Source organism: Geodermatophilus sp. SYSU D01106, assembly GCF_054049995.1.
The window spans coordinates 1-55,911 of sequence record NZ_JBJGYM010000020.1; the positions used below are offsets into that span (position 1 = coordinate 1).

Here is a 55,911-nt window from a genome sequence, read left to right on the forward strand (position 1 = left end):
CCCCCCCCCCCCCCCCCCCCCCCCCCCCCCCCCCCCCCCCCCCCCCCCCCCCCCCCCCCCCCCCCCCCCCCCCCCCCCCCCCCCCCCCCCCCCCCCCCCCCCCCCCCCCCCCCCCCCCCCCCCCCGGGCCGTCGAGCGTGGGGGCCGCGTCCGGGAGCCGGTCGAGCGCGGCGGTGATCCGCCGCTCCTCGAAGGAGAAGTGCGACTCGGCGATCGCGGCCAGGCCGTCGAGCTCGCCGGCCAGCCGCGGGGAGCTGCCCGAGGCGGCGAGCTCGCCGGCCAGCTGCTCCACGCGGGCGAGGATGCCGGAGATCATCTCGTGGTCCTCGGCCATCTTCGCCAGCACCGGCGCGAGCTCCGGGAAGCGCTCGGCGAGCAGCGGGAAGACGGCGGCGTCCTCGCCGGTGTGGTGGGCGGTGAGCGCGGCGCAGAACGCCAGGCAGTGGGCGGGCAGCGTGCGGCGGGCGTCGGCGGGCGCGCCGCCGGCCGCGGCCGCCTGCAGGGCGCGGAGGTCGGCGCGGAGGGTGTCGTGCACACGGCGCAGCTGGGCGCCGAGGGGGTGGGTCATGCGGGGTCCTGTCCAGGAGGGCGAGCGGGGGAGGGGGAGGACAGGACGACGGGGCGGGCCGCGGGCCCGCCGCGGGCTCACCCGGCGGCCGGGGACCCGTTCCGTGCGCGGCGCGAGGCCGACCCGGCAGTCACGCGGGGCAGGCTAGCGGGGCTCACAGCGGAACGGCCAGCCCCTCCGGCGGCGTCGCAGCGAGGGCGCCGCGGACGTCGTCGCGCCACGGCGCCAGGCCCGACCCGGCGAGGACGACGTCGCGCACCAGCCCGTGCCACCGGCCGACGGCGCGGACCATGCCGTGCCCGCCGGGGAGGGTGAACCGCGCGACCCGGACGCCGGCCCGCGAAGCGCGCACCGCGAACTCCGCGGACAGCCGGGCGGGCACCCACCGGTCGCCGCGGCCGTGCGCGAGCACGACGGTGCGCCCGCGCAGGTGGGCCACCGGCTCGCCCGGCGGCGTCCAGGGCGCCAGCCCGCAGACGGCGGTCACCGACGGGTCGTCGCCGGCGCGCAGCACCGCCCGGCCGCCCATCGAGTGCCCGACGAGTACCACCGGCACGTCGCCGTGCCGCTCGCGCACCTGGTCGAGTGCCCAGCGGACGTCGGCGTGCGCGTCGGCGGCGGCCCCGTTCCAGCCGGCCACCCGGTAGCGGACGAGGTAGGTCTCCACCCCCCGCGCGGCCGCCGCCCGCGAGACGGCCTCCTGGATCGCCCGCATCCGCACGAGCGACAGCGCCCGCTCCCGCGGCGGCTCCACGCTGGCCACCGTGCCGCCGTGGGCGAAGACGGCGACCGCGCGGGTGGGCGCGGTCGCCGCCAGGTGGTCGAGGGCGGGGACGCGGGCGGCGGTCGTCACCGGCGCCGTCGGCCGCCGCCGCGCAGCCGGGCCCGAGCCCGGTCGCCGAGGTCACCGGCCTGCAGCAGCGCCCGGCTCAGCGGGGTCGAGCCGCCGCGCCGCTCGAGGGTCTGCCCGAGGCGACGGAGCAACCCGGTGGCCAGGGGGACGACGACGGTCACGATCAGCCAGACGCGCAGGCGCCGGGTCAGGAACAGCCACATGCCCGGCCCCTTCCCGGTGCCGGCCCGCCTCAATCCGGGTCGGGTGCCAACCGGACGACCATCTTCCCGGTGTTGGCCCCCTTGAGGAGGTCGAGGAAGGCGGGGACGGCGTTCTCCAGGCCCTCGTACACGGTCTCCCGCACGGTCAGCTCGCCGGAGCGGATCCACCCCGACACCGTCTCGGCGAACTCGCGGTAGAGGTCGGGGTGGTCGCTGACGAGCAGCCCGGAGACGGCGAGCCGCTTGCTGATCATCAGCGAGCTGAAGTTCGCCGGCCCCGGCACGGTCTCCGTGGCGTTGTAGGTGGAGATCGAGCCGCAGATGACCGCGCGGCCGTGCACGTGCAGGGCGCCGAGCGCGGCGTCGAGGTGCTCGCCGCCGACGTTGTCGAAGAAGACGTCGATGCCGTCGGGCGCGGCCTGCGCGAGCAGGTCCTTGACGCGCCCGTCGTGGTAGTCGAAGGCGGCGGTGAAGCCGATCTCGCGCAGCCAGGCGACCTTCTCCGGCGTGCCGGCGCTGCCGACCACCGCCGACGCGCCGCGCAGCCGCGCGAACTGGCCGACGGCGCTGCCCACCGCCCCGGCCGCGCCGGAGACGAACACGACGTCGCCCTCGCGGAAGGCGCCCACCCGGAACAGGCCGGCGTAGGCCGTGTGCCCGGGCATGCCGAGGATCCCCAGCGAGTAGGTCAGCGGCAGGTCGCCCGTCGGCGGCAGCTGCCGCACCGAGCGGGCGTCGAGGACGGCGACGTCGCGCCAGGCGGCGTCGGCGAGCACCAGCGCGCCCTCGGGGACGTCGGGGGAGCGGGACTCCACGACCCGCCCGACGGCGCCGCCCTTCATCACCTCGCCGACCTCCCACGGCGCGGCGTAGGACGGGCCCAGGCGCATCCGCCCGCGCATGTAGGGGTCGACCGACATGGCGACCATCCGCACGACCACCTGGCCCTCGGCCGGGTCGGGGTGCTCGACCTCGACAAGCGCGAAGTCGTCGGGCGTCGGCTCGCCGTGGGGCCGGGCGGCGAGGTGCCACTCGCGGGCGGTGATCGGCACGGGCGCTCCCTGCGTCGTCGGATGGGGTGCGGGACCGATCCTGCCCTCATGGCATAGGAAGCTCTACGCACGTCCTGGGCGCCAGGACGGAGGAAGAGCTTCCACTGCCTCGGGAGGTCGGGAATGGACGTCGTCCGCACGCCGGAGGAGCGGTTCGCCGCGCTGCCGGACTTCCCGTACCCGCCGACCTACGTCACCTTCGACGCCGGCGACGGCACGATGCTGCGGGTCGCCGTGGTCGACGTGGGGCCGACCGACGGCGAGGTGGTCGTCCTGCTGCACGGCGAGCCGTCCTGGTCGTTCCTCTGGCGGCACGTGATCCCCGAGCTCACCGCCGCCGGCCTGCGCGTCGTCGCGCCCGACCTGGTCGGCTTCGGCCGCTCCGACAAGCCGACCGACCCGGCCGCCTACAGCTACGCGTCGCACGTCGAGTGGATGCGCCAGACGCTGTTCGAGGGTCTCGGCCTGGTCGGCGTCACGCTGGTCGGCCAGGACTGGGGCGGGCTCGTCGGGCTGCGGCTGGTCGCCGAGCACCCCGACCGGTTCGCCCGCGTCGTCGTCGCCAACACCGGCCTGCCCACCGGCGACACCCCGATGAGCGAGGCGTTCCTCGCCTGGCAGCGCTTCGCGGCCACCGCGGACGCCTTCGACGTCGGCCGGGTCGTCGCCAACGGCACCGTCGCCCCGCTGCCGCCCGAGGTGGTCGCCGCCTACGACGCGCCGTTCCCCGACGAGGCGTCGAAGGCCGGCGCACGGGTGTTCCCGAGCCTGGTGCCCACCGCGCCCGACGACCCCGCCGCGGCCGCCAACCGGGCCGCGTGGGAGGTCCTGTCGCGCTGGGAGAGGCCGTTCCTCACCGCGTTCTCCGACGCCGACCCGATCACCGGGGGCGGCGACCGGGTCTTCCAGCGGCTGGTGCCCGGCGCGCAGGGCATGCCGCACACGACCCTGCGCGGCGGCGGGCACTTCCTGCAGGAGGACGTCGGCCCGGAGCTCGGCCGCGTCGTCGCCTCCTTCGTCGCCGCCACGTGACCCCTGACGAGGTGCTCGCGCTGCTGCGGCGCGAGCCCGACGTCGAGGCGCCCGACCTGGTCGCCGTCGACGCCACCGACCGGCTGCTGCTCGACACCGCCCGCGAGACCGCGCCGGACCTGTCGCGGCAGCGGGTGGTCGTCGTCGACGACGCGTACGGCGCGCTCACCCTCGGCGCGGTCGCGGCCGGTGCCCGCGACGTCCGCGTGCACCAGGACCTGCTGGTCGGTGAGCAGGCGCTGGCCCGCAACGCCGCGCGCACCGGGCTGGCCGGCGCGTACGGGTCCGGGCCGCTGACCGCCGAGCTGTTCGACGGCGCCACGCTGGTGCTGGCCAAGGCGCCCAAGGCCCTCGACGCGCTGCGCGAGCTCACCGAGCTGGCCGCCGCCGCGGCCGACCCCGCCGTCACCGTGCTCGTCGGCGGGCGGGTCAAGCACATGACGCACGGCATGAACGACGTGCTCGGCGCCGGGTTCACCGAGGTGTCGGCGTCGCTGGCGCGGCAGAAGTCGCGGCTGCTGGTGGCCCGCGGGCCGCGGGCCGGCGTCCGCTCCTCCTTCCCGCGCTGCCGGCACGACGACGCCCTCGGCCTCGACGTCTGCGCGCACGGCGCGGCCTTCGCCGGCACCCGGGTCGACGACGGCACGCGCCTGCTGGCCGCCGCGCTGGAGGGCGCCGCGCCGGAGGCCCGCACCGCGCTCGACCTCGGCTGCGGCACCGGCGTGCTCGCCGCCGTCCTCGCCCGCTCCCGGCCGGACCTGACGGTCACCGCCACCGACCAGTCCGCGGCCGCCGTCGCCTCGGCGCGGGCCACCCTGGCGCGCGCCGGGCTCGACCGGGTGCGGGTGCTCCGCGACGACGCGGCCGCCACGCTGCCGGACGCGGGCACCGACCTGGTCGTCTGCAACCCGCCGTTCCACCTGGGCGCCGCGGTGGTCACCGCCGCCGCCGACCGGTTGTTCACCGCCGCCGCGCGGGTGCTGCGCCCCGGCGGGGAGCTGTGGGCGGTCTGGAACAACCGGCTGCCGCACCGGGCGGCGCTGCGGCGCGTGGTCGGCCCCACACGGACGGCCGCGCACGACCGCCGGTTCACCGTCACGGTGTCCACCCGCCGCTGACCGGGGACGCGCACGCTGGACCCGCGGCTGCGGGCGGGCCACGGTGCGGGGGCATGACGACGTCCCTCCCCGGTCCCGAGGCGCTGTCCGAGCGGCTCGTCGCCTCCGTCACCGCGGCCCTCGAGGTCGCCGCGGTCGAGCTCGGCCGCCGGCTCGGCTGGTACCGCGCGCTCGACGGGGCCCCGGCGACCGCCGCGCAGCTGGCCGAGCGCACCGGCACCGACCCGCGCTACGCCCGCGAGTGGCTCGAGCAGCAGGCCGTCGCGGGCGTCCTCGCCGTCGACGACCCGGCCGCCGCTCCCGAGCAGCGCTGCTACGCCCTGCCGCCCGGCTACGGCGCCGTGCTGGTCGACGAGCTCGACCCGCTCTACACGGTCCCGCTGGCCTGGGCGGCCATGGCCTTCGTCCGGAACGTCCCGCGGCTGGAGCGGGTCTACCGCGAGGGCACCGGCCTGGGCTGGGCGGAGATGGGCCGCGACGCCCGGGAGGCGCAGGCCGCTGCCAACCGCCCCTTCTTCGCCGGGCCGCTCGGCTCGGAGGTGCTGCCCGCGCTGCCCGACGTCGACGCCGCCCTGCGGGCCGGTGGCCGCGTGGCCGACGTCGGCTGCGGGCTCGGCTGGTCCTCGATCGGCATCGCGACCGCCTACCCGGCCGCCCGGGTGGACGGGTTCGACGTCGACACCCCCTCGATCGAGCAGGCGCGCGCGGCGGCCGAGCCCGCCGGGGTGGCCGACCGGGTCACCTTCACGGTGGCCGACGTCGCCGCCCTCGGCGAGCGGGACGGCGGCTACGACCTGGTCACGGCGTTCGAGTGCGTCCACGACCTCGCCGACCCGGTCGGCGTGCTGTCGGCGGTCCGCGGGCTGGTGGCACCGGGCGGGACGGTCCTGGTGGCCGACGAGAAGGTCGCCGAGACGTTCACCGCGCCGGGCGGGGACGTGGACCGGCTGATGTACGGCTACAGCCTCACCTGCTGCCTGCCCGACGGGCTGTCCACCCGGCCCTCGGCGGGCACCGGCACCGTCATGCGGCCCGCGATGCTCGCCGCGTACGCCCGGGGGGCGGGGTTCGCGGGCGTCGACGTGCTGCCCGTCGAGCACGACTTCTTCCGCTTCTACGTGCTGCAACCGGGCTGACCTGCGGCGTTTCCGCTGTAGTCGCTCCAGCGGATGCCGATGGACCTCGCGGCGGCACCGGCCGTCCCCTCGCGAGGAGGCCCCCGTGGTCCGCTCCTGGTCCGACCGCCCGCTGGGCGTCAAGCTCGCCGCGCTCGTCGCCGTCGGGGCGCTGGCCCTGGCCGCCTTCGCGGTCCTCACCGTCTCCGCGCTGCGCGGCACCGGGGAGCGCACCGACGTCCTGCTGGTCACCACGCGCGCCACCGGGCAGGCGCTGGAGGCGGACATGATGCACGACGCCGTCCGCGGCGACGTGCTGCAGGCGCTGCTCACCGGCACCGGCGAGCAGTACGCCGGCGCGGTCGCCGACCTCGCCGCGCACGACGCCACGTTCCGCGAGGTGCTCGCCGCCGTCGGCTCCTCCGGCCTGGGCGACGACGTCGCGGCCGCCGTCGAGCAGGTCACGCCGGAGGTCGAGGCCTACCTCGCGAGCGCCGGCCGCATCGTCACCCTGGCCGGCCGCGACCCGGCCGCCGCCCGCGCCGCCTACCCGGAGTTCGCCGCCGCCTTCGCCGTGCTCGAGGACGACCTGCCCGCCGTCGGGGAGGCCGTGCACGCGCGGGCCGACGCCGCCGCGCGGGCCAGCGCCGACCAGCGGGACACCGCCGTCACCCTCGCCGTCGTCGTCGCCCTCGCCGGGGTGCTGGTGCTGGCGGCGCTGGGCTGGGCGGTGACCCGCTCGGTGGTGCGGCCGCTGCGCCGGGTCGCCGCCGTCGTGGCCGGGATGGCCGACGGCGACCTGCGCGGCGGCAGCGGCGTGACCAGCGGCGACGAGGTCGGCCGGATGGCGGTCGCGCTGGAGACCGCGCTGGCCGACGTGCGCGGCGTCGTCGCCGCGATCGGCGACGGGTCGGCCACCCTCGCCGCGGCCACCGAGCAGCTCTCGGCCAGCGCCGCGGACATGGCCCGCCTGGCCGACAGCTCCTCCACCCGCAGCGGCGTCGTCGCCACCGCCGCCGGGGAGGTGTCCACGACCGTCTCCACCGTCGCCGCGGGCTCGCAGCAGATGGGCGCGAGCATCCGGGAGATCGCGGAGAACGCCGCCGAGGTGGCCCGGGTGGCCGGGCAGGCCGTCGCGGTCGCCGGCGAGACGACGGCCTCGGTGGAGCGGCTCGGCACGTCCTCGGCCGAGATCGCCGACGTCGTCCGGGTCATCACCGGCATCGCCGAGCAGACCAACCTGCTCGCGCTCAACGCCACGATCGAGGCGGCGCGGGCCGGCGAGGCGGGCAAGGGGTTCGCCGTCGTGGCCACCGAGGTGAAGGAGCTGGCGCAGGAGACCGCGCGGGCCACCGAGGACATCGCGCGGCGCGTGCAGGCCATCCAGGCCGACACCGACGGTGCGGTCCGGGCGATCGGGGAGATCACCTCGGTCATCTCCGTCATCGACCGCTCGCAGGGGACCATCGCCGCGGCGGTCGAGGAGCAGACCGCGACGACGGCGGAGATGGACCGCAACGTGGCCGCCGCGGCCGGATCCGCCGAGCTGATCGCCGCGAACATCGCCGAGGTCGCGGGCGCGGCCGGCGCGACGACGCAGGCGATGGGCGACGCCCGCGCCGCCATCGAGGAGGTGGCCCGCATGGCCGCCGGGCTGGCGTCGTCGGTCGCGCGCTTCCGCTACTAGGAGGACCCTCCTGCCCCCGCCACTCGCACGCTCGCGGCGGGACCCTGCAGGAGGGCCGACCCGGCACGTCGCAGCCGCGGCTCAGAGTCCGAGGGCCAGCACCGGCTCGTCGTCGGCCATCTCGCCGGTACGCGCGAAGCCGAGCGAGCGGTAGAACGGCTCCGGGCCGCCCTCGCCGTCGACGACGCTGACCCGCAGCTCCCGCACGCCCTGCGCGCGCACGTACGCGACCACCTGCTCGACCACCTGCCGGCCGATGCCCCGGCCCTGCGCCGAGGCGTCGACCATCAGCCGCCACAGCATGTGCCCGAGCTCCTCGGGGGAGTCCCAGAGCATCACGAAGCCGACCAGCCGCCCGTCGGAGCGCACCGCGCGGCACCAGGCCTGCGGGTACACGTACGCCTCGGCGATCGAGACGGCGTTGGGCGCCACCAGGTGCTCCTGGCCGGGGGCCACGCGCAGGTCGCACACCGCCCGCACGTTCTCCGGGGTGAGCGGCTCCAGCTCGACCGCCATCAGTGCGGCGGGCGGGCGCTGCGGGTGCGCACCGGGGGCTGCGAGGACCACGGGAAGTCGATCCACGCGTCGGTGCGGCGCCACACGTAGTCGCACTTCACCAGCGACCGGGACTTCTCGTAGACGACCGCGGTCCGCACGTCGGAGACGTAGCCGGCGCAGAAGTCGCGCACCAGCTCCAGCGTCTTGCCGGTGTCGGCGACGTCGTCGGCCACGAGCACCCGTGCGCCGGTCAGGTCGACGGCGTCCAGCGTCGGCGGCAGCACCACCGGCAGCTCCAGCCGCTCGTCGACGCCGGTGTAGAACTCGACGTTCATCACGAACAGGTTCTTGACGTCGAGCGCGTAGCCGAGCGCCCCGCCGAGGAACAGCCCGCCGCGGGCGATCGACAGGATCAGGTCGGGCTCGAACCCGTCGTCGGCCACCTGCTGCGCCAGCTCGCGGGCCGCGCCGCCGAACAGCTCGTAGGTCAGGACCTCGCGCTCGTCGCTCACGGGTGCCACCTCAGCAGAAGCCGGGCGGCGCCGGCCACACGGACCTGCCCGGGTCGACATGGCGAGCGGCCGGGGACGGGTCACCGCACTTTCCCGGATCTCCGCTCAACGCGACGTCGCCTCCGCGACCCGGGAGACGGACGCCGGCCTCGGCGGCGTGCGCGCGGCCGCCGCAGAGCTGGTGGGCACGTCCCGCGAGCTGCAGGAGGCCGTCGCCGCCTTCACCGCGGGCTGAGCGCCGCACCTCCCGCCGGGGCGGTCGGGACGACGACCGCCCCGGCGGGACCGGGGGTCAGCAGAAGCCCGGCGTGCCGAGCCAGGCGACCTCCGCCGGCGGCACGTCGTCGCGCAGCACCGTGCCCTCGATGAGGCCGTAGGGGCGGTCGTCGGCGTGGTAGACGAGCACGTCGTCCTCACCGGGGGTGTTGGTCAGGCCGTAGGCGGAGAGGTCCTGCAGGAAGTGGTGCCGGTTGGGCATCGACATCCGCACCTCGGCGACGTCGGGGAAGCGCTCGAGCACCGCCTCGCCCATCGCGTACAGCGTCTGCTGCAGGGCGAGGGAGTGGGTGGCGGCGAAGGTCTCGAGCAGCGTCGTCCGGACGCCGTCGAAGTGCGCGTCCCAGTCCAGCTCGGCGGAGGTGTGGCGCCACCGGGCGGTGACCGCGGTGGCGAGGACGCGGTCGCGGGTCTCGGGCAGCGTCGTGTACCGGTCCCGCGGGTAGCCCCAGAACTCCGAGCCGGTGGTCTTGAGGACGACGAGGTCGGTCAGGCCGGCGAGCACGTGCGCCTCGTCCCCGTCCACGGTGACCACCGCCGTGCGCACCTCCCCGCCGGGGCGGCGGAGGGCGTGGTCGTGCGGCCGGCCGCCGACGGCGATCCGCTCCCAGCCGTAGGACTCGACGGCGACCCGCGCGCCGGTGATCCAGTCGTAGGAGCCGGCGAGGTGCCGGGCCAGGCGCAGACCGAACGCCTCCGGCGAGCCGACGCCGTCGCGGGCGAAGGCGAACACGGTGTTCTTCTGCGCGTCCGTGGTCAGGACGTGCGCGTTGTCGCCCTCGGTGTGCGCGGCGGTGAAGTCGCCGCGCAGGCTCGTGCTGACGTTCAGGTCCGCCACCTCGTGGCGGGGGCCGCTGCGGTCGACCGCGACGACGCGGACCTCCGCCTTCCCGTACTGGTTGGGTCCGAGCACGATCGCCATGCCGCGCAGCCTGCCGCACTCCGGTTGCGCGAGTGTTGCACGTGGAACCGCACGCGTCAGCTCCCGCGGTAGGTCGAGTAGGCGAACGGGGACAGCAGCAGCGGCACGTGGTGGTGGGCGGCGGGCTCGGCGACGGCGAAGGTCAGCGTCACCTCCGGCCAGAACGCCGCCGTCCCGCGCGCCTCGAACCAGGCGCCGGTGCCGAACACCAGCCGGTGCGGGCCGGCCGCGGTGGCCTCCTCGGTGAGCCGGCACCGGCCGTCGTCGTCGGTGACGCCCTCGGCGAGCAGGTCGTCGCCCGCGAACAGCCGGACGGCGACCCCGGCCGCCGGCCGCCCCGCCACCGCGTCGAGCACGTGCGTGCTGACACTCACGACACCAGCCCCCGCACCCGCAGCTCGGTGATCTGCGCGAGCTGCTCGACCACCTCGGCGCGCTCGGCGTCCTCGTCGTTGCCCAGCCGGCGGCGCAGCTCGGCGAGCATCTCGTCGGGGGAACGGCCGGCCGCGCGGATCAGGTAGACGTGGCCGAACCGCTCCTCGTACTCGCGGTTGCCCGCGGCGATGGCGGCGCGGGTGTCGTCGTCGGCGCCGCCCATCGAGCCCTGCTCCCGGCGGGAGGCCTGCGCCTCGGCCGAGGAGCCCTCCACCCGGTCGCCGATCCGCGGGTGCGCGGCGAGCGCCATCTGCACCTCGTCCCACGGCAGCGCGCGGGCCACCTCGCCGGCGCGGCGGACCAGCGTGTCGGCGTCGGGGAACGGGCGGCCGGCGACCAGCCCGGCGGCGAAGCGGGGGGCGGCGTTGCAGCCACGGAGCGCCTCGACGGCGGCGTCGGCGGGCTCGCTGTTGAACTCGTCGAGGCGGGACACGGTGACAGGATGGCAGCCCGGCCGGCCGAGGAGAGGACGCAGCGGTGACGGACGTGCGCGTGGAGGGCCCCGACGTCGATCGGGCTGACGAGGTGCTCACCCCGGAGGCGCTGGAGTTCGTCGCCGACCTGCAGCGCCGCTTCGGCCCCCAGCGCGACGCCCTGCTGGCGGCCCGCGCCACCCGCCGCGCCGAGATCGCCGCCGCCCGGTGGCTCGACTTCCGCCCCGAGACCGCGGGGATCCGCGACGGCGACTGGCGGGTGCCGCCGCCGCCCCCCGGCCTGGTCGACCGCCGCGTGGAGATCACCGGCCCGACCGAGCCGAAGATGGCCGTCAACGCGCTCAACTGCGGCGCCCAGGTGTGGCTGGCCGACCTCGAGGACGCCAACACCCCGCACTGGCGCAACGTCGTCACCGGGCAGCTCGTGCTGCGCGACGCCGTCCGCCGGACGCTCGCGTTCACCACCCCGGAGGGCCGGGAGTACCGGCTGCGCGAGGACGGCGACCTGCCGACGATCGTGCCCCGCCCCCGCGGCTGGCACCTGCCCGAGCGGCACCTGCTGGTCGACGGGCAGCCCGCCGTGGGCGCGCTGGTCGACGCCGGGCTGTACCTGTTCCACAACGCCGCCGAGCAGCTCGCCCGCGGCAGCGGGCCGTACTTCTACCTGCCCAAGATGGAGGGGCACCTCGAGGCCGGGCTGTGGAAGCTGGTCTTCGACCACGCCGAGCAGGCCCTCGGGATCCCCGAGGGGTCGATCCGGGCCACGATGCTCGTCGAGACCATCCCGGCGGCGTTCGAGATGGAGGAGATGCTGCACGCGCTGGGCAGCCACGCCACCGGCCTCAACGCCGGGCGCTGGGACTACCTGTTCAGCGTCATCAAGGTGTTCCGCGAGGCCGGGCCGGACTTCGTGCTGCCCGACCGGGCCGCGGTCACGATGACCGCGCCGATGATGCGCGCCTACACCGACCAGCTCGTCGCCGTCTGCCACCGCCGCGGCGCCATGGCGATCGGCGGCATGGCGGCGGCCATCCCCTCGCGCCGCGACCCCGAGGCCAACGAGCGAGCGCTGGCCAAGGTCCGCGAGGACAAGACCCGCGAGGCCGGCGACGGCTTCGACGGCTCCTGGGTCGCCCACCCCGACCTGGTGCCCGTCTGCCGGGAGGCCTTCGACGCCGTCCTCGGCGACCGGCCCAACCAGCTCGACCGGCAGCGCCCCGAGGTGTCGGTCACCGCGGCCCAGCTGCTCGACGTCGCCGGCGTCCCGGGCGGGCGCACGATGGCCGGCCTGCGCGCCAACGTCGAGGTGGCGATCCGCTACCTGGCCGCGTGGCTCGGCGGCAACGGCGCGGTCGGCATCCACGGCCTCATGGAGGACGCCGCCACCGCCGAGATCAGCCGCTCGCAGGTGTGGCAGTGGGTGCACGCGGGAGTGGAGCTCGACACCGGCGAGACCGTGACCGGCGAGCTGGTGCGCCGCGTCGTCGCCGAGGAGGTCGCGGGGATCGGCGAGCTGCCGCGACTGGACGACGCCCGCCGGCTGTTCGAGCAGGTCGCGCTCGCCGACGACTTCCCGGACTTCCTGACGCTGCCCGCCTACGAGCTCGTCTCCTAGTGCTCGACGACCAGGTCCACGCCGAGCTGGACCGCCGCCTCGCCCCGGTCGACGCCGCCCGGGCGGCTGCGTACCGGGGGGAGCGGCCCGGCCGGCAGCCGGTGCACACCTGCTATGTGCCCGCCGACGCCGTCGTCCCCGGGCTGGCCGCCGCGTGGGGCGCCGCGGCGCTGGCGGCACTGGACGAGCACGGCCTGCCCGACCTCGGGTACGACGGCGCGCTGCTGGACGAGGTGCTGCCCCGGGTGCGCGCCAAGCTCGCCGCCGAGCCGGTGGAGGACCTGCGGGTCGACGCCGAGGACGGCTACCGCGGGCACCCCGACGCCGAGGACGGCGACGTCGTCCGTGCCGCGGAGGCGGTGGCCGCCGACCTCGCCGCCGGCGCCGCGCCGCCGTCGGTCGGGATCCGGGCGAAGTCGCTGGAGGGGCCGACCCGCCGCCGCGGTGTCCGCTCCCTCGACCTGTTCCTGGGATCCCTGGGGGCCGGGAGCGCCACGAGGGCCACCGTCACCCTGCCCAAGGTGACCGACGTCGAGCAGGTGCGCGCCTTCCTGCCCGTGCTCGACGCGCTGGAGGCCGCGTACGGCGTCGCCCTCGACCTCGAGCTGCAGGTGGAGACGCCCCAGGCGGTGCTCGGCGGCGACGGCGCGGTGACGCTGGCGCGGATGGTGCACGCCGCCGGCCCGCGGCTGACCGGCCTGCACCACGGCACCTACGACTACAGCGCGGCGCTGGGCATCGCGGCCGCGCACCAGTCCTCCGACCACCCGGCGCTCGACCTCGCCAAGCAGCTCATGCAGGTCGCCGTCGCGGGCACCGGCGCCCGGGCGGTCGACGGGTCCACCAACGTCCTGCCCGTCGGCCCGCGGGAGCGGGTGCACGCCGGCTGGCGGGTGCACGCCGGTCTCGTCCGCCGGGCGCTGGAGCGCGGCCTGTACCAGGGCTGGGACCTGCACCCCGCCCAGTTGGTCACCCGGTACCTCGCCACCTACGCGTTCTTCCGCGGCGCGCTGCCGGCGGCGGCCGCGCGGCTGTCGGCCTACGTGGAACGGGCCGACGCCGGGGTGCTCGACGAGCCGGCCACCGCCCGCGCGCTCGCCGGCGTGGTCCTGCGCGGGCTCGACTGCGGCGCCGTCGACGACGCCGAGGTGGCCGCCGCGACCGGACTGGACCGTCCGGTTCTCGACGGCCTGGCGGGACGCACCGGAGCACCCGCCCCCGGCAGCGCCTAGGCTGCCGAGCGTGGTGGCGCGGTGACCGGGGACGCGCGCACCTCGCTCTTCGACGGCGGTGGCGAGGTGGGCCGGGAGATGGCCGCCCGCGACTGGTCGGCGACCCCCTTCGGCCCGCCCGAGCAGTGGCCGTCGGCGCTGCGCAACCTCGTGCGGATCGTCCTCACGTCGCGGTTCTCGATGTGGGCGGCGTGGGGTCCCGAGCTCTCGTTCCTCTACAACGACGCCTACCAGCGGGACACCCTGCAGGGGAAGCACCCGTGGGCGCTGGGCCGCCCGGCGTCCGAGGTCTGGGCGGAGATCTGGGACGACATCGCCCCCCGGATCGAGTCGGTCCTCGAGACCGGGACCGCCACGTGGGACGAGGACCTGCTGCTGTTCCTCCAGCGCAGCGGCTACCCGGAGGAGACCTACCACACGTTCTCCTACAGCCCGGTCTCCGACGACGACGGCGGCACCGCCGGCATGCTCTGCGTCGTCACGGAGAACACCGACCGGGTGCTCGCCGAGCGGCGGATGGCGAGCCTGCGTGACCTCGCGACGGCGGTGGCCGCCACGCGCACCGAGGCCGACGTGCTGGCCGCCGTGGGGGAGCAGCTCGCCCGCAACGACGCCGACCTGCCCTTCTCCGCCACCTACCTCGTCGACGAGGACGGCACCGCCCGGCTGGGTGTCACCACCGGGCTGGTCCCGGGGTCGGCCGCGGCACCGGAGGCCCTGACCGACGACGCGGTGTGGCCGCTGTCCCGGCTGCGCGCGGGCGAACAGGTCGTCGTCGACGGGCTCGACCACCTCCCCGAGCTGCCCACCGGCGCCTGGGACCGCCCGCCGGCGCGGGCGCTGGCCGTGCCCGTCACCTCCCCGCTGCCCGACGCCGCCGGTGTCGCCGGGTTCATCGTCGTCGGGCTCAACCCGCACCGTGTCCTCGACGAGGCCTACACCGGCTTCCTCGAGCTGGTCGCCGGCCAGATCGCCTCCGGCCTGGCCAACGCGGGCAGCCACGCGGCCGAGCGGCGCCGCGCGGAGGCCCTCGCCGAGCTCGACCGGGCCAAGACCGACTTCTTCAGCAACGTCAGCCACGAGTTCCGGACGCCGCTGACGCTGATCATGGGCCCCGTCGCCGAGCTGCGGTCCTCGCCCGCGCTGGCCGCCGATGCCCGCGCCGCGCAGGAGCTCGAGGTCGTCGAGCGCAACGCGCTGCGGCTGCAGAAGCTGGTCAACACCCTGCTCGACTTCTCCCGGCTGCAGGCCGGGCGCATCGACGCCCGCTTCGAGCCCGTCGACCTCGCCGCGGTCACCGCCGAGCTGGCCAGCGTGTTCCGCTCCGCCGTCGAGCGGGCCGGGCTCGCGCTCACGGTCGACTGCCCGCCGCTGTCCGGGCCGGTGCACGTCGACCGGGACATGTGGGAGAAGGTCGTCCTCAACCTGCTGTCCAACGCGCTGAAGTTCACCTTCACCGGCGGCATCACCGTCCGGCTGCGCGAGCGCGACGGCGCCGCGGTGCTCACCGTCGCCGACACCGGCACCGGCATCCCCGCCGCCGAGCTGCCCCGCCTGTTCGAGCGGTTCGCCCGCGTCTCCGGCGCCCGCGCCCGCTCCGGCGAGGGCAGCGGCATCGGCCTGGCGATGGTGCGCGAGCTGGCCGGGCTGCACGGCGGGACGGTCGAGGTCGAGAGCGCGCCCGACGTCGGCACCACGTTCACCGTCACGGTGCCCACCGGCACCGCGCACCTGCCGGCCGACCGCGTCGTCCCCGGGCGGGCGGAGGCACCGGCGGTGTCCCCGGCGGCCACCCCGTTCGTCACCGAGGCGCTGCGCTGGCTGCCCGGCGACGACCCCGACGGCGGGCCGGTCCCCGCCGCGGTGCCCGGCGTGCGCGCCGGCCGCGTGCTGGTCGCCGACGACAACGCCGACATGCGCGACTACGTCGTCCGGCTGCTCGCGCCCGTGCACGAGGTGCGGGCGGTCTCCGACGGCCGGGCGGCGCTCGAGGCTGCCCTCGCCGACCCGCCGGACCTCGTCGTCAGCGACGTGATGATGCCGCGGATGGACGGCATGGAGCTGCTCACCGCGCTGCGCGCCGACGCGCGCACCGCGCGCGTGCCGGTGGTGCTGCTCTCGGCGCGGGCCGGCCAGGAGGCCGCCGTCGAGGGGCTGGCCGCCGGCGCCGACGACTACCTGGTCAAGCCGTTCTCCGCCCAGGAGCTGCTGGCCCGGGTCGACGCCCACCTGCAGCTGGGCCGCGCGCGGCGGGAGGCCGAGGAGCGGTTCACCGCCATGGCCGACCTCGCCCCGGCGCTGATCTGGGTGGCCGGCCCCGACGGCCGGCGGGTGTTCCTCAACGCCGGCTGGACCGCCTACACCGGCCGCCCCGACGCGGCCGAGCTCGGCGACGGCTGGCGCGAGGGCCTGCACCCGCAGGACCGGGAGCGCTACGACGCCGCCGTCGCGGCGGCCACCGCCCGCGGCGAGGGCTGGGAGGTCGAGTTCCGGCTGCGCCGGGCCGACGGCGCCTGGCACTGGCTGCTGGAGCGGGCGGTCCCGATCGGCGGCACCGGCGGCCCCGGCGGCTGGGTGGGCAGCTGCACCGACATCAACGCCCGGTACCAGGAGACCGAGCGGCAGACGCTGCTGGCCGAGGTCGGCACGGCGCTCGACCGCGAGACCGAGGTGGCGGGCCAGCTCGCCGAGCTCGCCCGCCTGCTGGTCGAGCGGCGGCTGGCCGACGTGTGCTCGGTCCGGGTGGTGGGGGAGGACGGCCGCCTGCACTACGCCGGCAGGGCCGGCGTGGACGCCGGCGCACGCGTCGCGCTCGACCACCTGGAGCCGCACGCCGGGATCGGCCTGGAGGTGCTCGGCACCGGGACCCCGGTGCTGCGCACCCGGCAGTCGGGGGGTGACGACGGCATCCGGCTAGACATGCACTCGGCGCTCGTCGTGCCGCTCAGCGTCCGCGGGCGGGTGCGTGCGGTCATGTCCCTGGGCCGACGGGGGGACGCCGCCGCCTTCCACGAGGACGACCGGGCGCTGGTCGAGGAGATCGCCGCCCGCGCCGCGCTGGCCCTCGACAACGCCCTGCTGCTGGCCGACGAGCGGGCGACCGCCCGGCGGCTGCGGCTGCTGCAGCGGGTCACCGCCGAGCTGTCGGCGGCCACCACGCCCGAGGAGGTCGCCCGCGCCGCGGCCGGCCACCTGGTCACGCTGGCCGGGCACGACGCCCGGGCCGGGGTCTTCGAGCTCGACGACACCGGCCGCGGCCTGCTCCTGCTCTCCCTGACCGGCGACGACCCGGTCGACCGGGCGCGGTGGTCGGCGCTGCCGCTGTCGGCGCCGCTCGCCGTCACCACGGCGGTCACCGAGCGCCGGCCGCTGTGGATCGACGACATGGCCGACTGGCCGGGTGCCCGCGGCGACCTCGCGCCCGACCAGGCGGAGACGCTGCGCTCGTTCGGCCTGGCCGCCACCGTGGCGCTGCCGCTGCTGGTGGCCGGCCGGGTGGTCGGCGTCGTCGGCGTCGGCTTCCCGCAGGCGCGCTCCTTCTCGCCGGCCGAGCGCGGCATGCTGCTCGCGGTCGCGGAGCAGTGCGCGCAGGCCCTCGACCGTGCCCGCCTGTACCGCGCCGAGCAGGGCATCGCGCAGACCCTGCAGCTGAGCCTGCTGCCCTCGCAGCTGCCCCGGCTGGAGCGCCTGGCGCTGGCCGCGCAGTACCTGCCCGGCGCGGCCGGCACGTCCGCCGGCGGTGACTGGTACGACGTCGTCGAACTGGGGGACGACCGGGTGGGGATCGCCGTCGGGGACGTCGTCGGCCAGGGCCCGTCGGCCGCGGCGGTCATGGGCCAGCTGCGCAGCGCGCTGTCGGCGGCCCTGCTGCAGGGCTGCGCGCCGGCCGAGGCGCTGGAGCTGCTCGACCGCTTCGCGGCACGACTGCCCGGGGCGCTCGCCTCGACGGCGGCCTGCCTGCTGCTGGACTGGCGGGCCGGCACGGTGCGCTACGCCCGGGCCGGGCACCCGCCACCGCTGCTGGTCGCCGACGGCCGCGCCTTCTTCCTCGAGGACGGCGCCGGCGCGGTGCTGGGCGCCCCGGGCCGCCGGCCCTACGCCGAGGGGTCGGTCGACGTCGCGCCCGGCACCACGCTGCTGCTCTACACCGACGGCCTCGTCGAGCGCCGCGGCGAGCCGCTGGACACCGGCCTGCAGCGGGTCGCCGACGCCGCCGCCGCGCTCTCCGACGTCGCCCCCGCCGGGCTGACCCGCGCGCTGCTCGCCGGCGTGCTGGACGAGACGGCGCTGCCCGACGACGTCGCGGTCATCGCCGTGCGCGTGACGCCGCCGCCGCTGCACGAGACCCTGCCCGCCGACCCCGCCCGGCTGCGCGGCGTCCGGCGCACGGTGACCGCCTGGGCCCGGGCGGCCGGCCTGTCCGAGGACGGCGTCGACGACCTGCAGCTGGCCCTGGGCGAGGCGCTGGCCAACGCCGTCGAGCACGCCTACGCCGGCAACGGCGGCGGGGGGCGCTGCGAGTACCGCCTGGAGCGGACCGCCGACGGCAGCGTCGACGTCTGCGTGCGCGACGAGGGCGTGTGGCGCCCTGCGCCGGCCGACCGCGGCCACCGCGGCCGCGGGCTGGAGCTGATCTCGGCGCTGGCCACCGACGTCGAGGTGGCCCGCACCCCGGACGAGAAGGGCGCGGACGGCACCGGCACCACCGTGCGCTTCCGCTTCGTCCCGGCCGGCCCCGGCCCGGACGCGCCGCCGGTCCGGCTGCGGCCGGTCGCGGAGGAGGGGGTGCCCGCCCGGCTGACCGTCCACCGCGAGCCGGACGGCCTGCGGCTGGCGGCGGCCGGCGAGGTCGACCTGGTCGCCGCCGCGGCGCTGCGGGCCGAGGCCCTGCGGGCGCTGGAGGAGCTGCCGGCCGGCGGGCGGGCGGTGCTCGACCTGCGGGAGGTCACCTACCTGGCCAGCGCCGGCGTCGGGCTGGCCCTGGAGCTGCGCGCCGCGACCGCCGCCCGGCGGAGCCGGCTCGACCTGCACACCGCCGAGGGCAGCGCTCCCCGGCGGGTGCTGGCCCTCGGCGGGGTGCTCGAGGAGCCCGGGGCCGGCGGGGCCTGACCGCAGGGGCCCGCCCCGTCCGGAGGACCGGCGGCCCACCCCGGGAGCGATCACCCGGGGACATGGCCCACAATCGGTGAGATGGGCCGGAGCAGTCCCGGCCCCGGGGTGGTCGAGGGGCCAGTGGACCGAGGCACGGGGACGTCGCCGGCGAGGGCCGGAGCGGGATCGGGCGCGCCCGCGTCGGACCCCGCCGCGTCCGCCGGTCCGGGCCTCCGGCACAGCGCCGCGCTCGTACGCGGCCCGGCCGAGGTGGTCGACGTCGCCGCCGCGTTCCTGGACGAGGGCCTGCGCGCCGGTGACCTGCCGGTGCTCGCCGCCCCGCCCGAGGCGGCCGACGCCGTCCGCCGGGCACTCGGGGTCCGGGCCGACGCCGTGGAGGTGGACGGGCGGGTCTGCCTGCTGGGAGCCCGCGCCCCGGATGCCGTGGGCGTGCTGCGGACCACGCTCGACCGTGCGGTGTCGAGCGGCTCGGGCCGGCTGCGCGTCCTGGCCGTGACGACGTTCGGCCCCGACCCGCGGCACTGGCGTGAGATCCGGCGCTACGAGGCGGCCTCCAACGCACTGGTCGCGGCGCTGCCGGTCACGGCCCTGTGCGTCTACGACCGGTCCGACGTCCCGGACGACGCGCTGGACACCGCCCGGGCCACCCACCCCGAGCTGCTGATGGGCGGCCTGCGGGTCAGCAACTCGGAGTACGTGCAGCCCGACCCGTGCCTGCGCGAGCTGGCCGCCGCCCGGGAGCCGCTCGAGACCGGGACGCCCGTCGTCGCCGTCGACGACGTCCCCACGCTGCCCCGCCTGCGCGGGGCTCTCCGCGACGTGCTGGCGGCGGTCGTGCCCGACCCCGACCAGCGCGCCGACCTGCACCTCGCCGCGAGCGAGGTGGCCGCCAACGCCTTCCGGCACGGCCGGCAGCCCGTCTCGGCGCGGGTGTGGGCCGACGAGCACAGCGTCGTCTGCACCGTCACCGACTCCGGGCGCGGCCACGACGACCCCTTCGCCGGCTTCGTGCCCGCGCACGGCGACGACCTCGCGGCCGGCGGGATGGGCCTGTGGCTCGCCCGCAAGCTGTGGGACTCCGTGGACCTGCTCCCGGGCCCGGCGGGCGGGCTGACGGTGCGGCTCGCCACCACGCTGCACGCCCCGTCGTCCGGCCGCGGGGCGGCTTGACGCTGCCGTTGTCTCACTGCTGAGGTACCGGGGTGGAGGATGCCGTCGACCTCATCCTCGAGCAGTGGGCCCGGGAGCGGCCCGACCTCGACTGCTCGCCGATGGGCGTCATCGGCCGGATCACCCAGCTGCAGCGCGAAGTGCACCTCGCCCAGCGCGCGACCTTCGCCCGGCACGGCCTCGACGCGCCGTCCTTCGACGTCCTCGCCGCCCTGCGCCGGGCGGGGGAGCCCTACCAGCTCACCCCGACCGCGCTGATGCGCACGGCTCTGGTGACCTCCGGGGCGATCACCCAGCGGCTGGACCGGCTGGAGGAGAAGGGGCTGATCACCCGCACCCGCAGCGAGGCCGACGGGCGGGCCGTCGTCGTCACCCTGACCCGGGCCGGCCGGGAGGCGCTGGACGCCGCGCTGCCCGACCACCTGGAGACCGAGCGCGGCATGCTGGCCGGGCTGTCGGACGCCGAGCTCGCGCAGCTGTCCGGGCTGCTGCGCCGGTTCCTGGTGTCGCTCGGGCGGCTGCCCCAGCGCCCGTGACCGGCGTCAGTCCGCGGGGGGCACGTCCTCGGGGCGCAGGTCGCGGCGGACCCGGACGAAGCGCAACGGGTGGCGGAACACCCCGGCGGTCAGGGCGGCGTCGGCGCTGACCTCCACGACGGCGGTCGGCTCGACCCGCGTCAGCGCCACCGACAGCCGCCCGCCGCCGAAGCGGCCGGTGCCGATCCGCTCCGGCCAGGGGTGGTCCTCCCCGGCGGGGGTGAGCACGGCGGCCAGCTCGGCCGACTGGGCGGGCGTGAGCGGGCCCGTGCGGCCGACGACGACGAGCTCGCCGTCGCGGTACCGGCCCGCGACCAGCTGGCCCGGCTCGTCGAGGGTGCCGATGACGCCGCCGGCGACCACCTCGGTGGTGTCCCACGTCTTGACCTTGAGCCACTCCCGCCGGCCGCCGGCGTAGCGGGTGGCCGCGCCCTTGGCGACCACGCCCTCGACGCCGAGCGGGCGCAGGTCGGCGGCCCACTGCCGCGCCTCGGCCGGGTCGGCGGTGACGGGGGAGAGCTGCAGCGGCGGCGCCCACCGGCCGGCGAGCTCCTCCAGCGCGGCGCGGCGGCTGCGCAGCGGGCGGCGGCGCTCGTCGGCCCCGCCCGCGGCGAGCAGGTCGAAGGCGACGTAGGAGGCCGGGTGTGCGGCGGCCAGGGCGGCCATCCGCGACGGCGGGGTGACCAGGCGCCGCTGGAGCAGGCCGAAGTCCAGCCGCTCGCCGTTCCAGACGACCACCTCGCCGTCGAGGACCGTGCCGGCCGGCACCTGCGCGAGGGCGGCCGCGGCGACGTCGGGGAAGCGGTCGGTCAGGTCGCGGCCCTGCTTGGACCACAGCCGGGTGCCGGTGGCGCCGCGGACGACGACCAGCCGGTAGCCGTCCCACTTGGGCTCGTACCGGCAGCCGCCGGGCAGCGCGTCGCCGGTCGGCAGGTCGCGCACCGGCTTGGCCAGCTGCACCGCGACCGGCCCGGCGAGGTCGGGCGGCAGGCCGGGGAGGCCCGGGGCGGAGAGCGGCACCCGGCCAGCGTCGGGGGTGCCGGGGCGGTGCGCAGGCCCCTGAGCTGCCGGGTCACCCCATCAGGGCATGTCCGCGACGCTGCGCGACGGCGGCGGAGGCTGGCACGAGCGGCCCGCCGGTGTCCAGGCACGATCGGGTCACGGGCTGCGGGCGGGATCACGCTGCGTACGGGATGCGGTCCCCGCCGCCGACGGTTGAGCACTCAACGAAGCGTCCCGTCGTCGTCCGGAGGTCCCGGTGTCCCGTCCCGTCCTGCAGGTGGTCGCCGCCAGCACCCGTCCCGGCCGCCGCGGCATCGCCGTCGCCCGCTGGGTGCAGCGCCTCGCGGAGGCCCACGGCGCCTTCGACGTCGAGCTCGTCGACCTCGCCGAGGTGGGCCTGCCCGTGTTCGACGAGCCGAACCACCCGCGGCTGCGCCAGTACGTGCACGACCACACCAAGCGGTGGAGCGCGACGGTCGACCGCGCCGACGCGTTCGTCCTCGTCACCCCGGAGTACAACCACTCCTTCCCGGCGTCGCTCAAGAACGCGCTGGACTACCTGTCGGCCGAGTGGGCGGACAAGGCCGCGGGCCTGGTCACCTACGGCGGCGTCTCGGCCGGGCTGCGCGCCTCCTCGGCGCTCAAGCCGGTGCTCGGCGCGCTGCGGGTGCACACCGTCCCCGAGGCGGTGTCGGTGCCGTTCTTCGCGCAGTTCCTCGACGAGGACGACGAGTTCGTGCCCAACGCCGAGCTCGAGGCCGGCGGCAAGGCGATGCTCGACGAGCTCGCCCGCGTGACCACGCCCCTGCGCACCCTCCGCGCCGCCTGATCCGGCCTCCCAGGGGCCCTTTGTCGGGCTAATGGCCCCTCAGGAGGAGCAGGGCCCAGGCGGCCAGGGACGGGCCGTCGGTGAACCGGCCGTCGGCGACCATGGCGCGCAGTTCGGTCTCCGTGACGAACGCGCTCACCATGTCGGCCTCGGTCGCCTCGCGCGCCGTCGGGCCGCGGGTGAGGTCGCCGGCCAGCCAGACGTCGAACTCCTGCGTCGACAGGCCCGGCGCGAGGTCGAGCCGGCCGAGGTGCTCGAGCCGGCCGGCGCGCAGCCCGGTCTCCTCCGCCAGCTCGGCGCGGGCCAGCTCCTCCGGCGTCCCGCCCTGCCCGGCCGTCAGCGCCTCGACGGACCAGGTGCCCTGCGGGAACTCCCAGGCGCGGCGCGCGATCGGGTGCCGGAACTGCTCGACCAGCCAGAACCCGCCGCGCTCGGCCGCCATGACGATCGCGAAGTGCGGCTTCTCGACGACGGAGTAGACGCCGGTCGAGCCGTCGGCCCGCTCGACGGTGTCCTCCCGCAGCCGGATCCAGGGGTTGCGGTAGACCTCCCGGCTGCCCGTGGTGCGCATGCAGGGGAGCCTGGCAGAGGCGGACGATGGGGGCGTGACCGACCGCAAGCCGCCCGGGGTGTCCTTCGAGACCTGGGTCGAGCGGCAGATCGGCCAGGCGCAGGAGCGCGGTGACTTCACCGGTCTGCGCGGGACCGGCCGGCCGCTGCCGGCCTTCGACCCCGACGAGACGGTGTTCGACTGGGCGGTCGCCAAGGCCCGCCGGGAGGGCATCGCGCCGGCGGAGATGCTGCCGCCCGGGCTCGCGCTGCGACGCGAGCGCGACGACCTGCCCGCCCGGGTGGCCGGGCTGCCGTCGGAGGACGCCGTCCGGGCCGTCGCCGAGGACTACAACGCCCGCGTCGAGGCCTTCTGGCGCCGGCCGCAGGAGAGCCGCTGGTCGCCGGTGCCGGGCCTGGCCGACGTCGAGGCGCTGGTCGAGGGCTGGCGCCGGGACCGCCCGCCGCCCCCGCCGCCGGCCGCCGCGCTCCCGGACACACCACCGCGCCGCCGCTGGTGGCAGCGGCGGCGCGGCTGAGGTCGCGGGACGGGTCCCGCGGGGCGGGGTCAGGACGGCACGCGGTCGAGGAAGCCGAGCACGGTGGCGATGCGGCCGTCCCCGTCGGTGACGGCGACGTCGAACCCGGTGACCGGGGCCTCCGCGCCGTCGGGACCGAGGTGCCACGTGAAACGCACCTGGTCGTGGTGGGCGTCGGCGTCCCCGGCGGGCCGGAAGACGAAGCCGGGGAACTGCGCCTGGACGGCGCCGATGAGGCCGGAGAGCTGCTCGCGGCCGGAGACGTCGGCGAGCGGGTCGGTGTAGCGGACGTCCTCGGTGAACAGGGCGTCCACGAGCGCCCGGCGGGCGGCGGGGTCGGTCTCGTTCCAGGCGGCGAGGTAGCGGTCGGCGAGGGCGGGGGTGGCGGTCACGGGGGTTCTCCTTCGGTTCAGCGGGTGCGGAGGGTGGCGAGCTGCAGGGCGGCGAACCCCGCGACGACGGCGGCCTGGAGCAGCGCCCAGACGGTGCCGGCGGCCGTGAGGTCGAAGCGGCCGGCGACGACGGCGGCGACGCTGCCCGCCGTCCACAGCAGGTTGCCGCCGACGACGACCTCGACGGCGCCGGCGCGGACCGGCCGTCCGGCGGCGACCAGCGCGACGCCCGCGGCGAAGACCAGCAGGAAGCCGCCCAGGCCGCGCAGCGCCCCGGCGGGGACGCCGAGCAGGTCGGCCAGGAGCGGGGCGGCGGCGAGGTAGGCCAGGCCGTTGGCGCCGGAGACGGCGGCGTCGAGGCGCAGCGCGGTGCGCAGCGGGTCGGCGCCCAGGAGGGACGGGGTGCGGGGGCGGGAGGTGGTCGTTGTCATGGCCGGGACGGTGGCCCCGGCGGGGAAGCGCGTCGATTACCTGCGAGGTAGGCGACGCCGGCCGCCGTCGTCACTAGCGTCCGCGCCGTGACCACCGCCGTCCGCCCACCCGTCGGGGAGCTGCTGCGCGGCTGGCGGCAGCGCCGCCGGCTGTCCCAGCTCGACCTGGCCTCCGACGCCGAGGTCTCCGCGCGGCACCTGAGCTTCCTGGAGACCGGCCGCGCGCGGCCGAGCCGGGAGATGCTGCTGCGGCTGGCCGAGCGGCTGGAGGTGCCGCTGCGCGAGCGCAACGAGCTGCTGCTGTCGGCCGGCTTCGCGCCCGCCTACGGCCGCCGGGGGCTCGGCGACCCCGACATGGCGGCGGTCACCCGTGCGCTGGACCTGGTGCTCACCGCGCACGAGCCGTTCCCCGCGCTGGTGGTGGACCGCTCGTGGGAGCTGGTGATGGCCAACCGCGGCGTCGACCTGTTCCTCGAGGGTCTGCCCGCGCACCTGCTGGAGCCGCCGGTCAACGTGCTGCGGCTCAGCCTGTCGCCGGAGGGGCTCGCGCCGCGGGTGCTCAACCTGCCGCAGTGGCGGGCGCACGTGCTGTACCGGCTGGCCCGCGAGGCCGACCTCACCGGCGACCCCGCGCTGGCCGCCCTGCACCGCGAGCTCACCGCGCTGCCCGGCGGCACCGACCGCTCGACGCCGGACGGGATCGCGGTGCCGCTGCGCCTGCGCGCCGGCGACGACGTCCTGTGCTTCCTCAGCACGGTGACCACCTTCGGCACCGCCGTCGACCTCACCGCCGCGGAGCTGTCGGTGGAGGCGTTCCTGCCCGCCGACGCCGCCACCGCCCGCTGGCTGGCGGCCCGTTCCGCCGGGGGCGAACCGGGGCCTGCCGCCCGGGCCGCGGGGTAGGGGAGGGGTGGCCGACCCCACCCGACCGCCGCGCGACCCCACGACAGGGAGGACCCGATGACCGAGGTACCCGGCACCGACCGCGACCAGGCCAGGGAGAACGTGCTCGAGGAGACGCCGCTGCGTCCCGACGGCGTCGAGGAGGACACCTCCGCGCAGGGCGACGAGGGCGTCACCGGCGACGACGCCAAGCCCGACCCCGGCACCACCGACCCCGTGACCTGAGTCCCGCCGGTTGTCCCCGCCGGCTCGTGCTCTGCCCCGCGCCACGGGGCAGAGCACGAGCCGTCAGAGGACGTCGAACTCGTTGGAGGTCGCGCCGCCGGACAGCAGGGCGTAGCCGGGGCCGCGGTCGAAGAACGGCTCCTCGCCGGTGCGGCTCGCCCGCATCGAGGCGCGCAGCTCCTCGGTGGCCGCCTCGTCGGCGGTCCCGTCCTCGCGGACGACGACGCCGTAGTCGTCACGGGCGCCCGCGACCGACACCTTGCGCCAGGCGATGTCGCGCAGGACCTCGTCGACCGGCCGGTCCAGCGGGTCGCCCCAGCCGCCACCGCCCGTCGTCCGGATGCGGACCACCGTGCCCGCCTTCAGCGGCTCGGCGTCGGCGAGGGCGTCGACGTCGTGCTCGTCCGGGCCGCCCGGGTCGACGGTGATCTGGAACGGCCGGCCGGCCTTGCCGCCCTTCACGCCCCAGCAGGCGAGGATCGAGCGGTCGGCGATCGACATGAAGTGCGCGTCGCGCAGCACACGGATGTGCTTCTCGTAGCCGCAGCCGCCGCGGTGGCGCCCGGCGCCGCCGGAGTCCACCGCCAGGCCCAGCCGCTCGATGCGCAGCGGGAAGCGACCCTCGGTGAACTCGGTGGGCAGGTTCCGGGAGTCGGGGACGACGTGGATGGTGTCCTCGCCGTCGGCGTAGTACCGCCCGCCCGAGCCGCCGCCCAGGACCTCGCGCATGAGGTAGGGCTCGCCGTCGACGTCGGTGCCGTAGACGCCGGTGTAGCGGATCGTCTCCTGGTCGGCGGGCATCCGGCCACCGGTCGCCTTCGCGAGCACACCGGCCAGGACGCCGAGCAGCCGCAGGATCACGAAGGTCCGGGCGTTGGTGGGTGCCGGGAAGACCGGGGTGAGCAGCGTGCCCTTCTCCGGGAACCGCATCTCGATCAGCGGGACGACGCCCTCGTTCACGTCCAGCTGGGCCATCCGCTCCGGCGTCTCGGCCAGGTTGCGCAGGATCGGCGCCAGCCACTTCTTGAGGAAGTTGCCGTCGGCGTAGTCACCGCAGTGGTTGATCGGGCCCTTGGCCTGGGGGCCGGTGCCGGTGAAGTCGATGACCAGCGGGGTCTCCTGGGTGGAGTCCATGGTCAGCGTGATCCGCTGGCGGTGCAGCTGCGGCTCCTCGACGCCGTCGTGCTCGGCGTAGTCCTCCCAGACGTAGGTGCCGTCGGGGATCTGGCTGAGGATCTCGCGGCGGTAGACCTCGGTCGAGCTGGCCAGGATCGCGTCGAAGCAGGCCTCGACCGCGGCCACGCCGTACCTGTCGAACAGCTCGCCGAGCCGGCGGGCGCCGGCCAGGCAGGCGGAGCACTCCGCGTCGAGGTCGGCGGCCAGCGAGTCGGGCATCCGCGAGTTGCGGGTCATGATCTTCAGCGCGCTCTCGTTGGGCACGCCGCGGTCCCACAGCTTGATCGGGGGGACCATCAGGCCCTCCTCGTACACGCTGGTCGCCGCCGACGGCATCGAGCCGGGCACCGCGCCGCCGATGTCGTCGTGGTGGCCGAACGCCTGGATGAACGCGACGACGCGCTGCTCACCGGACTCGGCGTCGTGCGCGAACACCGGCACCGTGACGCACAGGTCGGGCAGGTGCCCGATCCCGCCCTCGGACTGGTAGACGTCGTTGTGGAAGAAGACGTCACCGACGTTCATCGTCTCGATCGGGTAGTCGCGCACCACGGGGTGCACGAGCGCCGAGTACGAGCGTCCGGTGAGCTTGCGCAGGTTGCGGTCGTGGATGCCGGCGCGGAAGTCGTGCGCGTCGCGGATCATCGGCGACCGCGACGTGCGCCCGATGGAGGTCTCGACCTCCTTCTCGATCGCGGCGAGCGTGCCCGCCACGATCTCGACGAGGACCGGGTCGGCGTCGACCTTCGTCGCGTTCAGCGGCCCGGTGGGGAACGTGGCGGTCACTCTGCCTCCTCGCTGGCGCTCGTCGGCTTCGTGACGAGTGGTGCTCTGCTCGATGGGTTCGCTCGCGAGCTCGCTCACCTGCCCGACTCCTTCGTCAGCAGCAGGTTGCCGTAGGTGTCCACGGTGACGGCGAAGCCGGGGTGCACCGGGACGGTGGAGCCGAACTCCTCGACGATCGCCGGGCCGGAGACGACGTCGCCGGGGGCGAGGTCGGGCCGGTTGTAGGTCGGTGTGTCCACCCAGTCGTCGAAGAAGACGCGGCGGGAACCGGTGCGGGCCCGCTCGATGCCGCCGTCCTCCACAGGGAGCGCCACGATGTCGGGACGGCGGATCGGCCCGATGCCGCTGACCCGCAGGTTCACCCACTCCACGGCCTGCCGGGGGTCGTCGGCGAAGTCGTAGCCGTAGAGCTGCCGGTGCGCGGCGTGGAACGCCTGCGCGACGTCCTCGGCCGCGGCGCGGTCGAGCTCCCCGTCGGCGACCGGCACCCGCACCTCGAAGGCCTGGCCCACGTAGCGCAGGTCGGCGGTGCGCTGCATCCGCTGCTCGTCGGGGCCGAAGCCCTCGCCGTCCAGGGCGGTCCGCGCCTGCGCCTCCAGGTCGGCGAACACCGACTGCACCCGGCCGAGGTCGAGGTCGAGGTGCTTGGAGACGACGGTCTGGACGTAGTCGTTGCGGACGTCCACGGTGAGCAGCCCGAACGCGCTGACGTTGCCGGGGTTCGGCGGCACCAGCGTGCGCGGCAGCCCGAGGACGTCCATGAGCCGGCAGGCCAGCAGCGAGCCCGAGCCGCCGAACGTGGTGAGCGTGAAGTCGCGGACGTCGAGGCCGCGGGCCACCGTGACCTGGCGCAGCGCGTTGGCCTGGTTCCAGGCCGAGATCTCCAGGATGCCGAGCGCCGTGCGCTCCAGCGACAGCCCCAGCTTCCCGCCGAGCGCCTCCAGGCCGGCCTGCGCGGCGTCGGCCGACAGCGGGATCTCGCCGCCGAGCAGGTGCGGGGGGATCCGGCCGAGGACGACGTGCGCGTCGGTGACGGTCGGCTGGTCGCCGCCGGACGGGTAGCACATGGGGCCGGGGTCGGCGCCGGCCGACTTCGGGCCCACCTTGAGCGTGCCCTCGGGGGAGAGCCAGGCGATCGAGCCGCCGCCGGCCCCCACGGTGACGACGTCGATCATCGGGATCTTGCTCGGGTAGTCGCCCACCGAGCCCTCGGTGGTGAGCGCCGGCTCGCCGTCGACCACCACGGTGACGTCGGTGGAGGTGCCGCCGCCGTCGCAGGTGAGCACCCGGTCGAAGCCCGCCGTCCCGGCGATGAGCGCGGCGCCCAGCGCCCCGGCCGCGGGGCCGGACAGCATCGTGGTGATCGGCTGGTGCACCACCTCGGCCGCCGACAGCACGCCGCCGTTGCTCTTCATCACGTAGAACGGCACGCCGGGCGCGATCTCGTCCAGGCGGGTGCGGATGTTGGTGACGTAGGTGCCCACCCGCGGCTTGACCGCGGCGTCGACCAGCGTGGTCACCGACCGCTCGTACTCGCGGTACTCGCGCAGCACCTGCGAGCTGATGCTGACGACGGCGCCCGGGTGCTCCTCGCGCAGCACCTCGAGCATGGCCCGCTCGTGCGCGTCGTCGGCGTAGGCGTGCAGGAAGCAGACGCCGATCGTGGTGATGCCGGCGTCGCGGAAGAACCGGGCGGCGGCGACGGCGTCGTCGCGGTCGAAGGGGCGCACCTCGGCGCCGGTGTGGTCCAGCCGCCCGCGCACGGTGCGCACCAGGTCGGCCGGGACGATCCGCGGCGGCTTGACCCAGAAGTAGCTGTTGCCGTAGCCGTCGGGCACCGACTGGCGGGCGATCTCCAGCACCGACTCGTAGCCCTCGGTGGTGACGAACCCGATCCGGTCGAGCCTGCCCTCGAGCAGCTGGTTGGTGGCCACCGTGGTGCCGTGGCTGACCGCGGTCACCGCGGAGCCGTCGAGCCCCATCAGGCCGAGAACCTTCCGCACGCCCTCGAGGAAGCCCTCGGCGGGGTCGGCCGGGGTGGACGGGGTCTTCGTGGTCGTGGTCTGACCGGTCTGCTCGTCGACGGCGACCACGTCGGTGAACGTGCCCCCGGTGTCGATGCCGATCCGGACCCGGCGCGCCGCTGCCATGCCCGGATACCTTAGTGCTGAGACATCTCGACCGGAAGGGACTCCGCGCGCGTCGCCCATGATCCGGTACGGCGGTGCGCCGTATCGACGTGCGACGGTGGGCGTGTTCTCATCGCGCGGGGGCGGACGACGGGGAGGTGCCGGGATGACCATCGGGCACGACGACGACCGCGGCGTCCTCGCCGAGCGCGGCTGAGTGGACGCCCGGCTCGCGCACGGGTTCGTCGAGGGCACCGACGCGCTCGTCTGCGTGGTGGACGGTGCGGGGCGGATCCTGCTGGCCAACCCGGCGCTGCAGCGGTTCACCGGACGCCCGCCCGAGCGGCTGCTCGGTGAGCTGTTCGTCGACGTCTTCGTGGCGCCGGAGCACCGGGAGCTCGCGCTCGACGCCGTGGCGCGCGCCGTCGACACCGGCCGGGCATACCCCCAGGAGGGCGACTGGCTGACCGCCGACGGGACGCGGCGGCTCATCGCGATGCGCAACAACGTGCTGAGCGGTCCCGACGGGCGCCCGTTCGGGGTGGCCACCGTGGGCCTCGACGTCACCGAGCAGCGGCGCCGCGAGGAGGCGCTGGCCCAGCGGGCGCGCACCGACCGGCTCACCGGCATCCCGAACCGGCACACGTTCTTCGAGGAGCTCGGCCGGCGGCTCGCGCAGCAGGACGGGGTGCCCTGCGGCGTCCTGTTCTGCGACCTCGACGGGTTCAAGGTGGTCAACGACGTGCACGGGCACGCGGTGGGCGACGCCGTGCTCGCCGAGGTGGCCGCCCGGCTGCAGGCCGCGGCCGGGGGCGACGACGTCGGCGCCCGGTTCGGCGGGGACGAGTTCGTGGTGCTGTGCCCCGGCTGCGAGGAGGACGACGTCGCCGAGCTGGCCGCGCGGGTGCGCGAGCGGGTGACCGCGCCGGTGCCCACGGTGGCGGGCGCGCTGCGGGTGGGGGTGAGCGTCGGCGGTGCGGTCGGCCGGGCGGGCGACGCGCCCGACGAGGTGGTCGCGCGCGCCGACCGGGCGATGTACGGCGCCAAGACCCGCCAGCGCCGCCGCTCCGAGCGCTGACTCAGCGGCGGGGGCGCCCGATCCCCGTGGCGTAGAGGACCGCGAGCACCGCGCCCGACGGGGCGAGCCAGATGAACCACGGGTAGACCGGGCCGCCGTTGCCCAGCGAGACCAGCAGCCAGACGACGACGTTCACCGCCACCACGCTCGCCCACACCGTGGTGAGCACCCGCATCGTGGTGCCGCCCGGGGTGGTGGAGAAGACGCGGTGCCGCGGGGCCGGGGGCGGCGGGGGCGGCGGCTCGGGCAGGTCGAGGGTCACCCGCTGCAGCTCGCCGCGGGTGCGGGCGGCCCACACCGCCTGCAGGCGCTCGTCGAACTCGTGCAGGTCGAGCTGGCCCGCCCCGACCGCGCGGCGCAGCCGCTCTTGCACGGCGGCCCGCTCGACATCGGACACCCGCAGCTGCTCGGCGCGCACCGGCTCACCCATGTGCCGATCGTGGCACCGCGGTCCACCCCCGCGGGTCCACCGATCGGTGGTCCCGCCTCCCGCCCGGAGTCAGGGGCCAATAGCGCTACGAGGGCCCCCGCCCGGGCCGGCGGCGGGGTCAGTCGGTGAGGGCGCGGAGCAGGCGGGCGAGCTGGGCGCGGTCGTCCGGCGACAGGCGGGCCAGCAGCTCGCGGCTGTCCGCCGCCCGGGCGGCGTCGACCTCCGCCCGCACCCTCAGCCCCTCCTCGGTGGCCCGCAGGACGACGGCGCGCCGGTCGGCCGGGTCGGGGGTGCGCTCCACCAGGCCGCGGGCCTGCAGCGCGTCGGCGACCTCGGTGGCCGAGCGGGGGGCGATGCGCAGCGCCTCGGCGAGGTCGGACAGCCGGGTGCCGTCGCGGCCGGCCACCACCCGCAGCGCCCGTGCGTGGTGCGGCGTGAGGTCCCACGGGGCGAGCGCGTCGAGCCAGCGCCGCCGCTGGGTGCGGGCGGCGCGCATGAGCAGGTCGACCACGGCCGCGTCGTCGTCCCGGGAATGCGCCGCCATACCCTGAGGTTACCGGACCGTGAGGTAGCCTCAACAACCGGAGGTGGTCGCCATCGACGAGGGACCCATGGGCCGCGGCAGCGGCTCCGGCGGGCGGTCGGGCCGCGCCGTCGACCCCGCGGACCGCGCGCAGCTGGAGCGCGCGCCGGTCCCGCTGCGCCGCGTGACGGCGCTGTTCCGCCCGTACCGCTGGCAGGTCGCGACCGTCGTCGTGCTGATCGTCAGCTCCTCGGCCGTCGCGCTCGCGACGCCGTTCCTGGTGCGCCTGGTCATCGACGAGGCCATCCCGCGGCAGGACGTCAACCTGCTCGTCCTGGCCGTCGCCGGGATGGTCGCCGTCACCGCGCTCACCGCCGTCCTGGGCGTCCTGCAGACGTGGCTGTCCACGACCGTGGGGCAGCGGGTCATGCACGGCCTGCGCACCGCCGTCTTCACCCACCTGCAGCGCCAGTCGCTGGGCTTCTTCACCCGCACCCGCGGGGGAGAGGTGCAGTCGCGGCTGACCAACGACATCGGCGGCATGCAGTCGGTGGTCACCTCGACGGCGACGTCGCTGGCGGCCAACGCCACCACCGTCGTCGGCACCGTGGTCGCCATGGTCGCGCTGTCGTGGCGGCTGTCCCTGCTCTCGCTGGTCGTGCTGCCGCCGGCGATCGCGCTGACCCGCAAGGTCGCGCGGATGCGGCGGGCGGTCACCGCGCAGCGGCAGCGGCACCTCGCCGACCTGCACGGCCAGGTCGAGGAGGGGCTCAGCGTCAGCGGCGTGCTCCTCGGCAAGACGCTGGGCGCCGGCCCCGCCGCCTCCCGGCGGTTCGCCGCGACGTCGGAGGACCTCGTCGGCCTCGAGGTGCGCTCCCAGCTGGCCGGCCGCTGGCGGATGGCCACGATGAGCATCGTCTTCGCCGGCATCCCGGCGCTGATCTACCTGTTCGCCGGCCTGCCGGCGACCTCCGGCGGGATGACGATCGGCACGCTGGTCGCCTTCACCACGCTGCAGGGCGCGCTGTTCCGCCCGCTCATGGGCCTGCTCGACGTCGGCGTCACCGTGACCAGCTCGATGGCCCTGTTCAGCCGGGTGTTCGAGTACCTCGACCTGCCGGTGGAGATCGACGACCCGGCCACCCCGGTCGGGCTCGACCCCGCCGCCGTCCGCGGCGAGGTGCGGTGGGAGGGCGTCGGGTTCACCTACCCCGACGGCGCCCGGCCCGCGCTCTCCGGCGTCGACGTGACCGTCCCCGCCGGCACGACGCTCGCGCTGGTCGGCGAGACCGGCTCGGGGAAGTCGACGATGGCCTCGCTGGTCGCCCGGCTCGCCGACCCCACCACCGGCCGGGTGAGCATCGACGGCGTCGACCTGCGCCACCTGCGGCTGGCCACGCTCGCGCAGGTGGTCGGCGTCGTCTCGCAGGAGACCTACCTGCTGCACACCACCGTGCGGGAGAACCTGCGGCACGCCCGCCCCGGCGCCACCGACGCCGAGATCGAGGCGGCGGCCCGACGGGCGCAGGTGCACGACGTGATCGCCGCGCTCCCCGACGGCTACGACACCGTCGTCGGTGCCCGCGGGCACCGGTTCTCCGGCGGGGAGAAGCAGCGCCTGGCCATCGCCCGCTTGCTGCTGCGCGACCCGCGGGTGCTGGTCCTCGACGAGGCCACCAGCGCGCTCGACACCGCCACCGAGCGCGCGGTGCAGGCGGCGCTGGACGAGGCCCGCCGCGGCCGGACGACGATCACCATCGCCCACCGGCTGTCCACGGTGCGGCACGCCGACCGGATCGTCGTGCTCGACGCCGGCCGGGTGGTCGAGTCCGGCACGCACGCCGAGCTCGTGGCCCGCGGCGGCCGCTACGCGGAACTGGTCGCCGCCGGCGACGACGCGCAGGACCTGCTCGCCGCCTGACCCGGCGCCCGCGCGGAGGCCGGGGACGGTCCGCCCGTCCCCGGCCGGGCCGGTTCCCCCGCCGGGGTCAGTCGCGCCGGCCGTGCGCGGCGACCGACAACGGCTCCCAGCGCCGCCACTCGGCGAGCCGGGACTCGTAGTCGCGGGTGGCGATGGCCAGCGGGCCGTCGCCGAGGAACACGCGCAGCGGGGGCTCGTCGGCGTCGACGAGCTGCAGGACGGCGTCGCGGGTGGCGACCGGGTCGCCGGGGTTCCCGGCGCGCGCCCTCCGCTGCTCCGCGGCCTTCTCGCGGAAGGCGTCGTAGGCCGGGTCCGGCGTCGCGTGCCTCGCGGACGAGCCGCCCCAGTCGGTGCCGTAGGCGCCGGGCTCGATGATCGTCACCCGGATCCCGAAGTAGGCGACCTCGGCGGCCAGCGACTGGCTGAACGCCTCGAGCGCCCACTTGGACGCGTTGTAGATCCCGATGTTCGGGAAGGCGCTGATCCCGCCGATCGAGGACACCTGCAGCACGTGGCCCGAGCCCTGCGCCCGCATGACCGGCAGCGCGGCCTGGGTGACCCACAGGGCGCCGAACACGTTGGTCTCGAACTGGGCGCGGGCCTCGGCCTCGGAGACCTCCTCGACCATGCCGAACTGGCCGTAGCCGGCGTTGTTGACGACGACGTCGAGGCGGCCGAACCGCTCGGCGGCCTGCCGGACGGCGGCGACGTCGGCCTCGCGGTCGGTGACGTCGAGCCGCAGCGGCAGGACGGCGTCGCCGAAGCGCTGCACCAGGTCGTCGAGGGTGGCGGTGTCGCGGGCGGTGGCGGCCACGGTGTCGCCGCGCTCGAGGGCGGCGATCGCCCACTCGCGGCCGAACCCGCGGGACGCGCCGGTGATGAACCAGGTCTTGGGCATGCCGGCGGCAGCGCGGCCGCCGGGCGGGATGTTCCCGGCCGGGGGCTCAGCGCCGGGAGCGCCGGACGCTCTTCACCCCGTACATGGCCATGTCGGCGCGGTTCATGACGCTGTCGGGGTCGTCGCCGGGGCCGCCGGTCGCCGTCCCGGTGCTCACGCCGATCCGCACCACCTCGCCGGCGACGTCGAGCGGCTCGCGCACGGCCGCCTCGATGCGCCGGGCCCGCCCGGCCGCGGCGTCGGCGTCCAGGCCGCGGGAGACGACGACGAACTCGTCGCCGCCGAGCCGGGCGACCACGTCGTCCGGGCCGGCCAGGTCCCGCAGCCGCCCGGCGACGGCGACGAGCAGCCGGTCACCGGCGGCGTGGCCGAAGCGGTCGTTGACGCCCTTGAAGCCGTCGAGGTCGCAGAACACCAGGCTGCACCCGTCGCCGGTCTCGACGTGCAGCCGCGCGGCGAGGACGGCGAACAGGGCGCTGCGGTTGGCCAGGCCGGTGAGCGGGTCGGTGACCGCCTGCCGGCGCACCTGGGCCTCCCGCTCGCGGTGGGCGGTGACGTCGATGCCGACGAAGGCGATCGCGTAGGGGGTCCCGTCCTCGCGGGTCAGCACGCTGGTCTGCAGCTCGATGCGCCGCCGGTCGCCGTCGCCGGTGAGCCAGTCGACCTCGCCGGGGATGGATGGGCGGCCGGAGACCACCATCGCCATCGCGGCCCGGGCGAGCTCCACCTCCTCGGGGATGGTGACCACCTCCCAGAACGGCAGGCCGACGAGCTCCTCGCGTCTGCGTCCGGCGAAGCGCTGCAGCGCGGGGTTGGCCAGCAGGACGCGGCCGCCGTCGTCGCAGACGAGGACCAGGGCGGCGGTGGCCTCCAGCGTGGCGCGGGCCAGGCCGTCGAGGGCGGTGGAGGTCACGGAGACCGTCGCCGTCCGCGGGGTGCCGCCGGACGGGGACGGCCGTCGGGATGCGTGCACGGTCGGTCTCCTCGGGAGAGCTGCTGTCCCCCTCTCCATCGGCCCCGGGACGCCGTTCCTCGAGCGCGCATCCCCCGTCGGGGGTGCCCGCGCCCTACGGTGGCGGCGTGCTCGACGGCCCGGTGGGCTTCCGCCCGCTGACCCGCGCCGACCTGCCGCTGCTGGGTCGCTGGCTGGAGGAGCCGCTGGTCGCCCGCTGGTGGGCGCACGAGACGACACCGGAGGCGCTGGAGGCCGACTTCGGGCCGTGCATCGACGGCACCGACCGCGCCGAGGTGCTGCTCGCGCTGGCCGACGGCCGGCCGTTCGGGCTGGTGCAGCGGTACCGGATCGCCGACTTCCCGGAGTACGTCGACGAGCTCATGCCGGTGGTGGCGGTGCCGCCGCGCGCGCTGTCGATCGACTACCTCATCGGCGAGCCCGGCGTCCGCGGCGGGGGTGCGGGCGCGGCGATGCTGCGGGCGTTCGTGGCGGAGAGCTGGGCGGCGCACCCGGAGGCCGACGCCGTCCTCGTGCCGGTGGCCGCGGGCAACGTCGCGTCGTGGCGGGCTCTGGAGCGGGCCGGGTTCACCCGCGTCGCGGAGGGCCCGCTGACCCCGGACAACCCGGTCGACCCGCCCGACCACGTCGTCTACCTGCTGCGCCGGCCGCCTGGGCTGCGGGGTGCCTGAGCTGCGGGGTGTCTGAGCTGCGGGGCGCCTGAGCTGCGGGGTGCCTGAGCCGGCTGGTGCGCGCGTCGGGGTCCTCAGGCGGGCTGGCGCTCCGCGGGCCGGGGTGCGGGGACGGCGGGGGCCACCGGGGACAGCGCCTCCGGCGGGCCGGGGCGGCCGAAGTACCAGCCCTGGCCGAGGTCGACGCCGAGGTCGCGCAGCCGCGCGGCCTCCTCCGCCGTCTCGATGCCCTCGGCGACCACCTTCACGCCGCACCCGTGGCCGAAGCTGACCAGCGACTCGACGAGCTTGGACAGCACCGGGTCGGTGTGCAGGCCGCTGACGATGCTGCGGTCCATCTTGATGACGTCGGGGTTCGTGACCACGATGTGCCGCAGCGAGGAGAAGCCGGCGCCGACGTCGTCGATGGCCAGCCGCATCCCCGCCGCGCGGAACGGCACCAGCGCGGTGGTCAGCGCGTCGTAGTCCTCGACCGGGTCGTGCTCGGAGAGCTCGAGCAGGACGCGGTCCAGCGGCAGGCCGGCCAGCAGCGCCGCGAACCCCGGCGTCAGCAGGGTCTGCGGGGACACGTTCATCGCCACGTAGCCGCCCACCCGGTCCAGGTGCGCGGCCGCGCCGCGGAGGGCGAGCAGCTCGACCTCGTGCCCGCGGCCGACGCTGTGCGCCTCCTCGAAGACGACGTCGGGGCCCTTGCCCCACTCGCGCGGGAAGCGGCTGAGCGCCTCGGCGCCCACCCGGACGCCGGTGGCCAGGTCGACGATCGGCTGCAGGACGACACTCGGGCCGCCGGCGGCGACCAGCGGGTCGAGCCGGGCGTCGATGTCGTCGCGGCGCTGCTGCTCGCGGATCTCCGGCTCGATGATCACCGAGGCGGCGGAGGCGAGGACCTTCATGAGCGCCTCGTCGCGGCCGGTCAGCTCCTTGTCGGAGGTGAAGCCGAACGCGCAGAAGGTGCCGTAGAGCGAGCCGTCGGACAGCGTCACCGGCGTCGAGACGTAGCTGCGGATGCGGGGGATGCGCGCCGACGGCAGCGACATCGCCAGCGGGTAGCGCTTCACGTCGTCGATGACGGCGGGCAGCTTCCCGTCGAGGATCGCCTGGCAGAACGAGGTGTCCTGGGCGACCTTCGCCTTCTCCTGCACGAGCACCGGCACCCGGGTGTCGACCACCTCGAGGTGCTGCGTGGTGCCGTCGAGCCGGCTGAGGAACGCCACGCTCATGTGCAGCGACTTCCTCGCCGTGTGCAGCAGGTCGGCGATCTGCTGCTCGGCGTCCGTGCGCTGTCGGGCCATCGGTGCTCCTCGTCCGTGAGGGTGACGTCCCCCCATCGGCACCGGTTGCGCGCAACTGGAGCGCACGCCCCGGGACTCGCCCGGACCTCACCCGGACCGATGAGTCGCGGCCCCGGCCGCCGTCTGTCCCTCCGACAGCCCCGCTCCCCAGGAGGACCCGATGCGCGCGCTCACCGTCACCACGTTCCTGACCCTCGACGGCGTCGCCCAGGCGCCGGGCGGCCCGGAGGAGGACACCTCCGGCGGCTTCCCGTACGGCGGGTGGCTGGTGCCCTTCTTCGACGAGCGCCTCGGTGCGCAGATGGACGCCTGGTTCGCGCCCGCCGAGGACTTCCTGCTCGGCCGCGGGACGTACGAGATCTTCGCCCAGCACTGGCCGCACGTGGACCCCACCGGCGACGCGGTCGCCACGGCGCTGCAGACCAAGACCAAGCACGTGGCCTCGCGGACGCTGACCTCGCTGGAGTGGTCCACCGCCCGGCTGCTCGACGGCGACGTGCCCGCCGCCGTCCGCGCGCTCAAGGCCGCCGACGGCGGGGAGCTGCAGGTGCACGGCTCGATCGGGCTGGCGCAGACCCTGCTGGCCGAGGACCTCGTCGACGAGCTGCGCACCGTCGTGTTCCCCGTGGTCCTCGGGCGGGGCAAGCGGCTGTTCGAGGGCGGCGCGGCACCGCGGACGTGGCGGACGGTCTCCTCCGAGGTCACGACCACCGGGGCGGTCATGTCCGCGCACCGGCGGGACGGCGAGGTGGCCACGGGCGCCTTCGGGCTCGAGTACGAGGACGCCACGTCGGTTTGATCCTCGTACTGACTGGTGTACGGTCCTGACGCCTCGGTTGGACGGTCCAACCGACGCCTCAGGAGGAACCGTGGACCTCGCCGCCACCACCGCCCTCGTCACCGGCGCCAACCGGGGGCTCGGCCGGGCGTTCGCCCTCGAGCTGCTCGCCCGCGGCGCCACCGTGTACGCCGGGGCGCGCGACCCCGACGCCGTCGACCTGCCCGGCGCGAAGGCGGTGGCCCTGGACGTGACCGACCCGGCGTCGGTCGCGGCGGCGGCCGCGGCCACCGGCGACGTGACGCTGCTGGTGAACAACGCCGGCATCGACTCCCGGGTCGACCTGCTCACCGGCGACCTCGCCGACGTGCAGCGCGAGCTGGACGTCAACTACCTGGGCCCGCTCGCCGTCACCCGGGCCTTCCTGCCGCAGCTGCCGGCCGGCGGCGGGGTGCTCAACGTGCTCTCCGCGCTGTCCTGGCTGGCCTTCCCAGGCACCGGCGCCTACTGCGCGTCGAAGTCGGCGGCGTGGGCGATGACCAACGCGCTGCGCCAGCAGCTCGCGCCCCGCGGGATCCGCGTGACGGCGCTGCACGTCGGCTACGTGGACACCGACATGACCGCCGGCATCGACGCCCCCAAGTCCGCCCCGGCCGACGTCGTCCGTGCCGCGCTCGACGGCGTCGCGGCCGGCGCGCACGAGGTCCTGGCCGACGACGTCAGCCGCCGGGTGCAGGCCGGCCTGGCCGGCGGCGTCGCGGCGCTGTACCCCGCGCTGCCGGCGGTGGCGTCGTGACCGCCGTCGTGGCCCCGGGCGTCGTGGGGTCGGGCGCTCAGGACGTCGTCGCTGGTGACGTCCTCGCGCCGACGCTGGTGGTGGACCCGAGCTGGCGGTCGTTCACGCACGTCCAGGGCGGGCTCGTGACCGGGCACCTGCTGGCCGCGGCGGCCGACGCCACCGGCGCCGCGCCGCGGACCGTCTCCGCCCACCTGCTGGCCGGCGTCGAGCCGGGTGTGCCGGCGGTCGTGGGGGCGGTGCTCGACCGGGCCGGCACGACCGGGAGCGTGCGCGCCACGCTGCACCAGGCGGGCCGGCTCGCCGCCGTCGCCCAGGTGCTCACGGTCGCCCGGCCGCCGGTCCCGGGGCCGTCCGTGCCGGTCCCGCCCGTGGCCGAGGGGGTGCCGTTCGCGCTGCCGCGGGACCTGGTGCCGATCGCCGACCACACGGCGATCCGCGCCCTGGGGACGTCGCGCCCGCTCGCCGGCGGGGACGAACCCCGGCTGACCGCGTGGGTGCGCATCGACGGCGACCTCCCGCCGCTGGTCCAGCTCGGCGTCCTGCTCGACGCGCTGCCTCCGTCGCTGTTCGCCGTCCGCACGGCCCCCGCGGCGATGCCGACCGTGGAGCTCACCGCGCACCTGGCCGGCCCGCCGCCGGCGACGGGCGCGTGGGTGCTGGTCGACCAGGTGACCACCTGGGCCGACGACGCCGTCGCCGTCGACGAGGCGGAGCTGCGCACGGAGGACGGCGCGCTGGTGGCCCGCGCCCGCCAGACCCGGCGGCTGCTCTCGCGCTGAGGGGCCGCGCTGACCGGGCTCGCGCTGAGCGGGCTCGCGCTGAGCGGGCCCGCGGTGAGCGGGCACCCGGGTCTCAGCCCTCGAGCAGGCCGGCCTCGTGGGCGAGGATCGCAGCCTGCGTCCGGTTGGCCAGGTCGAGCTTGGTGAGCAGCCGGGAGACGTAGGTCTTCACGGTGGCCTCGCTGACGAACAGCCGGCCCGCCAGCTCGGCGTTGGAGCCGCCGCTGCCGAGCAGGACGAGCACCTCGCGCTCACGGTCGGAGAGGGCGGCCACCCGCTGCAGCGCCTCCGCCCGCCGCGGGGTGGCCCGGCTGCCGACGTAGGAGGCGATGAGCCCGGCGGTGACGGCGGGGGAGAGGGTCGCCGTCCCGTCGGCCACCGCCCGGACGGCGGCCGCGATCTGCCGCGGCGGGGTGTCCTTGAGCAGGAACCCCGCCGCCCCGGCGGCCAGCGCCGCGTAGACGTACTCGTCGACGTGGAAGGTGGTCAGGACGGCGACCTGCGGCGGGTCGGGCAGGGCGAGGATCGCGCGGGTGGCGGCCAGCCCGTCCATGCCGGGCATGCGGACGTCGGTGAGCACGACGTCGGGCCGCAGCTCGCGCGCCGCGGCCACCCCCGCGGCGCCGTCGCCGGCCTCCCCGACGACGTCCATGTCCCCGGCGGCCTCGAGGACCGTGCGCAGGCCGAAGCGCACCAGCTCCTCGTCGTCGACCAGCAGCACCCGGATGCGGCGCCCGTCCCCGGTCACGCGGGCAGCTCCGCCTCGACGCAGAAGCCGCCGTCGAGGCGCGGCTCGGCGCTCAGTCGCCCGCCGAGGGTGCGCACCCGCTCGCCGAGCCCGATCAGGCCGAAGCCGCCGCCGGGCACCGGCTCCGCCGCGCGGGCGGGCGGGCCGTTGACCACCCGCACGTGCAGCTCGTCCGGACGGCGCTCGACGGTGACCTGCACCGGCGCGTCGGGGGCGTGCCGCCCGGCGTTGGTGAGCGACTCCTGCACGATGCGGTACGCCGCCCGGCCGACGACGGGGTCGACCGGGGCGGTCCCCTCCGCGGGGCCGGTCCAGCCCACGTCCATGCCGGCCTCCCGCGCGGAGGCCACCAGGCGCGGCAGCTCGGGCAGGCCGGGCTGCGGCCCGAGCGGCGCGGCCTCGTCGACCTCCCCGGCGCGCAGCACCCCGACCATCTGCCGCAGCTCCTCGAGTGCCTGCCGCCCCGCCGTCTGCACCTGCCCGGCCAGCTGCTCCACCCGGTCCGGGTCGGCGGCGGCCACCTCGATCGCGCCGGCCTGCAGCACCATCAGGCTCACCCGGTGCCCGACGGCGTCGTGCATCTCGCGGGCGATGCGGGTGCGCTCGGCCAGCACCGCGGCCGACGCCAGCCGCTCCCGCTCGGCCTCGGCGCGCGCGGCCCGCTCGCGCAGCGCGGCGAGCAGCTGGGCGCGGGTGCGCTGCCAGATGCCGAGCGCCGCGGGCAGCACGAGGGCGATGGCCACCCCGCCGAGGGCGCCCACCGCCTCGTCCGGCGTCCCGATCGCCCAGGGCTGCACGAGCGCGACCGTCCCGAGGACGCCGGCGGCCGCGCGCACCGGCCAGCGGCCCTCGTAGCGGCCGACCGCGTAGGCGGTGAGCAGCATGCCGACCACCAGCGCCGGGACCAGCACCCCGAGGACCGCGCTGACGACGAAGGGCACCACCGGCGCCGACCGGCGGAACAGGAACAGGGTGGCGACCAGCAGCAGGCCGCCGACGAGCAGGACGGCGTCCGCGGTCAGCCGCGCCTCCGGGGTGACGACGCCGACCGTCACCGTGCCGGCGCCCAGCAGCGCGACGAACGCCTCGAAGCCGATGCTGCGCGCGCGCAGGCCCGGCCACACGCGCTGCCGGGACCCCATGGGCGGAGCGTAGGTCGGCCGGCGGCGTCCGCGGGTCGTCCGTCCGGCGCGGCCCCGTGTCCACGCCCGGACGACACGGCGACGCCGTCCGTCGACCCGGATCGGCCGCCTCCGGCCGACGCGGGACCCGCCCCCGGGCGGCAGGTTCTCCGGTGACCGCAGCGAGAGCCCGGAGGCAGTGATGATCGAGGTCAGCGGACTGACCAAGCAGTACGGCGCCCGGACCGTCGTCGACGACGTGTCCTTCACCCTCGAGCCCGGCACGGTGACCGGCTTCCTCGGGCCCAACGGCGCGGGCAAGACGACGACGATGCGGATGATGACCGGCCTCGTGCCGGCGACCGCGGGCAGCGCCTCCTTCGACGGACGGGCCTACCCCGGTCTGCCGAACCCGGGCGCCGTCGTCGGCACCCTGCTCGACGCCTCCGCCGTCCACCCCGGGCGCACCGGCCGGACGCACCTGCGGCTGCTCGCCTCGGTCGTCGGCGTGCCGGCGGCACGGGTGGAGGAGGTGCTCGGGATGGTCGGGCTCACCGCGGCGGCCGGCCGGCGCATCGGCGGCTACTCGCTCGGCATGCGGCAGCGGCTGGGCATCGCCGGGGCGCTGCTGGCCGACCCGCCGGTGCTGGTCTTCGACGAGCCGGCCAACGGCCTGGACCCCGAGGGCATCCGCTGGATGCGCGACCTGCTGCGCGGCCACGCGGCCCGCGGCGGCACGGTGCTGCTGTCCTCGCACCTGCTCGGCGAGGTGGAGTCGACCGTCGACCGGCTGCTCGTCATCGGCGCCGGGCGGGTGGTGGCCGACGGCCCGGTGGGCGACCTGCTCGGCGGCGACGGCGCCGCGGTGCGCGCCACCGATCCCGCGGCGCTGGCCCGGGCGCTCGAGACGGCCGGGTTCCACGTGCAACACGGGTCCGACGGCGCCCTCGTGGTGCCGGGCGCCGAGCCGGGCCAGGTCGGCGCGGTCGCCGCGGCGGCCGGCCTCGTGCTCACCGACCTGCGCCCCGTCCGCCGCGGCATCGAGGACCTGTTCTTCCAGCTCACCGCCGCGGCCTGAGCCCTCCCCCCGCCCGTCCCGACTCTCCCCGCGGCGATCCCGACTCCTTCCGCGCCCGACCCGACCCCCCTCCCTGGAGACCGTCATGGCCACCGTCCTGCCCGCCGACCTCCCCGCCCGGGGCGCTCCTCCCGCCGCGTCCCCATCCGGCGCCCGTCCGCCCGTCCGCTCCGGGGCGCCGTCGGCCGCCACGCTGGTCGGCGTCGAGGTCCGCAAGTCGCTGTCCACCCGCTCGGGCCGGTCGCTGGCCGCGGCGGCCGCCCTCCTCGCGCCGGCCGCGACCGCGCTGATCGCGTCCGCCAGCACCGAGGACCTGGGGTCGGTCACCGGCCCGATCGGCGTGATGGGGATGCTCACCGGCCTGGTCCTGGTCGCCCTCGGCGTGCTGTCCACCGCGGGGGAGTGGAGCCACCGGACCGTGCAGACGACCTACCTGCTCGTCCCGCGCCGGGGCCGGGTGCTGGCGGCCAAGGCGGCGGCCGTCGGGCTGCTCGGTGCGGTGCTGGCGGCGGTGTCCGCGGCGCTCGTCACCGGCGCTCTGGCGCTGCTCGCCGGCGACGTGTCCTGGGACGGCACCGGGCGCGCGCTCGGGGTGGTCGTCGCCGCGGGCGCGGTGTTCGCGCTGGTCGGCGCCGGGGTCGGCGCGGCGCTGGCCAACACCCCGGCCGCGCTGACGTCCTTCTACCTGGTCGTCCTCGGCGTGCTGCCGCTGGTGCGCACCTTCAAGCCGGAGGTCGGCTCGAGGCTCGACCCGGCCGAGGCCGTGCTCACCCTCGCGCAGGGCGGAACCCCGACGCAGTCCCTGCTGGTCCTCGCCGGCTGGCTGGGAGTCAGCCTGGCCGCCGGGGCCGTCGTCACCCGCCGCCGCGCGGTGGCCTGACCGACGACGTCCCGTCCAGGGTGGCCGGAGCCGCTGCTCCGGCCACCCTGGGCGCGTCCTCGTCCGGCTCCCCACGGGCTCCGGCGCGATGTGCGGGCGCGCGTTCCCGCGGGAACGCCGGGCGGATCAGGCCGCCCGTCCGCCGCGTTCGGCTGCGAGCCGGCGCTCCAGGTCGCGGTTGCCGAGCAGCACCCCGACGACGTAGCCCAGGTCCATCCGCTCCCCGCCGACCGCGAGCGTCCCGGGCAGCTGCCGGTCCCCACCGGGCAGCAGCCGCAGGACGCTCCCGCGCTCGGCGTCCGGGGCCGCGGCATCGAGGAGCTCGACGCCCGCCTCGACGCCCGCGGTGAAGGCGGTGTCGCCACGGGCCCACACCCGGCGGCCGTCCGGTGTGACGGCGACCAGTTCGCCGCCGCGCCGGCTCATCCGCAGGTCGAGGTCGTGCGCGAGGCCGTGGTCGGCGTCGCAGAGGAGCGCCATGTTGTCGATGTCGGTGCTCCCGCCGGCCGACCAGGGCCGCCGATGGTGGGCGTGCAGCCGCTCGGGGCGGGTCTCGGGGCAGCCCGGCCGGATGCACCCGCCGTCGCGCCGCACGAGCGCCCGGCGCTGAGCCCGGGTGGCCAGACGCCGCGCCCGGCCGACGGCCAGCGGTTCGCGGTCCCGCTCGAGCATCGTGACGACGGTGGCCTCACAGAGCATCCGGCGGACCTGGCTGCCGTGCAGGGCCGGCCCGTTCTCCAGGTAGGCGCGACCCGCTGCGGCGTCGTCGGCGAGCACGGCGGCGTCGACGTGCACGACCACCTCGCGTCGTGGCGGGTCGCCGGCCCGGCGGTCGGCCTCCGGTGCGGCGGCGCCCAATCGGGCCACGGCGGCGCAGCGGCGCTCGGCCGTCCGCTCCCGCGCCAGCGCGACCTCGTCGAGCGGCTCGTCGTCGGTCCGGCTCCCCGCGCTGTCGGAGGTCCCGCCGTCCGGAGTGATGCCGTCCTCCGCGGTGGTGGCCGCCGCTGCGGCGGCCGCTCGCTTGGCGGCGGCCCGGTCGCGGCGAGCGTCGCGCTCGGCCGGCGAGTCGATCCCGGTGAGGAAGGCCGCGCCCTGCTCGGGATCGAGGCGCATGCGCACGACCAGCATCCCGTCGTCGTCCCACCAGTACTCGAAGCGCCGCTTCTCGCGGACGGTGCCGGCCTCGACCGCGTCGGAGCGGCGCCACCCCCGGACCACCCGCTCCACCTGCGCGGCGGTGGCCTCGCGCGCGAGATCGAGCAGAGCCGCCTCGGTCTCGGGGGCCGCGACGCGGGTCATGGCGCGGACCTTGGAGTAGGACAGCCGGCCGGCGGTGAAGGCGCCGCGGATCCCGGGCAGCGTGGTGAGGGCACGGGCGACCCGGACGTGCTCGCGTGCGGTGCCCGGGGACAGCCCGCACTGCCAGGCCAGCCAGTGCGCGCACGACCGGAGACCGTGGCCCGCCCAGCCCTCGCGCCGGTCGAACTGGGCGATGAGCAGCAGCCACTCCGCCGTGGCGGCGGCCAGCCGGACGGCGGCGCCGGTGATGCGCTCGGCGAGCTCGTCGAGCGGCAGTTCCGTCTCGGCGGCGGGATGGTGCTCGGTCACGGCGTCCTCCTCGAACGTGTGTTCGGGACGCTAGACCCAGCCACTGACAGAACCGCAGCTCAGCGGCCTGAGGGCGTTCCCGCAGGAACGCCGTCGGGTGGGACCGTGCTGCGGGGAGGCGTTCCCGCGGAAACGCGCTGAGCCCTTGGTGTGATGCGCAGAGCCCCCGGCGTCAGGAGGGGAGCGGTCCGAGCGTGGCGGTGCCGGTGATCGACGCCGGCCCGCCGACCGCGCCCGCCGACAGCGACCACCGCTCCCCGTCGGCCCGGCCGGTCGCCCGGACGGCCGTGCCCACGTACACCGGGCGGGCCAGCCGGTGGGTGGAGGACGTGACGGACCGGTCCGGAGCGGACCTCTCCGACATGGCGCGGCGCGGGACCTCCAGGAGCAGCAGCGCCAGCAGCGGGCCGTGCACGACCAGCCCGGGATGGCCCTCGACGCCGGTGGCGTACGGCGCGTCGTAGTGGATGCGGTGCGCGTTGTAGGTCAGCGCACTGAAGCGGAACAGCAGCGCCTCGTCGGGGACCAGGTCCACCGAGGTGTCGCCGTCCACGCCCGGCACCCCGGCACCCGCCGGCGCCGGTGAGGACCCGCCCGGCTGGGAGCGGTAGACGACGTCCTGCTCTTCGATGAGCAGCAGCCGCCCCGCCGAGCGGAACTCGCTGCGCACCGTGACCAGCAGCATCTCGCCACTGCGCCCGGCCTTGACCTCGCAGCGGGCCAGCGACGACGTCCGCTCCACCGTCGAGCCCACGACCAGCGGGGCGACGGCCTCGAACCGGCCGCCGGCGATCATCCGGCGCCGGTGCGGTAGCGGCGGCAGGAAGTGGCCTTCTCGCGGGTGGCCGTCCTCGCCGAGGTCGGCGGTGGCCGGCCGCTCGACAAAGGTGAACCAGTGCCAGCCCAGCGGCAGCGGGTCGCCCTCCGCGGGCGCGTCGGCGGGGCGGTCGAGCAGCGCCGCGAAGGCCGCCGCGGGCCCGGGCGCGACGACGGCGGTGTCGGTGACCGGGCCGGGTGACCAGCCCTCGACGGCGGCGGCGAGCGGGCTCACCGGCCCATCGTGCCGGGTGTGACGCCGCCCGCACCCCGGAAGAACGCGGCCCCGCGCGGTGTCGGAACCTCCCGTGGACCTGTTCTCCCCCGTGACCCTCGGCGACCTCGAGCTCGCCAACCGCGTGGCCATGGCGCCCCTGACCCGCATGCGCTCCGGCAGCTCCGGCGTCCCCGGCGACCTCGTCGTCGAGCACTACGCGCAGCGCGCCTCCATCGGCCTGATCGTCACCGAGGGCACCTATCCCGTCCACGAGTCGCAGGCGTTCGTCGGCCAGCCCGGCATCGTCACCGACGAGCAGGTCGCCGGCTGGCGCCGCGTCGCCGACGCCGTGCACGCCCGCGGCGGCCGGATCGTCATGCAGGTGATGCACGGCGGCCGCGTCACCCACCCCGACGTCAACGGCGGCCGCCGCGTCGTCGCCCCGAGCGCCATCGCCATCCAGGGCGAGGGCCACACCGAGAAGGGCAAGCAGGCCTACCCGGTGCCGCACGCCCTCACCACCGACGAGGTCCGCGACGTCGTCCGCGACTTCGCGCGCGCCGCCGAGCGGGCCCGCGAGGCCGGCCTCGACGGCGTCGAGATCCACGGCGCCAACGGCTACCTGCTGCACGAGTTCCTCTCGCCGGCCTCCAACGTCCGCGACGACGTGTACGGCGGCTCCCCGGAGAACCGCGCCCGGCTCGTGGTCGAGGTGGTCACCGCGGTCGCCGAGGCGATCGGCGCCGGGCGCGTCGGGCTGCGCACTTCGCCCGAGCACGACATCCAGGACGCCCTCGAGACCGACCGCGACGACGTCCTCGCCACCTACGGCGCGCTGCTCGACCAGCTGCGCCCGCTGGGCCTGGCCTACCTCTCCGTGCTGCACCGCGAGCCGGCCGGCGACCTGGTGCAGGAGCTGCGCCGCCGGTTCGGCGGGCACCTCATGGCCAACAGCGGCTTCGGCAGCGTGACCACCCGCGAGGAGGCGCTGGCGCTCATCGAGGCCGCGCACGCCGACGTCGTCGCGGTCGGCCGGGCGGCGATCGCCAACCCCGACCTGGTCGAGCGCTGGGCCGGCGAGCACCCGGAGAACGAGATCCGGTCGCACCTGTTCTACGCGTCCGGCGCCGAGGGCTACACCGACTACCCGGCGCTGCGCGCGGGCTAGCCGGCCGCCTCGTCGCCGGCCCCGACCACCCGGCCGTCCGACAGCCGCACCACCCGGTCGGCCGCCGCGACGACCAGGGGGTCGTGGCTGGCGACGAGCACCCCGGTGCCCGCGTCGGCGCACGCGCGCAGCACGCCCAGCACGTGCACCGACAGCTCCTGGTCGAGCCGGCCGGTCGGCTCGTCGGCGACGAGGAAGGCCGGCCGGAGCACCAGCGCCCGCGCCAGCGCGGTGCGCTGCTGCTCGCCGAGGGAGACCTCGTCGGGCAGCCGGTCGGCCAGGGCGCCGAGCCCCAGCTGTTCCAGCCCGTCGAGCGCGGCGGCCCGCGGGTCGGGGGCGCCCGCGAGCCGGGCGGGCATCGCCACGTTGTCGGCGAGGGTCAGCTCGTCGAGCAGGCCCAGGCGCTGCGGGACGACGGCGAGGGTGTTCCAGTCGGCCTCGCCGGGGGAGCGGGCGCCGGGCACGGTGACCTCGCCCCGGTCGGGGCGCTCCCAGCCGACCAGGCAGTGCAGCAGCGTCGTCTTGCCCGACCCGGAGCGGCCCAGCAGCGCCACGACCTCTCCGGGGGCGACGGCGACGTCGACGCCGCGCAGCGCGTGCACCTCCTCGCGGCCGCGCCGGTGAGTCCGGTGCAGGCCGGTGCCGCGGAGCGAGGCGCCGCCCGCCGCGGGTCCGCCGGCAGCGGGAACGCCCGCCGCGTGCACGCCGGCCATCACGGCTCCCGCAGCAGCACGCCGTCGGCGGTGAGCTCGACGGCGACCCGCCGGTCCGGGAACCGCGCCAGGGCCTCCTCGGGCAGCTGCACCCGGCCCTCGCCGTCGACCACCGCGAGCCGGCGCCCGGCGACCTCCTCGTGCGCCACCGCCCCCGACCGCAGGTGCACCACCCGGTCGGCGGCAGCGGCGGCCTGCGGGTCGTGGGTGGCCATGACGACGCTCGTGCCGTCGCGGGTGAGCTCGGCGACCGCGGCGAGCAGCTGCCCGGTCGTCGCGGAGTCCAGCTCGCTGGTCGGCTCGTCGGCGACCACCAGCGCCGGCCGGCCGAGCACCGCCTGGGCCAGCGCCAGCCGCTGCTGCTCCCCGCCGGACAGCTCCGCCGGCAGGTGCCCCGCCCGGTCGGCCAGGCCCAGCACGTCGAGCAGCTCGGCGCCCTGCCGCGCCGCCTCGCGGCGGCCCATCCCGCGCAGCCGCCCGGCCAGGACCAGGTGCTCGGTGCCGGTGAGGTGCGGCAGCAGGTTCTGCCCGGGCCGCGGGAAGACGTAGCCGATCTCGCGGCGGCGCAGCGCCCGCAGCCGCCGCGCGGACAGGCCGGTCAGCGACGTGCCGGCCACCTCCGCCACGCCCGCCGTCGGCCGGTCCTGCGCGGCGAGGATCCGCAGCAGCGAGCTCTTGCCCGACCCCGACGGGCCGGTCACCGCCGTCAGCCGCCCGGCGGGCACGACGACGTCGACGCCCTTGAGCGCGTGCACCTCCCCGCTCGGCGACGGGTAGATCCGGACCAGCCCCTCGCACCGGGCGGCCGGCGCGTCACGGCGCACCGCGCACCACCAGCCCGGCGTCGGCGGTCCGGCGGGCGCGCGCGGCCAGCACCGCGGACACCCCGGCGACCGCCGCCACCCCCGCCGCCACCACGGCGAGCGTGCCCGCCGGCACCGCCAGCACGGGCCCGGGCAGCACGCCCGGGTCGGGGTCGAGCAGCCGCACCACCAGGGCCGACGCCGGCAGCGCCACCGCGACCGCCACCGCGGCGCCGAGCCCGGCGAGCAGGCCGGTCTCCAGCGCCACCGCGAGGTCCGCGGACCGCCGCCGCAGCCCGGCCCGCGCCAGCAGCACCGCGGCCACCCGGCGCCGCCGCTGCTGGGCCAGGGCGTGCAGCACCACGCCGAGCAGGCCCAGCGCCCCGGCGGCGAGCCCCACGGCGCGCAGGTACTCCAGCGACCACAGCTGCGCCCGCGCCGCGGGCCGGGCGGCGAAGGCGCCGGCCGTCGTCACGGTCTCGCGGTCGAAGGCGTGCCCGCCGGCCTCCAGCTCGGGCAGCAGCACCCCGGGCGGGGTGCCGGCCCACACCTGCCGGTCGAGCAGCTGTACCGGGTCGCGCCCGCCCGCCGCGAGCACGGCCTCCACCGCGCCCCGGTCGGCGACCACCAGCGGCGTCCGCGACGGCTGCCCCGGGAACGCGGCCACCCGCCCGACCACCTCCAGCGGCAGCGTGTACGACCGCACCCGGGTGAGCACCAGGTCGGTGCCGGGGGCGCCGAGCGCGTCGTCGGGCAGCGGGCCGGCGAGCAGCACCGGCACCCGGTCGCCCTGGTAGCCGGCGAGGGCGTCGAGCACGTCGCGCACGGGCCGGTCGGCGAGGCCGTCGTCCCAGCGCAGCACGCCCGCCACCTCGGCGGGGTCGAGGGCCAGCAGGTCGGCGTCGAGGTCGCCGGGCGAGAGCGTCACGCCGGTCTCGGTGGACACCAGCGCCGTTCCCGCGGGAACGGGTCCGGGCTCGTCGGTGCGCCGCAGCAGCGGGACGACGGTCTCCGCGCCCGCCGCGACCGCCGCCTTCGCGTCCATCGTGCGTTCGGCCGACCCGGCCAGCGTGGTGGCGTGCACGACCAGGCCGAGCGACACCGCCGTCGTCACCACGACCAGCCGGCTGGTGCCGCTCGCGGCCGCCACCCGGCGCACCGCCAGGAAGGCCGGGGCGGGCAGCCGCCGCCCGGCGCCCCGGCCGACCCGGGACAGCCCGGCGGTCAGCAGCCCCGCCACGACCGCGGCCACCGGCAGCGGCAGCAGCAGCGGCAGGACGCCGAGTCCGCCCCCGCCGTCGTCGCCGGCGGCCCCGGTGTCGGCACCCGCCACCGCCGGCACCGCCACGACGGCGGTGACCGCGGCGGTGACCGCCAGCCAGGGCAGCCGCGCGGGGGCGGGGCGGCCGCCGCGGTCGAGCCGGGCGACGAGCAGTGCGGTGGTGAGCGCGAGGACGGCGAGACCGGCCAGCGCGCCGGCGCCGAGGACCGCGGCCGCCGGCGGCAGCGTCCCCGCGGGGAACCGCGGCGCCGACCCGAACTGCCGCACCAGCAGCCACCCCGCCGCCGCGCCCGCCGCCGTCCCGGCGAGCACCGGCAGCAGCGCCTCCCGCACCGCCTGCCCGGCCGCCCGCACGGGGGAGCCGCCGCGGGCCAGCAGCAGGCGCAGCTCGTCCTCCCGGCGACGCACCCGGTGCCCGGCCCAGGCGCCGACCAGCACCAGCGCGGTCAGGCCCGCGCCCGCGCCGACCGCCCGGACCGGGGAGCGCAGCAGCGCGACGGTGTCGTCGACGGCGACCAGCGCGTCCCCGAGCCCGCTGCGCGGCGTGGGCCGGGCGACGTCCTCCTGCGCGGTGAGCCGCCCGACCGGGGAGGCGGGGTCGGCGAGCGCGTCGCGGAGGCCGTCGACCCCGGCGAGGACGTCGCGGGCGCCGTCGGTGCCGATGCCGTCGGGGACCGCCACCCGCCACTGGAGGAAGAGGTCGACCTGCAGCTCCGTCGCGGTGCCGAGGACGACCTCCCGCGGCGCGAGCAGAACCGGCGGGCGGGGGATCGGCAGCCCGGTCACCTTCCGGATCCGCGGCACGAACAGCGACGCCTGCTCCGCCCAGTAGGCGGGCAGCGGCGCGACCGGCTCGGCGTAGACGCCGGTCACCGGCAGCGACACCGGCAGCCCCTGCGCCGACGTCGCCTCGAGCACCCCGCCGGGCGCGAGGCCGGTGGCCTCCGCGAGCCGCCGCGGGACGGCGACGCCGTCGCCCGGGCCGCCCGCCACGAAGTCGACCTGCTCCTCCCACCCGGTGCGCGAGAGCAGCTCGAGGCCGGTGAGGCCGCCCGGGCCCTCGGCGAGCAGCGGCTCGCGCAGCCGGACCTGCAGCCGCGGGTCGGGCAGCCCGGCGGCGGCGACCGCGGCGGTCACGCCCTCGTCGAGCTCGCCGGCGCGGCCGATCCGGGCGGGGGAGGGCGCGCCGCTGGTGGGCACGGTGGTCGTGTCCAGGACGGCGCCGAGGTCCGCCTCGTCGGTGCGGCCGCGCTCCCCGAGCCAGGCGCCCTCCTCCGCGGCGGCGAGGAACAGCGGTGCCGACACCAGCGCCGCGGCCAGCAGCGCGGCGAGTGCGGCCAGCGCCAGCGCCTGGCCGCCGCCGGGGACGAGCGCCACCCGGAGCCGCCGCAGCAGGCGCCGGGCCGTCGTCATGGGCGGACCGTAGTGGCGGACGCCACACCCGCGTTCCTCCCGACGCGCCACGGCGTGCCGGGAGGAACGGGCGGGGACGGTGGGATCAGAGCGCGTAGACGCCGGCCAGGTGCTCCCGCAGCGTGTCCTCACGCACCGGCCGGGCGCGGAACCCGACGTGCCCGTCGGGACGGACGACGTAGGCCGCCGTCCCCGCGCCGGTGATCCCGTAGGCCGCCCGGAAGCGGCCGTCCGGGTCGGTGAGCACCGGCAGCTCCACCAGCGGCGGGACGGCGGTGCCCGGCGCCAGCACCAGGTAGGGCCGCACCTGCCCCCGGGTGTCGCGCCGGACCGCCGCGGCCAGCTCCTCCAGCGCGCCGGTGTCGGTGGTGCCGTCCGCCGAGAGCAGCAGCGTGGCGTGCGTCCCGCGGGTGAGGTCGAAGACCCGCAGGTCGTGCGCGACGCCGAACCGGCGCAGCCCCGTCACGTCCGGCGCCCGGTGCCCCGGCTCCGGACCGCCGTCGAACCCGTCGCGCGCGCCCGGCCGGCCGGCGTCCTCGCCGACCAGCGGGCTGCCGGCGTAGTTCATGGTCATCTGCATCTCGAGCAGGAACTGCGCCTTCTCGTCCTCCATGTCCATCTCGTCGGTGAACGCGATGGCCACGGCCCGGTCGACGATCGCCTTGCCCGCGGGGCGCCGCTCGGCGTCGTAGCTGTCGAGCAGGCCGGGCGAGGCCTCCCCGCGGACGGCCAGCGCCAGCTTCCACGACAGGTTCCACGCGTCCTGGATGCCGGTGTTCATGCCCTGCCCGCCGGCCGGCGGGTGCAGGTGCGCGGCGTCGCCGGCCACGAACACCCGGCCCTCGCGGTACCGGTCGACGATGCCGTGCTTGATCCGGAAGATCGACGACCAGCGCAGGTTGCTCGCCGTCGTCCCGGCCGGACCGAGGTCGTCGATCGCGGCCTGGATGTCGGCCAGCCCCGGCGGGTCGTACTCCTTCCAGAACCCGGGCGGGACGACGCCGGTGCCGATCGTGTCCTGCAGCCGCTTGGGCGCCAGCGTGGCCACCCGGTAACGGTTCCGGCCGCGCAGCGGGACGCAGACCAGCATCCCGGTGAAGTCGCCGTCGTCCTCGATGCGCACCCAGCGCACCAGGTGCCCGGGCGGCATCTCCCAGTCGACGTCGACGTCGCCGAGCATGAACAGCTGCGGGAACATCGACAGCCCGCCCTCGAAGCGCAGCCCGAGCTGGGCGCGCACCGCGCTCGACGCGCCGTCGGCCCCGACCAGGTACGCCGCCCGCGCCGCCTCGACGTCGCCGGAGGAGTGGGTCAGTGTCGCGGTGACGCCCTCGTCGTCCTGGGTGAAACCGGTGAGCTCGACCCCGCGCTCGACCTCGACGCCGAGCGAGCGCAGCCGGCCGGTGAGGATGCGCTCGGTCTCGTACTGGGGGAGGCCGAGGTGGGCGTAGGGCAGCTCCTCCAGCCCCGACCAGTCGACCTGGTGGGTCCGCTTCCCGTTGACGAACACCGTCTGGCCGTAGAGCCAGCTGCCGGCGTCCATGGCCTCGGTGACGACGCCCTGGTCCTCCCAGATCTCCATCGTCCGGCAGTGGATGCCGATCGCCCTGTCCGCCTGGGTGGAGGCCTCCGGCCGCTTGTCGACGACGCGGACGGCGACGCCGCGGCGGGCCAGCTCGATGCCGGCGGTCAGCCCGGCCGGGCCGGCGCCGACGACCAGCACCTCCGACGCCGCCCGGGTGCGGGCGGCCGGCGGCGCCGGCACGGGGGAGGGCAGCGAGCCGAGGTCGATCGGCGCGGTGACCGGCTCGGACACCGCCGCCCGCGGGGCAGGCACCTCGGCCGGGGCCTCCACCGGAGCCGGAGCCGGAGCCGCCGCCGGGGCCGCGGGCGCCGCCGTGGCGGGAGCGGGAGCCGGGACCGGGGGCGCGGCGGCGGCCCGGATCCCGCGCACGCCGGCCTCCTGCGGGCGGAACCGGATCTCGTAGAGCTTGCGCTGGAAGAACACCGACAGCCAGCGGATCAGCGGCCCGCTCTGGTCGGCGTGGGAGGGGTCCTCCACCCAGTTGCGGAAGTCCTCGTCGGACTCCCACTCGGCGAAGATGTGGTAGAGGTCGGAGTCGGGCTCGCGGAGCAGCTCCTCGCGGATCAGGCCCTTCGTCCCGCGCAGCCGGTCGGTGACGATGGCGTAGGCCCGCTCGAACGCCTCCTCCTCGCCGGGCGCCACCTTCGTGCTGATGTCCACCCGCACGTGCGAGGCCTGCTCGCCGCCGGTGATCCCGTAGAGCACCTCGAACGTGCTGCGGTCGGCGTCCTCGCGCAGGTCGCGCAGTGCAGCGGTGAGCGTCTCCCGGGCCTCCGACCGGCCGAAGCCGTCCACCGCCGCCCGGTCGGCCCAGTCGGCGGCGACGAGGAAGGTGCGCGGGTCGGCGGCGTCGCGCAGCAGCTCCTGCCGCACGTTGCCCGGCACGGTCGCGATCTGCGCGGCCGCCTCCCGCCACGCCTCCTCGAACGCCTGCTCGCAGCCCTCCCGCACGCGCATCCGCAGCAGGGTGCGCACCGCGCCGTCGTGCGTGGTGGCCGGCCGCTCCTCCAGGGTCGTCATGACGTGGGTCCTCCCGCGGGTCGGCGCAGCACCAGGCTGCTGTTGAAGCCGCCGGCGCCCCGCGCGAGGACGACAACGGTGGACAGGTCCCGCACGCGCCCGGCGGTGACCAGGTCGACCCCGGCCGGCGCCTCGACCGGGTCGGTGAGGAAGGCGGTGCCGGGCACGATCCCGTCCCGCATCGCGAGCAGCGCCGTCGCGACGTCGAGCGCCGACCCGCCGGCCATCAGCCGCCCGGTGAACGACGACGGCGCGGTCACCGGCACCGGGGTCGTGCGCCCGCCGAACACCGCGCCGAGCGCCTCGAGCTCGAGCCGGTCGAGCTCCGGCACGCCGGCACCGTCGGCGATGACCAGGTCCACCTCGTCCGGCGAGACGTCGGCGTCGGCCAGCGACAGCCGGATCGCCCGCGCGTACTGGACGGCGTCGGGAGCCGGGTCCTCGTGGTGGTGGGCGTCGTGCGTGGCCGCGTAGCCGGCCACCTCGCCCCACACCTTCGTCGCCCCGCGGGCGGCGGCCGCCCCGGGCTCCTCCAGCAGCAGGATCGCCCCGCCCTCGCCGACGACGTGCCCGTCGGCCCGCCGGTCGAAGGGCAGGTAGGCGTCCTCGGGGCGCTGCGCCGACGACAGCCGCCCGCCGGTGGCCTGGCAGAGCACCGCGTACGGGCACAGGCCCGCCTCGGTGCCGCCGACCAGCACCGCGGGCGTGCCGCGGCGGGCCACCCGCCGGGCCCAGCCGATGCTGTCCAGCCCTCCGGCGCCCTCGCTGACGACGACGCCTGAGGGCCCCTTGAACCCGTCGCGGATGGACACCTGTCCGGTCGAGGCCGCGTAGAACCAGGCGATCGACTGGTAGGCGCCCACCGACCGCGGCCCCTTCGCCCACAGCCCCTGGATCTCGTGCTGGCTGAACTCGTTGCCGCCCGAGCCCGAGGCCAGGAACACCGACGTCGCGTAGACGTCCTCCGGCGCGGTGTAGCCGGCGTCCTCGGCGGCCAGCGTGGCGGCGGCCAGGGACATCCACGTCCACCGGTCGGTCTGCACCATGAGCTGCGGCGACACGTGGTCGGCCGGGACGAAGTCGCGCACCTGCCCGGCCAGCGGGACGCCGTAGCGCTCGGAGTCGAAGCCCTCGACCGGCCGGATCGCCGGCTCCCCGCGGACCAGCGACGCCCAGTGCTCCTCGACGCCGACCCCGGTGGGGGCGACGACGCCGATCCCGGTGACCAGCAGCCCCGTCACGACTCCCTCCGCGTGGGTGCGGCCAGCACGATCGCCGACTGGAACCCGCCGAACCCGCTGCCCACCGAGATGGCGACGTCGACCTTCTGCTCGCGGGCCGTCCGCGGCACGTAGTCGAGGTCGCACTCGGGGTCGGGCACCTCGTAGTTCGCCGTCGGCGGCAGCACGCCGCGCTGCACCGCGAGCGCCGTGGCGGCCACCTCGATCGCCCCGATCGCGCCGAGCGAGTGCCCGACCATCGACTTGATCGAGCTCATCGCCACCCGTCCGGCGGCCGGGCCGAGGCTCTTCTTCACCGCCGCCGTCTCGTGCCGGTCGTTCTGCTTGGTGCCCGAGCCGTGCGCGTTGACGTAGCCGACCTCGTCGGGGTCGGTGCGGCCCTGGCCGAGCGCGACGGTGATCGCCTCGGCCATCTCGGTGCCGTCGGGCTTCAGCCCGGTCATGTGGAAGGCGTTGCAGCGGTTGGCGTAGCCGGTGACCTCGCAGTACACCTCCGCGCCGCGCGCGCGGGCGCGGCCGAGCTCCTCGAGCACCAGCACCGCCGCGCCCTCGCCCATGACGAACCCGTTGCGCCGCGCGTCGAACGGCTTGGACGCGTGCTCGGGGTCGTCGTTGCTGTCGGTGGTGGCCCGGATGGTGTCGAAGCAGGCCATCGAGATCGGCGAGATCGGCGCGTCGCTGGCCCCGGCGATCACGACGTCGGCGTCGCCGTCCTCCACCAGCTGCGCGCCGTAGCCGACGGCGT

General features: G+C 76.8%; 53 protein-coding genes (1 of these 53 only partly in view). 23 read left to right on the forward strand and 30 right to left on the reverse strand.

The features are described from left to right. The 4 genes from ACI78R_RS18260 to ACI78R_RS18275 all read right to left on the reverse strand — a co-directional run. A partial coding sequence (locus ACI78R_RS18260) for a hemerythrin domain-containing protein (protein WP_457041776.1) occupies positions 1-568 on the reverse strand: 568 nt, incomplete at its 3' end. A gap of 154 nt (positions 569-722) precedes the next feature. Further along, positions 723-1,421, reverse strand: coding sequence for an alpha/beta fold hydrolase (locus tag ACI78R_RS18265; protein ID WP_457041777.1), 699 nt, complete (start codon positions 1,419-1,421; stop codon positions 723-725). Further along, positions 1,418-1,624 carry a hypothetical protein gene (locus ACI78R_RS18270; protein WP_073422157.1) on the reverse strand — a complete coding sequence of 69 codons (207 nt, stop codon included), beginning with the start codon at positions 1,622-1,624 and terminating at the stop codon, positions 1,418-1,420. The genes ACI78R_RS18265 and ACI78R_RS18270 overlap by 4 nt, the downstream gene beginning before the upstream one ends. Before the next feature lie 29 nt (positions 1,625-1,653). Continuing rightward, entirely contained in the window at positions 1,654-2,676 is a 1,023-nt protein-coding gene (locus tag ACI78R_RS18275) for an NADP-dependent oxidoreductase (protein WP_073422158.1), read from the reverse strand. Positions 2,677-2,799: 123 nt separating this feature from the next. Here ACI78R_RS18275 and ACI78R_RS18280 point away from each other — a divergent pair, with 123 nt between their 5' ends. The 4 genes from ACI78R_RS18280 (at position 2,800) to ACI78R_RS18295 (ending at position 7,628) form a co-directional block, all read left to right on the forward strand. Then, entirely contained in the window at positions 2,800-3,708 is a 909-nt protein-coding gene (locus ACI78R_RS18280; protein ID WP_457041778.1) for a haloalkane dehalogenase, read from the forward strand. Further along, the gene (locus ACI78R_RS18285; protein WP_457041779.1) at positions 3,705-4,826 is read left to right on the forward strand and encodes a class I SAM-dependent methyltransferase; all 1,122 of its coding nucleotides are present in this window, start codon (positions 3,705-3,707) and stop codon (positions 4,824-4,826) included. The genes ACI78R_RS18280 and ACI78R_RS18285 overlap by 4 nt, the downstream gene beginning before the upstream one ends. Before the next feature lie 53 nt (positions 4,827-4,879). Next, a complete protein-coding gene (locus tag ACI78R_RS18290) occupies positions 4,880-5,962 on the forward strand; it encodes a class I SAM-dependent methyltransferase (protein ID WP_457041780.1) in 1,083 nt (360 codons plus the stop codon). Between the two features lie 85 nt (positions 5,963-6,047). Continuing rightward, the gene (locus tag ACI78R_RS18295; protein ID WP_457041781.1) at positions 6,048-7,628 is read left to right on the forward strand and encodes a methyl-accepting chemotaxis protein; all 1,581 of its coding nucleotides are present in this window, start codon (positions 6,048-6,050) and stop codon (positions 7,626-7,628) included. An 81-nt stretch (positions 7,629-7,709) separates the two neighbouring features. On the opposite strand, the gene ACI78R_RS18300 is transcribed toward ACI78R_RS18295, so the two are convergent. Continuing rightward, on the reverse strand, positions 7,710-8,144 hold the full coding sequence (locus tag ACI78R_RS18300; RefSeq protein ID WP_336032627.1) for a GNAT family N-acetyltransferase: 435 nt from the start codon (positions 8,142-8,144) through the stop codon (positions 7,710-7,712). Then, entirely contained in the window at positions 8,144-8,638 is a 495-nt protein-coding gene (locus ACI78R_RS18305; RefSeq protein WP_073422163.1) for a phosphoribosyltransferase, read from the reverse strand. The genes ACI78R_RS18300 and ACI78R_RS18305 overlap by 1 nt, the downstream gene beginning before the upstream one ends. Before the next feature lie 58 nt (positions 8,639-8,696). On the opposite strand from ACI78R_RS18305, the gene ACI78R_RS18310 reads away from it, so the two are divergent. Beyond that, complete coding sequence (locus ACI78R_RS18310) at positions 8,697-8,873, forward strand: hypothetical protein (RefSeq protein WP_457041782.1); 177 nt, start codon at positions 8,697-8,699, stop codon at positions 8,871-8,873. A gap of 57 nt (positions 8,874-8,930) precedes the next feature. On the opposite strand, the gene pucL is transcribed toward ACI78R_RS18310, so the two are convergent. From pucL to uraD, 3 genes are read right to left on the reverse strand one after another with little or no spacing between them, the layout of a single operon-like run. Next, positions 8,931-9,836, reverse strand: coding sequence for a factor-independent urate hydroxylase (pucL, locus tag ACI78R_RS18315; protein WP_336032631.1), 906 nt, complete (start codon positions 9,834-9,836; stop codon positions 8,931-8,933). A 56-nt stretch (positions 9,837-9,892) separates the two neighbouring features. Beyond that, the gene (uraH, locus tag ACI78R_RS18320; RefSeq protein WP_073422166.1) at positions 9,893-10,210 is read right to left on the reverse strand and encodes a hydroxyisourate hydrolase; all 318 of its coding nucleotides are present in this window, start codon (positions 10,208-10,210) and stop codon (positions 9,893-9,895) included. Beyond that, on the reverse strand, positions 10,207-10,704 hold the full coding sequence (gene uraD, locus ACI78R_RS18325; RefSeq protein ID WP_457041783.1) for a 2-oxo-4-hydroxy-4-carboxy-5-ureidoimidazoline decarboxylase: 498 nt from the start codon (positions 10,702-10,704) through the stop codon (positions 10,207-10,209). Before uraD ends, uraH begins: the two co-directional genes overlap by 4 nt. A gap of 44 nt (positions 10,705-10,748) precedes the next feature. On the opposite strand from uraD, the gene aceB reads away from it, so the two are divergent. The 5 genes from aceB to ACI78R_RS18350 all read left to right on the forward strand — a co-directional run bounded on the left by aceB (position 10,749) and on the right by ACI78R_RS18350 (position 20,370). Then, on the forward strand, positions 10,749-12,320 hold the full coding sequence (aceB, locus tag ACI78R_RS18330; protein ID WP_457041784.1) for a malate synthase A: 1,572 nt from the start codon (positions 10,749-10,751) through the stop codon (positions 12,318-12,320). Beyond that, on the forward strand, positions 12,320-13,552 hold the full coding sequence (locus tag ACI78R_RS18335; protein ID WP_457041785.1) for a DUF6986 family protein: 1,233 nt from the start codon (positions 12,320-12,322) through the stop codon (positions 13,550-13,552). The genes aceB and ACI78R_RS18335 overlap by 1 nt, the downstream gene beginning before the upstream one ends. A 21-nt stretch (positions 13,553-13,573) precedes the next feature. Next, the gene (locus ACI78R_RS18340) at positions 13,574-18,661 is read left to right on the forward strand and encodes a SpoIIE family protein phosphatase (RefSeq protein WP_457041786.1); all 5,088 of its coding nucleotides are present in this window, start codon (positions 13,574-13,576) and stop codon (positions 18,659-18,661) included. A gap of 81 nt (positions 18,662-18,742) precedes the next feature. Beyond that, a complete protein-coding gene (locus ACI78R_RS18345) occupies positions 18,743-19,834 on the forward strand; it encodes an anti-sigma factor RsbA family regulatory protein (protein WP_457041787.1) in 1,092 nt (363 codons plus the stop codon). Between the two features lie 32 nt (positions 19,835-19,866). Continuing rightward, positions 19,867-20,370, forward strand: a complete 504-nt coding sequence (locus ACI78R_RS18350) for a MarR family winged helix-turn-helix transcriptional regulator (protein WP_457041788.1) — start codon at positions 19,867-19,869, stop codon at positions 20,368-20,370. A 6-nt stretch (positions 20,371-20,376) separates the two neighbouring features. Here ACI78R_RS18350 and ACI78R_RS18355 read toward each other — a convergent pair whose 3' ends face one another. Further along, positions 20,377-21,390: an ATP-dependent DNA ligase gene (locus ACI78R_RS18355; protein WP_457041789.1), complete on the reverse strand. Its 1,014-nt coding sequence runs from the start codon at positions 21,388-21,390 to the stop codon at positions 20,377-20,379. Positions 21,391-21,628: 238 nt separating this feature from the next. On the opposite strand from ACI78R_RS18355, the gene ACI78R_RS18360 reads away from it, so the two are divergent. After that, complete coding sequence (locus ACI78R_RS18360; protein WP_457041790.1) at positions 21,629-22,201, forward strand: NADPH-dependent FMN reductase; 573 nt, start codon at positions 21,629-21,631, stop codon at positions 22,199-22,201. Positions 22,202-22,229: 28 nt separating this feature from the next. On the opposite strand, the gene ACI78R_RS18365 is transcribed toward ACI78R_RS18360, so the two are convergent. Continuing rightward, positions 22,230-22,772, reverse strand: coding sequence for an NUDIX domain-containing protein (locus ACI78R_RS18365; protein ID WP_457041791.1), 543 nt, complete (start codon positions 22,770-22,772; stop codon positions 22,230-22,232). A gap of 34 nt (positions 22,773-22,806) precedes the next feature. Between ACI78R_RS18365 and ACI78R_RS18370 the strand changes: the two genes are divergently transcribed. Further along, positions 22,807-23,289, forward strand: coding sequence for a DnaJ family domain-containing protein (locus ACI78R_RS18370; protein WP_457041792.1), 483 nt, complete (start codon positions 22,807-22,809; stop codon positions 23,287-23,289). Between the two features lie 29 nt (positions 23,290-23,318). On the opposite strand, the gene ACI78R_RS18375 is transcribed toward ACI78R_RS18370, so the two are convergent. Together ACI78R_RS18375 and ACI78R_RS18380 are read right to left on the reverse strand one after the other, a co-directional pair. Then, complete coding sequence (locus ACI78R_RS18375) at positions 23,319-23,681, reverse strand: nuclear transport factor 2 family protein (protein WP_073422176.1); 363 nt, start codon at positions 23,679-23,681, stop codon at positions 23,319-23,321. A 17-nt stretch (positions 23,682-23,698) separates the two neighbouring features. Continuing rightward, a complete protein-coding gene (locus ACI78R_RS18380; protein ID WP_457041793.1) occupies positions 23,699-24,112 on the reverse strand; it encodes a hypothetical protein in 414 nt (137 codons plus the stop codon). A gap of 87 nt (positions 24,113-24,199) precedes the next feature. Between ACI78R_RS18380 and ACI78R_RS18385 the strand changes: the two genes are divergently transcribed. After that, positions 24,200-25,015: a helix-turn-helix domain-containing protein gene (locus ACI78R_RS18385; RefSeq protein ID WP_457041794.1), complete on the forward strand. Its 816-nt coding sequence runs from the start codon at positions 24,200-24,202 to the stop codon at positions 25,013-25,015. 57 nt (positions 25,016-25,072) lie between these two features. After that, positions 25,073-25,240 carry a hypothetical protein gene (locus ACI78R_RS18390; protein WP_175562943.1) on the forward strand — a complete coding sequence of 56 codons (168 nt, stop codon included), beginning with the start codon at positions 25,073-25,075 and terminating at the stop codon, positions 25,238-25,240. A 63-nt stretch (positions 25,241-25,303) separates the two neighbouring features. Here ACI78R_RS18390 and ACI78R_RS18395 read toward each other — a convergent pair whose 3' ends face one another. Then, positions 25,304-27,202: a hydantoinase B/oxoprolinase family protein gene (locus tag ACI78R_RS18395; RefSeq protein ID WP_457041795.1), complete on the reverse strand. Its 1,899-nt coding sequence runs from the start codon at positions 27,200-27,202 to the stop codon at positions 25,304-25,306. 74 nt (positions 27,203-27,276) lie between these two features. Then, the gene (locus ACI78R_RS18400) at positions 27,277-29,352 is read right to left on the reverse strand and encodes a hydantoinase/oxoprolinase family protein (protein WP_457041796.1); all 2,076 of its coding nucleotides are present in this window, start codon (positions 29,350-29,352) and stop codon (positions 27,277-27,279) included. Positions 29,353-29,548: 196 nt separating this feature from the next. On the opposite strand from ACI78R_RS18400, the gene ACI78R_RS18405 reads away from it, so the two are divergent. After that, positions 29,549-30,409, forward strand: coding sequence for a GGDEF domain-containing protein (locus tag ACI78R_RS18405; protein ID WP_457041797.1), 861 nt, complete (start codon positions 29,549-29,551; stop codon positions 30,407-30,409). 1 nt (position 30,410) lies between these two features. Here ACI78R_RS18405 and ACI78R_RS18410 read toward each other — a convergent pair whose 3' ends face one another. Both ACI78R_RS18410 and ACI78R_RS18415 read right to left on the reverse strand, forming a co-directional pair. Further along, the gene (locus tag ACI78R_RS18410) at positions 30,411-30,839 is read right to left on the reverse strand and encodes a DUF1707 SHOCT-like domain-containing protein (protein WP_457041798.1); all 429 of its coding nucleotides are present in this window, start codon (positions 30,837-30,839) and stop codon (positions 30,411-30,413) included. A 118-nt stretch (positions 30,840-30,957) separates the two neighbouring features. Beyond that, entirely contained in the window at positions 30,958-31,383 is a 426-nt protein-coding gene (locus tag ACI78R_RS18415) for a MarR family winged helix-turn-helix transcriptional regulator (RefSeq protein ID WP_457041799.1), read from the reverse strand. 43 nt (positions 31,384-31,426) lie between these two features. Here ACI78R_RS18415 and ACI78R_RS18420 point away from each other — a divergent pair, with 43 nt between their 5' ends. Next, positions 31,427-33,283 carry an ABC transporter ATP-binding protein gene (locus tag ACI78R_RS18420; protein ID WP_457041800.1) on the forward strand — a complete coding sequence of 619 codons (1,857 nt, stop codon included), beginning with the start codon at positions 31,427-31,429 and terminating at the stop codon, positions 33,281-33,283. Between the two features lie 67 nt (positions 33,284-33,350). On the opposite strand, the gene ACI78R_RS18425 is transcribed toward ACI78R_RS18420, so the two are convergent. Together ACI78R_RS18425 and ACI78R_RS18430 are read right to left on the reverse strand one after the other, a co-directional pair. After that, complete coding sequence (locus ACI78R_RS18425; RefSeq protein WP_457041801.1) at positions 33,351-34,181, reverse strand: SDR family oxidoreductase; 831 nt, start codon at positions 34,179-34,181, stop codon at positions 33,351-33,353. Between the two features lie 46 nt (positions 34,182-34,227). Further along, positions 34,228-35,094: a diguanylate cyclase domain-containing protein gene (locus ACI78R_RS18430; RefSeq protein ID WP_457041802.1), complete on the reverse strand. Its 867-nt coding sequence runs from the start codon at positions 35,092-35,094 to the stop codon at positions 34,228-34,230. 167 nt (positions 35,095-35,261) lie between these two features. Between ACI78R_RS18430 and ACI78R_RS18435 the strand changes: the two genes are divergently transcribed. Next, complete coding sequence (locus ACI78R_RS18435) at positions 35,262-35,825, forward strand: GNAT family N-acetyltransferase (protein ID WP_457041803.1); 564 nt, start codon at positions 35,262-35,264, stop codon at positions 35,823-35,825. Between the two features lie 74 nt (positions 35,826-35,899). Here the strand turns inward: ACI78R_RS18435 and ACI78R_RS18440 are convergent, their stop codons facing one another. After that, complete coding sequence (locus tag ACI78R_RS18440) at positions 35,900-37,117, reverse strand: EAL domain-containing protein (RefSeq protein WP_457041804.1); 1,218 nt, start codon at positions 37,115-37,117, stop codon at positions 35,900-35,902. Positions 37,118-37,277: 160 nt separating this feature from the next. Between ACI78R_RS18440 and ACI78R_RS18445 the strand changes: the two genes are divergently transcribed. From ACI78R_RS18445 to ACI78R_RS18455, 3 genes are all read left to right on the forward strand, one after another. Beyond that, positions 37,278-37,916 (forward strand): dihydrofolate reductase family protein, encoded by a 639-nt coding sequence (locus ACI78R_RS18445; protein ID WP_457041805.1) that lies wholly within the window; start codon positions 37,278-37,280, stop codon positions 37,914-37,916. A gap of 70 nt (positions 37,917-37,986) precedes the next feature. Then, entirely contained in the window at positions 37,987-38,691 is a 705-nt protein-coding gene (locus ACI78R_RS18450) for an SDR family oxidoreductase (protein ID WP_457041806.1), read from the forward strand. Continuing rightward, positions 38,688-39,473 carry a thioesterase family protein gene (locus ACI78R_RS18455; protein ID WP_457041807.1) on the forward strand — a complete coding sequence of 262 codons (786 nt, stop codon included), beginning with the start codon at positions 38,688-38,690 and terminating at the stop codon, positions 39,471-39,473. Before ACI78R_RS18450 ends, ACI78R_RS18455 begins: the two co-directional genes overlap by 4 nt. A 73-nt stretch (positions 39,474-39,546) precedes the next feature. On the opposite strand, the gene ACI78R_RS18460 is transcribed toward ACI78R_RS18455, so the two are convergent. Further along, entirely contained in the window at positions 39,547-40,221 is a 675-nt protein-coding gene (locus tag ACI78R_RS18460) for a response regulator transcription factor (RefSeq protein ID WP_245794789.1), read from the reverse strand. Further along, on the reverse strand, positions 40,218-41,363 hold the full coding sequence (locus ACI78R_RS18465) for a sensor histidine kinase (protein WP_457041808.1): 1,146 nt from the start codon (positions 41,361-41,363) through the stop codon (positions 40,218-40,220). The genes ACI78R_RS18460 and ACI78R_RS18465 overlap by 4 nt, the downstream gene beginning before the upstream one ends. A 181-nt stretch (positions 41,364-41,544) precedes the next feature. Between ACI78R_RS18465 and ACI78R_RS18470 the strand changes: the two genes are divergently transcribed. Beyond that, positions 41,545-42,420 (forward strand): ABC transporter ATP-binding protein, encoded by an 876-nt coding sequence (locus ACI78R_RS18470; protein WP_457041809.1) that lies wholly within the window; start codon positions 41,545-41,547, stop codon positions 42,418-42,420. 85 nt (positions 42,421-42,505) lie between these two features. Continuing rightward, the gene (locus tag ACI78R_RS18475; RefSeq protein ID WP_457041810.1) at positions 42,506-43,300 is read left to right on the forward strand and encodes a hypothetical protein; all 795 of its coding nucleotides are present in this window, start codon (positions 42,506-42,508) and stop codon (positions 43,298-43,300) included. Positions 43,301-43,426: 126 nt separating this feature from the next. On the opposite strand, the gene ACI78R_RS18480 is transcribed toward ACI78R_RS18475, so the two are convergent. Together ACI78R_RS18480 and ACI78R_RS18485 are read right to left on the reverse strand one after the other, a co-directional pair. Beyond that, complete coding sequence (locus ACI78R_RS18480) at positions 43,427-44,908, reverse strand: DUF222 domain-containing protein (protein ID WP_457041811.1); 1,482 nt, start codon at positions 44,906-44,908, stop codon at positions 43,427-43,429. 172 nt (positions 44,909-45,080) lie between these two features. Continuing rightward, on the reverse strand, positions 45,081-45,959 hold the full coding sequence (locus ACI78R_RS18485) for a hypothetical protein (protein ID WP_457041812.1): 879 nt from the start codon (positions 45,957-45,959) through the stop codon (positions 45,081-45,083). 73 nt (positions 45,960-46,032) lie between these two features. Here ACI78R_RS18485 and ACI78R_RS18490 point away from each other — a divergent pair, with 73 nt between their 5' ends. Then, positions 46,033-47,109: an alkene reductase gene (locus ACI78R_RS18490; protein ID WP_457041813.1), complete on the forward strand. Its 1,077-nt coding sequence runs from the start codon at positions 46,033-46,035 to the stop codon at positions 47,107-47,109. On the opposite strand, the gene ACI78R_RS18495 is transcribed toward ACI78R_RS18490, so the two are convergent. The 6 genes from ACI78R_RS18495 to ACI78R_RS18520 form a co-directional block, all read right to left on the reverse strand. After that, positions 47,106-47,822, reverse strand: a complete 717-nt coding sequence (locus tag ACI78R_RS18495) for an ABC transporter ATP-binding protein (RefSeq protein WP_457041814.1) — start codon at positions 47,820-47,822, stop codon at positions 47,106-47,108. The two genes, ACI78R_RS18490 and ACI78R_RS18495, sit on opposite strands and share 4 nt — an antisense overlap. Beyond that, positions 47,822-48,646 carry an ABC transporter ATP-binding protein gene (locus ACI78R_RS18500; protein WP_457041815.1) on the reverse strand — a complete coding sequence of 275 codons (825 nt, stop codon included), beginning with the start codon at positions 48,644-48,646 and terminating at the stop codon, positions 47,822-47,824. Before ACI78R_RS18500 ends, ACI78R_RS18495 begins: the two co-directional genes overlap by 1 nt. Further along, on the reverse strand, positions 48,636-51,320 hold the full coding sequence (locus ACI78R_RS18505; RefSeq protein WP_457041816.1) for a hypothetical protein: 2,685 nt from the start codon (positions 51,318-51,320) through the stop codon (positions 48,636-48,638). The genes ACI78R_RS18500 and ACI78R_RS18505 overlap by 11 nt, the downstream gene beginning before the upstream one ends. A gap of 85 nt (positions 51,321-51,405) precedes the next feature. Further along, the gene (locus ACI78R_RS18510; RefSeq protein ID WP_457041817.1) at positions 51,406-53,925 is read right to left on the reverse strand and encodes an FAD-dependent monooxygenase; all 2,520 of its coding nucleotides are present in this window, start codon (positions 53,923-53,925) and stop codon (positions 51,406-51,408) included. Beyond that, entirely contained in the window at positions 53,922-55,166 is a 1,245-nt protein-coding gene (locus tag ACI78R_RS18515; protein ID WP_457041818.1) for a beta-ketoacyl synthase N-terminal-like domain-containing protein, read from the reverse strand. Before ACI78R_RS18515 ends, ACI78R_RS18510 begins: the two co-directional genes overlap by 4 nt. Continuing rightward, a protein-coding gene (locus ACI78R_RS18520) for a beta-ketoacyl-[acyl-carrier-protein] synthase family protein (protein WP_457041819.1) crosses the window boundary here: on the reverse strand, positions 55,163-55,911 show its 3' portion. Its footprint extends 538 nt past the window's final position; 749 of the gene's 1,287 nt are visible here — the last part of the coding sequence; its start codon lies beyond the right edge, outside the window; the stop codon is at positions 55,163-55,165. The genes ACI78R_RS18515 and ACI78R_RS18520 overlap by 4 nt, the downstream gene beginning before the upstream one ends.

What these genes read in the sequence shown, in the direction of transcription:
- ACI78R_RS18380 (WP_457041793.1), bottom strand. Translation starts at nt 24,112, where the DNA reads ATGACAACGACCACCTCCCGCCCCCGCACCCCGTCCCTCCTGGGCGCC.
- ACI78R_RS18465 (WP_457041808.1), bottom strand. Translation starts at nt 41,363, where the DNA reads ATGGGGTCCCGGCAGCGCGTGTGGCCGGGCCTGCGCGCGCGCAGCATC.
- ACI78R_RS18310 (WP_457041782.1), top strand. Translation starts at nt 8,697, where the DNA reads ATGGCGAGCGGCCGGGGACGGGTCACCGCACTTTCCCGGATCTCCGCT.
- ACI78R_RS18345 (WP_457041787.1), top strand. Translation starts at nt 18,743, where the DNA reads ATGGGCCGGAGCAGTCCCGGCCCCGGGGTGGTCGAGGGGCCAGTGGAC.
- ACI78R_RS18400 (WP_457041796.1), bottom strand. Translation starts at nt 29,352, where the DNA reads ATGGCAGCGGCGCGCCGGGTCCGGATCGGCATCGACACCGGGGGCACG.
- ACI78R_RS18440 (WP_457041804.1), bottom strand. Translation starts at nt 37,117, where the DNA reads ATGGCCCGACAGCGCACGGACGCCGAGCAGCAGATCGCCGACCTGCTG.
- ACI78R_RS18475 (WP_457041810.1), top strand. Translation starts at nt 42,506, where the DNA reads ATGGCCACCGTCCTGCCCGCCGACCTCCCCGCCCGGGGCGCTCCTCCC.
- ACI78R_RS18445 (WP_457041805.1), top strand. Translation starts at nt 37,278, where the DNA reads ATGCGCGCGCTCACCGTCACCACGTTCCTGACCCTCGACGGCGTCGCC.
- pucL (WP_336032631.1), bottom strand. Translation starts at nt 9,836, where the DNA reads ATGGCGATCGTGCTCGGACCCAACCAGTACGGGAAGGCGGAGGTCCGC.
- ACI78R_RS18410 (WP_457041798.1), bottom strand. Translation starts at nt 30,839, where the DNA reads ATGGGTGAGCCGGTGCGCGCCGAGCAGCTGCGGGTGTCCGATGTCGAG.
- ACI78R_RS18470 (WP_457041809.1), top strand. Translation starts at nt 41,545, where the DNA reads ATGATCGAGGTCAGCGGACTGACCAAGCAGTACGGCGCCCGGACCGTC.
- ACI78R_RS18495 (WP_457041814.1), bottom strand. Translation starts at nt 47,822, where the DNA reads ATGGCCGGCGTGCACGCGGCGGGCGTTCCCGCTGCCGGCGGACCCGCG.
- ACI78R_RS18290 (WP_457041780.1), top strand. Translation starts at nt 4,880, where the DNA reads ATGACGACGTCCCTCCCCGGTCCCGAGGCGCTGTCCGAGCGGCTCGTC.
- ACI78R_RS18365 (WP_457041791.1), bottom strand. Translation starts at nt 22,772, where the DNA reads ATGCGCACCACGGGCAGCCGGGAGGTCTACCGCAACCCCTGGATCCGG.
- ACI78R_RS18390 (WP_175562943.1), top strand. Translation starts at nt 25,073, where the DNA reads ATGACCGAGGTACCCGGCACCGACCGCGACCAGGCCAGGGAGAACGTG.
- ACI78R_RS18300 (WP_336032627.1), bottom strand. Translation starts at nt 8,144, where the DNA reads ATGGCGGTCGAGCTGGAGCCGCTCACCCCGGAGAACGTGCGGGCGGTG.
- ACI78R_RS18270 (WP_073422157.1), bottom strand. Translation starts at nt 1,624, where the DNA reads ATGTGGCTGTTCCTGACCCGGCGCCTGCGCGTCTGGCTGATCGTGACC.
- ACI78R_RS18280 (WP_457041778.1), top strand. Translation starts at nt 2,800, where the DNA reads ATGGACGTCGTCCGCACGCCGGAGGAGCGGTTCGCCGCGCTGCCGGAC.
- ACI78R_RS18505 (WP_457041816.1), bottom strand. Translation starts at nt 51,320, where the DNA reads ATGACGACGGCCCGGCGCCTGCTGCGGCGGCTCCGGGTGGCGCTCGTC.
- ACI78R_RS18415 (WP_457041799.1), bottom strand. Translation starts at nt 31,383, where the DNA reads ATGGCGGCGCATTCCCGGGACGACGACGCGGCCGTGGTCGACCTGCTC.
- ACI78R_RS18425 (WP_457041801.1), bottom strand. Translation starts at nt 34,181, where the DNA reads ATGCCCAAGACCTGGTTCATCACCGGCGCGTCCCGCGGGTTCGGCCGC.
- ACI78R_RS18510 (WP_457041817.1), bottom strand. Translation starts at nt 53,925, where the DNA reads ATGACGACCCTGGAGGAGCGGCCGGCCACCACGCACGACGGCGCGGTG.